The sequence below is a fragment of the Streptomyces sp. NPDC054872 genome (assembly GCF_053610705.1).
The window spans coordinates 1-54,935 of the sequence record NZ_JBSGYY010000012.1 but is presented as its reverse complement, the minus strand read 5'-3'; the positions used below and the strand labels follow the sequence as shown (position 1 = coordinate 54,935).

Annotated in this window: 55 protein-coding genes (1 of these 55 running past the window's edge); 20 read left to right on the top strand and 35 right to left on the bottom strand. The window is 69.6% G+C overall.

The genetic code is table 11. From position 1 onward, the window contains the following. Positions 1–712, top strand: partial view of an ABC transporter permease gene (locus ACWGIH_RS16665; RefSeq protein ID WP_453445842.1) — the 3' portion only. Its footprint begins 80 nt before the window's first position; the window shows 712 of its 792 coding nt (coding positions 81–792); its start codon lies beyond the left edge, outside the window; the stop codon is at positions 710–712. A 93-nt stretch (positions 713–805) separates the two neighbouring features. Here ACWGIH_RS16665 and ACWGIH_RS16660 read toward each other — a convergent pair whose 3' ends face one another. The 5 genes from ACWGIH_RS16660 to ACWGIH_RS16640 form a co-directional block, all read right to left on the bottom strand. Further along, positions 806–2,167 (bottom strand): dicarboxylate/amino acid:cation symporter, encoded by a 1,362-nt coding sequence (locus ACWGIH_RS16660; RefSeq protein ID WP_453445844.1) that lies wholly within the window; start codon positions 2,165–2,167, stop codon positions 806–808. Positions 2,168–2,610: 443 nt separating this feature from the next. After that, the gene (locus ACWGIH_RS16655) at positions 2,611–2,901 is read right to left on the bottom strand and encodes a DUF4229 domain-containing protein (protein WP_453445846.1); all 291 of its coding nucleotides are present in this window, start codon (positions 2,899–2,901) and stop codon (positions 2,611–2,613) included. A 105-nt stretch (positions 2,902–3,006) separates the two neighbouring features. After that, a complete protein-coding gene (locus tag ACWGIH_RS16650) occupies positions 3,007–3,531 on the bottom strand; it encodes an N-acetyltransferase family protein (protein ID WP_453445847.1) in 525 nt (174 codons plus the stop codon). Between the two features lie 113 nt (positions 3,532–3,644). Then, positions 3,645–4,808: an aminofutalosine synthase MqnE gene (gene mqnE / locus ACWGIH_RS16645; RefSeq protein ID WP_451219731.1), complete on the bottom strand. Its 1,164-nt coding sequence runs from the start codon at positions 4,806–4,808 to the stop codon at positions 3,645–3,647. 63 nt (positions 4,809–4,871) lie between these two features. After that, the gene (locus tag ACWGIH_RS16640) at positions 4,872–5,327 is read right to left on the bottom strand and encodes an Lrp/AsnC family transcriptional regulator (protein ID WP_160510435.1); all 456 of its coding nucleotides are present in this window, start codon (positions 5,325–5,327) and stop codon (positions 4,872–4,874) included. Positions 5,328–5,491: 164 nt separating this feature from the next. On the opposite strand from ACWGIH_RS16640, the gene ACWGIH_RS16635 reads away from it, so the two are divergent. Beyond that, positions 5,492–5,632: a hypothetical protein gene (locus tag ACWGIH_RS16635; protein WP_453445850.1), complete on the top strand. Its 141-nt coding sequence runs from the start codon at positions 5,492–5,494 to the stop codon at positions 5,630–5,632. Here ACWGIH_RS16635 and ACWGIH_RS16630 read toward each other — a convergent pair. From ACWGIH_RS16630 to ACWGIH_RS16620, 3 genes are read right to left on the bottom strand one after another with little or no spacing between them, the layout of a single operon-like run. Continuing rightward, a complete protein-coding gene (locus ACWGIH_RS16630) occupies positions 5,629–6,309 on the bottom strand; it encodes a UbiX family flavin prenyltransferase (RefSeq protein ID WP_453445852.1) in 681 nt (226 codons plus the stop codon). The two genes, ACWGIH_RS16635 and ACWGIH_RS16630, sit on opposite strands and share 4 nt — an antisense overlap. Before the next feature lie 9 nt (positions 6,310–6,318). Beyond that, entirely contained in the window at positions 6,319–7,242 is a 924-nt protein-coding gene (gene mqnP, locus ACWGIH_RS16625; protein ID WP_453445854.1) for a menaquinone biosynthesis prenyltransferase MqnP, read from the bottom strand. A 2-nt stretch (positions 7,243–7,244) separates the two neighbouring features. Further along, positions 7,245–8,702 (bottom strand): menaquinone biosynthesis decarboxylase, encoded by a 1,458-nt coding sequence (locus ACWGIH_RS16620; RefSeq protein ID WP_453445856.1) that lies wholly within the window; start codon positions 8,700–8,702, stop codon positions 7,245–7,247. An 89-nt stretch (positions 8,703–8,791) separates the two neighbouring features. Between ACWGIH_RS16620 and ACWGIH_RS16615 the strand changes: the two genes are divergently transcribed. After that, on the top strand, positions 8,792–9,115 hold the full coding sequence (locus tag ACWGIH_RS16615; protein WP_453445857.1) for a PLD nuclease N-terminal domain-containing protein: 324 nt from the start codon (positions 8,792–8,794) through the stop codon (positions 9,113–9,115). Positions 9,116–9,117: 2 nt separating this feature from the next. Next, positions 9,118–10,059 (top strand): LysR family transcriptional regulator, encoded by a 942-nt coding sequence (locus ACWGIH_RS16610; RefSeq protein ID WP_453445936.1) that lies wholly within the window; start codon positions 9,118–9,120, stop codon positions 10,057–10,059. Here the strand turns inward: ACWGIH_RS16610 and ACWGIH_RS16605 are convergent. Then, positions 9,974–10,891, bottom strand: a complete 918-nt coding sequence (locus ACWGIH_RS16605; protein WP_453445859.1) for a DMT family transporter — start codon at positions 10,889–10,891, stop codon at positions 9,974–9,976. The two genes, ACWGIH_RS16610 and ACWGIH_RS16605, sit on opposite strands and share 86 nt — an antisense overlap. A gap of 106 nt (positions 10,892–10,997) precedes the next feature. On the opposite strand from ACWGIH_RS16605, the gene ACWGIH_RS16600 reads away from it, so the two are divergent. Beyond that, on the top strand, positions 10,998–11,456 hold the full coding sequence (locus ACWGIH_RS16600) for a nucleoside deaminase (protein WP_453445861.1): 459 nt from the start codon (positions 10,998–11,000) through the stop codon (positions 11,454–11,456). On the opposite strand, the gene ACWGIH_RS16595 is transcribed toward ACWGIH_RS16600, so the two are convergent. After that, complete coding sequence (locus tag ACWGIH_RS16595) at positions 11,453–11,776, bottom strand: ArsR/SmtB family transcription factor (RefSeq protein WP_453445863.1); 324 nt, start codon at positions 11,774–11,776, stop codon at positions 11,453–11,455. The two genes, ACWGIH_RS16600 and ACWGIH_RS16595, sit on opposite strands and share 4 nt — an antisense overlap. A 128-nt stretch (positions 11,777–11,904) precedes the next feature. Between ACWGIH_RS16595 and ACWGIH_RS16590 the strand changes: the two genes are divergently transcribed. Beyond that, complete coding sequence (locus ACWGIH_RS16590; RefSeq protein WP_453445937.1) at positions 11,905–12,885, top strand: quinone oxidoreductase family protein; 981 nt, start codon at positions 11,905–11,907, stop codon at positions 12,883–12,885. A gap of 28 nt (positions 12,886–12,913) precedes the next feature. On the opposite strand, the gene ACWGIH_RS16585 is transcribed toward ACWGIH_RS16590, so the two are convergent. From ACWGIH_RS16585 to hemL, 9 genes are all read right to left on the bottom strand, one after another. Next, a complete protein-coding gene (locus ACWGIH_RS16585) occupies positions 12,914–13,837 on the bottom strand; it encodes a CU044_5270 family protein (protein WP_453445865.1) in 924 nt (307 codons plus the stop codon). Then, entirely contained in the window at positions 13,834–14,427 is a 594-nt protein-coding gene (locus ACWGIH_RS16580) for an RNA polymerase sigma factor (RefSeq protein WP_453445867.1), read from the bottom strand. The genes ACWGIH_RS16585 and ACWGIH_RS16580 overlap by 4 nt, the downstream gene beginning before the upstream one ends. A gap of 125 nt (positions 14,428–14,552) precedes the next feature. Further along, a complete protein-coding gene (gene ccsB, locus ACWGIH_RS16575) occupies positions 14,553–15,659 on the bottom strand; it encodes a c-type cytochrome biogenesis protein CcsB (RefSeq protein WP_453445869.1) in 1,107 nt (368 codons plus the stop codon). Beyond that, on the bottom strand, positions 15,656–17,476 hold the full coding sequence (gene resB / locus ACWGIH_RS16570; RefSeq protein ID WP_453445871.1) for a cytochrome c biogenesis protein ResB: 1,821 nt from the start codon (positions 17,474–17,476) through the stop codon (positions 15,656–15,658). The genes ccsB and resB overlap by 4 nt, the downstream gene beginning before the upstream one ends. 3 nt (positions 17,477–17,479) lie before the next feature. Continuing rightward, entirely contained in the window at positions 17,480–18,268 is a 789-nt protein-coding gene (locus ACWGIH_RS16565) for a cytochrome c biogenesis CcdA family protein (RefSeq protein ID WP_453445873.1), read from the bottom strand. A 10-nt stretch (positions 18,269–18,278) separates the two neighbouring features. Then, the gene (locus ACWGIH_RS16560) at positions 18,279–18,902 is read right to left on the bottom strand and encodes a TlpA family protein disulfide reductase (protein WP_453445875.1); all 624 of its coding nucleotides are present in this window, start codon (positions 18,900–18,902) and stop codon (positions 18,279–18,281) included. A gap of 66 nt (positions 18,903–18,968) precedes the next feature. Further along, entirely contained in the window at positions 18,969–20,207 is a 1,239-nt protein-coding gene (locus tag ACWGIH_RS16555; protein WP_453445877.1) for a hypothetical protein, read from the bottom strand. Between the two features lie 240 nt (positions 20,208–20,447). After that, positions 20,448–21,131 (bottom strand): histidine phosphatase family protein, encoded by a 684-nt coding sequence (locus ACWGIH_RS16550; RefSeq protein WP_453445879.1) that lies wholly within the window; start codon positions 21,129–21,131, stop codon positions 20,448–20,450. Next, positions 21,128–22,465 (bottom strand): glutamate-1-semialdehyde 2,1-aminomutase, encoded by a 1,338-nt coding sequence (gene hemL, locus ACWGIH_RS16545; RefSeq protein WP_453445938.1) that lies wholly within the window; start codon positions 22,463–22,465, stop codon positions 21,128–21,130. The genes ACWGIH_RS16550 and hemL overlap by 4 nt, the downstream gene beginning before the upstream one ends. Before the next feature lie 324 nt (positions 22,466–22,789). On the opposite strand from hemL, the gene ACWGIH_RS16540 reads away from it, so the two are divergent. Next, positions 22,790–23,230: a hypothetical protein gene (locus ACWGIH_RS16540; protein WP_363212845.1), complete on the top strand. Its 441-nt coding sequence runs from the start codon at positions 22,790–22,792 to the stop codon at positions 23,228–23,230. A gap of 29 nt (positions 23,231–23,259) precedes the next feature. Here ACWGIH_RS16540 and ACWGIH_RS16535 read toward each other — a convergent pair whose 3' ends face one another. From ACWGIH_RS16535 to ACWGIH_RS16525, 3 genes are all read right to left on the bottom strand, one after another. Next, positions 23,260–23,841 carry an FMN reductase gene (locus ACWGIH_RS16535; RefSeq protein WP_453445880.1) on the bottom strand — a complete coding sequence of 194 codons (582 nt, stop codon included), beginning with the start codon at positions 23,839–23,841 and terminating at the stop codon, positions 23,260–23,262. Further along, complete coding sequence (locus tag ACWGIH_RS16530; protein ID WP_453445939.1) at positions 23,838–24,938, bottom strand: LLM class flavin-dependent oxidoreductase; 1,101 nt, start codon at positions 24,936–24,938, stop codon at positions 23,838–23,840. Before ACWGIH_RS16530 ends, ACWGIH_RS16535 begins: the two co-directional genes overlap by 4 nt. Positions 24,939–25,111: 173 nt before the next feature. Further along, positions 25,112–25,699: a TIGR03086 family metal-binding protein gene (locus tag ACWGIH_RS16525; protein WP_453445882.1), complete on the bottom strand. Its 588-nt coding sequence runs from the start codon at positions 25,697–25,699 to the stop codon at positions 25,112–25,114. Between the two features lie 81 nt (positions 25,700–25,780). Between ACWGIH_RS16525 and ACWGIH_RS16520 the strand changes: the two genes are divergently transcribed. After that, positions 25,781–26,611 carry an AraC family transcriptional regulator gene (locus ACWGIH_RS16520; protein WP_453445884.1) on the top strand — a complete coding sequence of 277 codons (831 nt, stop codon included), beginning with the start codon at positions 25,781–25,783 and terminating at the stop codon, positions 26,609–26,611. 25 nt (positions 26,612–26,636) lie between these two features. On the opposite strand, the gene ACWGIH_RS16515 is transcribed toward ACWGIH_RS16520, so the two are convergent. Further along, entirely contained in the window at positions 26,637–27,146 is a 510-nt protein-coding gene (locus tag ACWGIH_RS16515; RefSeq protein ID WP_453445886.1) for a GNAT family N-acetyltransferase, read from the bottom strand. A gap of 88 nt (positions 27,147–27,234) precedes the next feature. On the opposite strand from ACWGIH_RS16515, the gene ACWGIH_RS16510 reads away from it, so the two are divergent. The 3 genes from ACWGIH_RS16510 (at position 27,235) to ACWGIH_RS16500 (ending at position 29,435) form a co-directional block, all read left to right on the top strand. Next, positions 27,235–27,570: a YnfA family protein gene (locus tag ACWGIH_RS16510; RefSeq protein WP_135335738.1), complete on the top strand. Its 336-nt coding sequence runs from the start codon at positions 27,235–27,237 to the stop codon at positions 27,568–27,570. Positions 27,571–27,638: 68 nt separating this feature from the next. Further along, positions 27,639–28,421, top strand: coding sequence for an SDR family NAD(P)-dependent oxidoreductase (locus ACWGIH_RS16505; RefSeq protein WP_453445888.1), 783 nt, complete (start codon positions 27,639–27,641; stop codon positions 28,419–28,421). A 219-nt stretch (positions 28,422–28,640) separates the two neighbouring features. Then, a complete protein-coding gene (locus ACWGIH_RS16500) occupies positions 28,641–29,435 on the top strand; it encodes a hypothetical protein (RefSeq protein ID WP_453445890.1) in 795 nt (264 codons plus the stop codon). A gap of 44 nt (positions 29,436–29,479) precedes the next feature. Here the strand turns inward: ACWGIH_RS16500 and ACWGIH_RS16495 are convergent, their stop codons facing one another. After that, positions 29,480–30,673, bottom strand: coding sequence for an RtcB family protein (locus ACWGIH_RS16495; RefSeq protein WP_453445891.1), 1,194 nt, complete (start codon positions 30,671–30,673; stop codon positions 29,480–29,482). A 181-nt stretch (positions 30,674–30,854) separates the two neighbouring features. Here ACWGIH_RS16495 and ACWGIH_RS16490 point away from each other — a divergent pair, with 181 nt between their 5' ends. The 3 genes from ACWGIH_RS16490 to ACWGIH_RS16480 all read left to right on the top strand — a co-directional run bounded on the left by ACWGIH_RS16490 (position 30,855) and on the right by ACWGIH_RS16480 (position 34,361). Continuing rightward, a complete protein-coding gene (locus ACWGIH_RS16490; protein ID WP_453445893.1) occupies positions 30,855–31,703 on the top strand; it encodes a DUF3558 domain-containing protein in 849 nt (282 codons plus the stop codon). A 116-nt stretch (positions 31,704–31,819) separates the two neighbouring features. Continuing rightward, positions 31,820–32,716 (top strand): DUF3558 domain-containing protein, encoded by an 897-nt coding sequence (locus ACWGIH_RS16485; protein WP_453445895.1) that lies wholly within the window; start codon positions 31,820–31,822, stop codon positions 32,714–32,716. Positions 32,717–32,888: 172 nt separating this feature from the next. Beyond that, positions 32,889–34,361, top strand: coding sequence for a DUF2637 domain-containing protein (locus ACWGIH_RS16480; protein WP_453445896.1), 1,473 nt, complete (start codon positions 32,889–32,891; stop codon positions 34,359–34,361). Between the two features lie 51 nt (positions 34,362–34,412). Here the strand turns inward: ACWGIH_RS16480 and ACWGIH_RS16475 are convergent, their stop codons facing one another. Beyond that, complete coding sequence (locus ACWGIH_RS16475) at positions 34,413–34,622, bottom strand: hypothetical protein (protein ID WP_453445898.1); 210 nt, start codon at positions 34,620–34,622, stop codon at positions 34,413–34,415. A 506-nt stretch (positions 34,623–35,128) separates the two neighbouring features. Then, positions 35,129–36,874 (bottom strand): lysine--tRNA ligase, encoded by a 1,746-nt coding sequence (gene lysS / locus ACWGIH_RS16470; RefSeq protein ID WP_453445900.1) that lies wholly within the window; start codon positions 36,872–36,874, stop codon positions 35,129–35,131. 146 nt (positions 36,875–37,020) lie between these two features. On the opposite strand from lysS, the gene argS reads away from it, so the two are divergent. Beyond that, positions 37,021–38,793, top strand: coding sequence for an arginine--tRNA ligase (gene argS / locus ACWGIH_RS16465; protein ID WP_453445902.1), 1,773 nt, complete (start codon positions 37,021–37,023; stop codon positions 38,791–38,793). Here argS and ACWGIH_RS16460 read toward each other — a convergent pair. Further along, positions 38,790–40,043 carry an aminotransferase-like domain-containing protein gene (locus tag ACWGIH_RS16460; protein ID WP_453445903.1) on the bottom strand — a complete coding sequence of 418 codons (1,254 nt, stop codon included), beginning with the start codon at positions 40,041–40,043 and terminating at the stop codon, positions 38,790–38,792. The genes argS and ACWGIH_RS16460 overlap by 4 nt on opposite strands. Before the next feature lie 127 nt (positions 40,044–40,170). Beyond that, positions 40,171–41,583 carry a helix-turn-helix domain-containing protein gene (locus tag ACWGIH_RS16455; RefSeq protein ID WP_453445905.1) on the bottom strand — a complete coding sequence of 471 codons (1,413 nt, stop codon included), beginning with the start codon at positions 41,581–41,583 and terminating at the stop codon, positions 40,171–40,173. Between the two features lie 205 nt (positions 41,584–41,788). Between ACWGIH_RS16455 and ACWGIH_RS16450 the strand changes: the two genes are divergently transcribed. Together ACWGIH_RS16450 and ACWGIH_RS16445 are read left to right on the top strand one after the other, a co-directional pair. After that, entirely contained in the window at positions 41,789–42,316 is a 528-nt protein-coding gene (locus tag ACWGIH_RS16450) for a DUF4232 domain-containing protein (RefSeq protein ID WP_453445907.1), read from the top strand. Positions 42,317–42,452: 136 nt separating this feature from the next. Further along, a complete protein-coding gene (locus ACWGIH_RS16445; protein WP_453445909.1) occupies positions 42,453–43,337 on the top strand; it encodes an NAD(P)-dependent oxidoreductase in 885 nt (294 codons plus the stop codon). A gap of 17 nt (positions 43,338–43,354) precedes the next feature. Here the strand turns inward: ACWGIH_RS16445 and ACWGIH_RS16440 are convergent, their stop codons facing one another. The 7 genes from ACWGIH_RS16440 to ACWGIH_RS16410 all read right to left on the bottom strand — a co-directional run bounded on the left by ACWGIH_RS16440 (position 43,355) and on the right by ACWGIH_RS16410 (position 51,189). Next, positions 43,355–44,332, bottom strand: coding sequence for a zinc-binding dehydrogenase (locus ACWGIH_RS16440; protein WP_453445911.1), 978 nt, complete (start codon positions 44,330–44,332; stop codon positions 43,355–43,357). A gap of 101 nt (positions 44,333–44,433) precedes the next feature. Then, positions 44,434–45,423: a porphobilinogen synthase gene (gene hemB / locus ACWGIH_RS16435; RefSeq protein ID WP_453445912.1), complete on the bottom strand. Its 990-nt coding sequence runs from the start codon at positions 45,421–45,423 to the stop codon at positions 44,434–44,436. 82 nt (positions 45,424–45,505) lie between these two features. Then, positions 45,506–47,164 (bottom strand): uroporphyrinogen-III synthase, encoded by a 1,659-nt coding sequence (locus ACWGIH_RS16430; protein WP_453445914.1) that lies wholly within the window; start codon positions 47,162–47,164, stop codon positions 45,506–45,508. Then, the gene (hemC, locus tag ACWGIH_RS16425) at positions 47,161–48,120 is read right to left on the bottom strand and encodes a hydroxymethylbilane synthase (protein WP_453445916.1); all 960 of its coding nucleotides are present in this window, start codon (positions 48,118–48,120) and stop codon (positions 47,161–47,163) included. Before hemC ends, ACWGIH_RS16430 begins: the two co-directional genes overlap by 4 nt. Further along, positions 48,117–49,853, bottom strand: coding sequence for a glutamyl-tRNA reductase (locus ACWGIH_RS16420; RefSeq protein ID WP_453445918.1), 1,737 nt, complete (start codon positions 49,851–49,853; stop codon positions 48,117–48,119). Before ACWGIH_RS16420 ends, hemC begins: the two co-directional genes overlap by 4 nt. After that, positions 49,850–50,605 (bottom strand): redox-sensing transcriptional repressor Rex, encoded by a 756-nt coding sequence (locus tag ACWGIH_RS16415; protein ID WP_453445919.1) that lies wholly within the window; start codon positions 50,603–50,605, stop codon positions 49,850–49,852. Before ACWGIH_RS16415 ends, ACWGIH_RS16420 begins: the two co-directional genes overlap by 4 nt. A gap of 305 nt (positions 50,606–50,910) precedes the next feature. Beyond that, on the bottom strand, positions 50,911–51,189 hold the full coding sequence (locus ACWGIH_RS16410; protein ID WP_453445920.1) for a glutaredoxin family protein: 279 nt from the start codon (positions 51,187–51,189) through the stop codon (positions 50,911–50,913). Positions 51,190–51,314: 125 nt separating this feature from the next. Here ACWGIH_RS16410 and ACWGIH_RS16405 point away from each other — a divergent pair, with 125 nt between their 5' ends. The 3 genes from ACWGIH_RS16405 (at position 51,315) to ACWGIH_RS16395 (ending at position 54,888) form a co-directional block, all read left to right on the top strand. Then, the gene (locus tag ACWGIH_RS16405; RefSeq protein WP_453445921.1) at positions 51,315–52,265 is read left to right on the top strand and encodes an HAD family hydrolase; all 951 of its coding nucleotides are present in this window, start codon (positions 51,315–51,317) and stop codon (positions 52,263–52,265) included. 301 nt (positions 52,266–52,566) lie between these two features. Continuing rightward, positions 52,567–53,358 (top strand): ECF subfamily RNA polymerase sigma factor, BldN family, encoded by a 792-nt coding sequence (locus tag ACWGIH_RS16400; RefSeq protein WP_160506459.1) that lies wholly within the window; start codon positions 52,567–52,569, stop codon positions 53,356–53,358. Positions 53,359–53,646: 288 nt separating this feature from the next. Continuing rightward, complete coding sequence (locus ACWGIH_RS16395; protein ID WP_453445923.1) at positions 53,647–54,888, top strand: DUF5667 domain-containing protein; 1,242 nt, start codon at positions 53,647–53,649, stop codon at positions 54,886–54,888. Positions 54,889–54,935 lie beyond the last annotated feature (47 nt).

Here is a 54,935-nt window from a genome sequence, read left to right as displayed (position 1 = left end):
CATGACCCTGCAGCTCCTGCTCACGCCGATCATGCTGCTGCTGCTCTTCGTCTACCTCTTCGGTGACGTGATGAGCGCGGGCATCGGCGGGGGCGGCGCGGACCGCTCCGAGTACATCGCCTACATCGTCCCGGGCATCCTGCTGATGACCATCGGCGGCGCCGTGGTCGGGACCGCGGTGTCCGTCTCCATGGACATGTCCGAGGGCATCATCGCCCGCTTCCGCACCATGGCCATCCACCGCGGGTCCGTGCTCATCGGGCACGTCGTCGGCAGCGTCCTTCAGTCAGTCCTGAGCGTGGTCTTCGTGGGCGCCGTCGGTGTCGCCATCGGCTTCCGCTCCACCGGCGCCGGCCCCCTGGAGTGGCTGGCCGCCTTCGGCCTGCTCGTGCTCTTCTCCCTGGCGCTCACCTGGATCGCGCTCGGCATGGGCCTGGTCAGCCCGAACGCCGAGGCGGCCAGCAACAACGCGATGCCGCTGATCCTGCTGCCGCTGTTCTCCAGCGCCTTCGTCCCCGTCGACTCCATGCCCGGCTGGTTCCAGCCGATCGCCGAGTACCAGCCCTTCACCCCCACCATCGAGACCCTGCGCGGCCTGCTCCTCGGCACCGAGATCGGCCACAACGGCTGGATCACCCTCGCCTGGTGCCTGGCGCTCTCCGCGCTCGGCTACGTCTGGTCGAAGGCGGTCTTCGAACGCGACCCGAAGTGACCGACCGGCCCCGGTACTCCTCGCACCACAGACGTGCCCCCGCACTCAGCCACTGCTGAGTGCGGGGGCACGTTCGCCACGAGCGGGGGGACGTCAGGCGGCGACAGGCACCGGCTGCCGCTCGTCGGCGGGCTCGTCGAACTCGTCGAGCGGCGAAGCCGACGCGTTCTCGTAGGCCTCACGGTCGAGGATCTTCTCGCGGGCGGCGACGATCACCGGGACGGCCGCCTGGCCTGCGACGTTCGTGGCCGTGCGCATCATGTCCAGGACCGGGTCGATGGCGAGGAGCAGGCCCACGCCCTCCATCGGCAGGCCCAGCGTCGACAGGGTCAGGGTCAGCATGACCGTGGCGCCCGTCAGGCCGGCCGTGGCCGCGGAACCGACCACCGAGACGAAGGCGATCAGCAGGTACTCCTTGATGCCCAGCTGCACGTCGAAGATCTGCGCGACGAAGATCGCGGCGATCGCCGGGTAGATCGCGGCGCAGCCGTCCATCTTGGTGGTGGCGCCGAACGGCACCGCGAAGGACGTGTACTCCTTCGGCACGCCGAGCCGCTCGGTGACCTTCTGGGTGACCGGCATCGTGCCGACCGAGGAGCGCGAGACGAAGGCCAGCTGGATCGCGGGCCAGGCGCCCTTGAAGAACTGCACCGGGTTGACCTTGGCGACCGTGGAGAGCAGCAGCGGGTAGACGCCGAACATCACCAGGGCGCAACCGACGTAGATGTCGGCGGTGAACGTCGCGTACTTGCTGATCAGGTCCCAGCCGTAGTCGGCGATGGCGAAGCCGATGAGGCCGATGGTGCCGATCGGCGAGAGCTTGATGACCCACCACAGGGCCTTCTGGAGCAGCGCGAGCACGGACTCGCTCAGGTCCAGGATCGGCTGCGCCTTGTCACCGATCTTCAGTACGGCGATACCGGCGACGGCGGCCATGAAGACGATCTGCAGGACGTTGAGCTCGGTGAACGGGGTGATGACGTCCGTCGGGATGATTCCGGTGAGGAAGTCGATCCAGGAGCCCGAGGTCTCCGGCTTGGCGCCGTCCTTCGGGGTCAGGCCGGTGCCGGCGCCGGGGTTCGTGAGGAGCCCGATCGCCAGGCCGATGACGACCGCGATCAGCGACGTGATCATGAACCAGACCAGCGTCTGCGAGGCGAGCCGCGCCGCGTTGTTGACCTTGCGCAGGTTGGTGATCGACACCAGGATCGCGAAGAAGACGAGCGGGGCGACCGCCAGCTTCAGGAGGCCGATGAAGGTGCTTCCGACCTTGTCCAGGGTGGTGACGAGCCAGGAGATGTCCTGGCTGCGGGCCAGCCAGCCGAGCAGGACACCGAGGACCAGGCCGCCGAGGATCTGGGCCCAGAACGGCAGCTTGAGGAATCTGGGTATCCGGGAGCCGGACTTCGGCTGCTCGGCCTTGTCGACCGGGGATACGGGGGAATTCGCGGACACGGACACACTCCGGGTAAGGGCGGGGGACGTGAGGGAGCGGCGACCGCGAGGGGTCAGACGGAACGGCCTTGAGGGCGCCGCTGCAGTGCAGATGTCACTTGGTGCTTGTCGTCGCGCTGTGCGGTGAGGCTCAGCGAGAACTCAGAGACGGCGACGACAGGCCGCGGACATGCAGCGGCAGAGATCGACATGCAGGCGCGCCACGAGCGGGATGCTCATGGCGATGCGGTGCGCGGCTGCTGTCTTCATGGCGAACACGTTAACACTTGAACTTTGGGAACATCAAAGGTCTTGTTTGAGGTGAGGGAGCCCAATCCCAGGCCGAGTCACCCCCGGGACGCAGGAAACCCCGGCCCGGAGCCATTGGCTCCCGTACCGGGGTCGAGGTCTTTGTGACGAAACTTACGGCTTCGCGCGGGCCGTCGGTGTCGGCCGTCGGCCGTTCAGGACTTCGCGCGGGCGGTGTCGTCGGCGACGTCCTCCATGGTGCGGTTCGCCTCCAGGTTGGCCTTGGTGCGCTCGACGCGCTCGACGACCTGGACCGACGCCCGGTCCCGCTCCTTGCGGAGCACCACGAAGCTGATGGGCGCGGAGACGACGAGGGCGAGCAGCAGGACCCACAGGAGGTTGGAGTCCCCGAGGCCCTTCGGCAGCGCGCCGACGTAGACAAGTCCCCAGACCGCGAAAAAGCAGCCCACGAAGACCCCGAGGCGCATCAGCGTGTAGCGGAGCATGTCAATCCACTCTTCCGTTCCGAAATAGCCCGAGTAGGACGAGCCACTCCAGTGAAGCATGGGAGGGGTCGCGCCCGGCAAGGGGGTGAGCCATCCCCCGCGCTCTCAGCCGAGCGGGAGGAGCATGGTGATGTCGTCGCGGTCGTCACCGGGGGCGACGCGGATCGCGCCGGGCACCCGCCCGACCTCCTTGTATCCGCAGGACGCGTAGAACCGGTCGACTCCGGTGCCGCCCCGGCAGGTCAGCCGGATCGCCTCGATGCCGTCGATTCCGCGGGCGGCGTCGGCAGCGGCCGCCATGAGGTCCCGGCCGTATCCCTTGCCCTGGTGCCCGGGGTGCACCATCACCACGTACAGCCAGATCCAGTGCTTCATCAGCCGGTGTGTGTTGTACGCGAGGAAGGCGGTCGCGGCGACGGTGCCGTCCTCGTCGTACCCGACGAGGAGCCGGGTGTCTCCCTGGCTCAGCTGGGCCAGGCGCTTGAGCCACTCGGGCCGGATGTCGTCGACCGTCACGGGCGGTACGAATCCGACGGCTCCGCCGGCGTTGGACACGTCGGCCCAGAGGGCGAGGACGCCGTCGCGGAGGGCGGGATCGATCTCCGGGTCCAGCCGGAAGGTAAGTGCCATAGGGCGAGATTAACTATTACGCACGCCGCGCCTCAACCGCGTTCCGCATCGCGGACAACGCGACGAGCCCCGGCCGGGGGGCGGCCGGGGCTCGTCGTCCGTACGAAAGGCCGTCAGACCCGCATGGCCTGCGGAGTCTCACGGAGCGACAGGTCGGGCCCGTCGTACTCACGGATCGACTCGTAGCGCGTGTTCCGCTCGACCGGGCGGAAGCCCGCCTCGCGGATCAGGTCGAGCAGATCGTCACGCGTCAGCTTGTTCGGCGTGCCGAAGTTGTCCGCGTCGTGCGTGATCTTGTACTCGACGACCGAGCCGTCCATGTCGTCCGCGCCGTGCTGGAGCGCGAGCTGCGTCGTCTGCAGGCCGTGCATGACCCAGAAGACCTTGACGTGCGGGACGTTGTCGAAGAGGAGACGCGAGACCGCGAAGGTCTTCAGGGCCTCCGCGCCCGACGCCATGGTCGTGCGCGCCTGGAGGCGGTTCCTGACCTTGCCGTCCTTCATGTCCACGAAGTCGTGCTGGTAGCGCAGCGGGATGAAGACCTGGAACCCGCCGGTCTCGTCCTGGAGTTCACGCAGGCGCAGCACGTGGTCGACCCGGTGCCGGGGCTCCTCGATGTGGCCGTACAGCATCGTGCACGGGGTCTTGAGACCCTTCTCGTGCGCGAGCCGGTGGATGCGCGACCAGTCCTCCCAGTGGGTGCGGTGGTCCACGATGTGCTGGCGGACCTCCCAGTCGAAGATCTCCGCACCGCCGCCGGTCAGCGACTCCAGACCCGCCTCGATCAGCTCGTCCAGGATGTCGGAGGCCGACATGCCGGAGATCGTCTCGAAGTGGTGGATCTCCGTGGCCGTGAACGCCTTCAGGGACACGTCCGGGAGCGCCTTCTTGAGCTCGCTCAGCGAACGCGGGTAGTAGCGCCACGGCAGGTTGGGGTGCAGGCCGTTGACGATGTGCAGCTCGGTGAGGTTCTCGCCCTCCATCGCCTTGGCGAGGCGGACGGCCTCCTCGATGCGCATCGTGTACGCGTCCTTCTCGCCCGGCTTGCGCTGGAACGAGCAGTACGCGCACGAGGCGGTGCACACGTTCGTCATGTTGAGGTGACGGTTGACGTTGAAGTGCACGACGTCGCCGTTCTTGCGCGTGCGCACCTCGTGGGCGAGACCGCCGAGCCAGGCCAGGTCGTCCGACTCGTAGAGCGCGATGCCGTCCTCGCGGGACAGCCGCTCGCCGTCCCGGACCTTCTGCTCAAGATCGCGCTTGAGACCTGCGTCCATGCCCTCGCCCTTACCTCTCCCTACGACCCGCCACAAACTCACGCCAACGGTACGCCCCGGGGGTCACTCTTCTTCCGGCAGCTCCCCGACACGGTTCTCCCACTTCGTGGAGAGCACGATCGTCGTACGCGTCCTGGAGACGCCCTTCGTGCCGCTCAGCCTGCGGATCGTCTTCTCCAGGCCGTCCACGTCACTGGCCCGGACCTTGAGCATGTACGAGTCGTCGCCCGCGATGAACCAGCAGTCCTCGATCTCGTGCAGGTCCTTCAGGCGCCGCGCCACGTCCTCGTGGTCGGCGGCGTCCGAGAGGGAGATGCCGATGAGGGCGATGACACCGAGACCGAGCGAGGCGGAGTCGACGGTCGCGCGGTAGCCGGTGATGACGCCTGCCGCCTCCAGGCGGTTGATCCGGTCCGTGACGCTCGGGCCGGAGAGGCCGACGAGCCGGCCGAGTTCGGCGTACGAGGCCCTGCCGTTCTCGCGCAAAGCCTGGATGAGCTGCCTGTCCACGGCGTCCATAGGTGCGATGCCTTTCATTATTCAGCGATACCGCGAGTCTATGTGTAGAATCTAAGGCGCAACAGGGTTGAACCCCTGTGAATCTTTCGGAATCTCCGCCGATCGGCGAGGATTCTTCAAACAACACTTCGCACACGACGCGTCGTGTGCGCCACACAGCGGGAGTGAGACACACCGTGTACTCGATCGAGATGGCCTACGCCCGGATGCGCGAGTTGCAGGACCTGGCCGACCGCTCGCGTCACCACAAGCCCACCGCGCCCCGGGGCGAGCGCCGCACGAAGCGCGCCGCCAAGAAGCGCTAGTCCCCCGAAGGGGCCGAGCCTCCACCGAGCTCTCCCTTCCAACGGCGGTACAGCTGATGCGGCACCCCCGCAGCGTCAAGCGTCCGCCCGGCGACGAAGTCCACCAGATCCTGGATGTGCGTCGCCCCCGCGTAGAACGCGGGAGAGGCGGGCAGCACGATCGCGCCCGCCTCGTCCAGCGTCACCAAGTGCTTCAGCGTCTGTCCGTTCAGCGGCGTCTCGCGCACACAGACGACAAGTCGCCTGCCTTCCTTGAGCGTCACGCTCGCCGACCGCTGCAGCAGATCCTTCGAGAGCCCCAGCGCCACCCCGGCCACGCACGCCGTGGACGCAGGCACGATCAGCATCCCCTTGGTCGCGTACGACCCCGACGAAGGCCCGGCGGCCAGGTCCCCGGCCGCCCAGTAGCGCACGTCGTCCACCGGCACGTCGAAGGTCCCCGGCTTGCCGTCGGCGCCCCGCCCGAGCCACTCCCGCAGGTCCTCCTGCCAGTGCGCGTCCCGGAAGGCGATGCCCGTCTCGTCGAGGATCGTCAGCCGCGAGGCCCGGGAGACCACCAGGTCGACGCTCTCCCCGGCCGCGAGCAGCGCCCGCAGCACTGCGGCGGCGTACGGGGTCCCCGAGGCCCCCGACACCCCCACGATCCAAGGCCTACGCTCTGTATTTCCTGGCTTCACACCGTGAGCCTAGACGGTCAGTCCGCGCACCAGCAGGTCGAGCAGCGCACAGACGAAGAGCGCGATGCCGATGAAGCCGTTGACCTGGAAGAAGGCGCGGTTGAGCCGGGAGAGGTCGTGCGGCTTCACGATCGAGTGCTCGTACACGAAGGCGCCGGCGACCACCGCGAGTCCGAGCCAGAGGAACGCGCCCGCACCGGTGTCCGCGGCGTACCAGACGAACAGCGCCGTGGTCACCAGGTGGCAGCCGCGCGAGCCCCAGATGGCGGCCGGGATGCCGAATCGCGCGGGCACCGACTTCACGCCGACCTCGCGGTCCGTCTCCACGTCCTGGCAGGCGTAGATCAGGTCGAAGCCGCCGATCCAGATGCCGACCGCGAGGCCGAGGATGACCGCCTGCCAGGACCACTCGCCGGTGACCGCGATCCAGGCGCCGACCGGGCCCATGGCCTGGGCGAGGCCGAGGATCGCCTGCGGGAAGTTCGTGAACCGCTTGCCGTACGGATAGACCACCATCGGGATCACCGCGACGGGCGCGAGCGCCAGGCACAGCGGGTTGAGCAGGGCGGCGGCGCCGAGGAACACGACGAGCGCGATCAGCGCCCCGGTCCAGGCGGACTTCACCGACACCGCACCCGTGACGAGCTCGCGGTGGGCGGTCCTCGGGTTACGGGCGTCGATCTCGCGGTCGATGATCCGGTTGGCGGCCATGGCGAACGTCCGCAGGCCCACCATGCAGATCGTGACCAGGAGCAGCCGCCCCCAGTGGATGTTCCCGTCCAGCTGGAACATCGCGGTCAGCGCGGCGATGTAGGCGAAGGGCAGCGCGAACACCGAGTGCTCGATCATGACGAGGCGCAGGAAGGCCTTGACCTTGCCGGGCGGTGCGGGCTCGGGCCCGAAGAGTTCCGGGGTCGCTGAATCAGCACTCATCTTTAGAGCCCGTACTCCTTCCAGCGGCGGTCGACCTTCGACGCCGTCTCCGGGTCGGACTCGACCATGTTCGGCCAGCCCCCGTCCCGGGTGTAGCCCTCTTCGGGCAGCTTCTTCGTCGCGTCGATGCCCGCCTTGCCGCCCCAGAACTGCTGGTAGGAGGCGTGGTCGAGATGGTCGACGGGACCTTCGGCCACCGTCAGGTCGCGCGCGTAGTCGGTGTTGCCGAGCGCGCGCCAGGACACTTCGTGCAGGTCATGCACGTCGCAGTCCTTGTCCACCACCACGATCAGTTTGGTCAGCGACATCATGTGGGCACCCCAGATGGCGTGCATGACCTTCTGCGCGTGCTTCGGGTACTTCTTGTCGATCGAGACGATCGCGCAGTTGTGGAAGCCGCCGGACTCCGGCAGGTGGTAGTCCACGATGTCCGGGACGATCACCTTGAGGAGCGGGAGGAAGAACCTCTCCGTGGCGCGGCCGAGCGGGCCGTCCTCCGTGGGCGGGCGGCCCACCACGATCGACTGGAGCAGCGGACGCTTCCGCATCGTCACGCAGTCGATCTTCAGGGCGGGGAACGGCTCCTGCGGCGTGTAGAAACCGGTGTGGTCGCCGAAGGGACCTTCCGGCAGCATCTCGCCGGGCTCCAGCCAGCCCTCGATGACGACCTCGGCATGCGCGGGGACCTGGAGCGGGACCGTCTTGCAGTCGACCATCTCCACGCGCTTGCCCTGGATGAACCCGGCCAGCATGTACTCGTCCATGTCGCCGGGGAGCGGCGCCGTGGAGGCGTACGTGACGGCGGGGGGACAGCCGAAGGCGATCGCGACGGGGAGCTTCTCGCCCCTGCGGGCGGCCACCTGGTAGTGGTTGCGGCTGTCCTTGTGGATCTGCCAGTGCATGCCGATGGTGCGCTTGTCGTGGCGCTGCAGGCGGTACAGACCGAGGTTGCGGACGCCGGTGTCCGGGTCCTTGGTGTGGGTCAGACCGAGGTTGAAGAAGGAACCGCCGTCCTCGGGCCAGGTGAAGAGCGCGGGCAGCGACTCCAGGTCGACGTCGTCGCCGGTGAGCACGACCTCCTGCACGGGCGCGTTGTCGGACTTCACCTTCTTCGGCGGTACGTGCGTCATCGCGCCGAGCTTCCCGAACGCCTCGCGGACACCGACGAAGCCGTGCGGCAGCTCCGGCTTGAGGAGACCGCCGATCTTCTCGCTGATCTGGCTGTACGACTTCAGGCCGAGCGCCTTCAGGAGGCGGCGGTCCGTCCCGTACACGTTCATCGCGAGGGGCATCGCCGAGCCGCGCACGTTCTCGAAGAGGAGCGCGGGGCCGCCGGCCTTCTGGACGCGGTCGGTGATCTCGCCGACCTCCAGATACGGATCGACCTCGGCCTTGATGCGCTTGAGATCGCCCTCGCGCTCCAGTGCACGGAGCAGGGAGCGAAGATCGTCATAAGCCATGCGTTCCAGTATCGGTCACCGGCTACCCTGGCCCCGACAGCGGGGCCCGCACGCCGCCCGTCCTTCGTCGCTTGGGGAATCGCGCCAACATGCTCAGGTATCTGCCGTTCCTGCTGGTCCTGGCCGTGTGGATCTATGCCTTCATCGATGTCCTGAACACTCCGGAGAAGGAGATCAGGCATCTGCCGAAGGTGGTCTGGGTCATCATCGTGCTGCTCTTCGGCGAGGTTCTCCTCGGCCCGATCGCCTGGTTCGTCACGGGCAAGGTGCGCAAGACGCCTGCCGCCGGGGGTGGTCCTCGCGCCGGGCGCGGCGGACAGTGGGTGGCACCGGACGACAACCCCGAGTTCCTGAAGTCCCTCAGGGACGAGGAGCCGGACGAGAAGAAGAAGGACAAGGGCGACGAGGGCTGATGATGGAACTGCGGCTGCTCGTCACCTTCGAGAAGGTCGCGACCGTGCTCAGCTTCACGCAGGCCGCCGCCGAGCTGAAGTACGCCCAGTCCAGCGTCACCGGCCAGGTCCGCTCCCTGGAGTCCTCGCTCGGCGCCGAGCTCTTCGACCGGCTCGGCAGCCGCATCCGGCTCACGGAGGCGGGTGAGCGCCTGCTCCCCTACGCCCGGCAGATCATCGATCTTGCGGACGAGGCACGGTCCGCCGTCGTGGACGCCGGGGAGCCGAGCGGCGCCATCGCCGTCGGCACGATGGAGTCACTGACGTCCTACCGGCTGCCCCCGCTGCTCGAACTCTTCCACCACCGTTACCCCAAGGTGCAGCTCTCCCTGCGTCCCACGCTGGGCGACGAGACCCGCCACGCGCTGCGGCAGGGGACGTACGACGTCGGGTTCCTGATGGAGCGGGAGACGGAGCACGCGGGCCTGGAGACCGAGGTGCTCGCCGCGGAGCCGCTGGTCCTGGTCTGCGCGCCGACGCATCCGCTGGCCGCGCGCGGTGCGGACTCGCTCGCCACGAGTGATCTGGCGGCGGTGCAGCTGGTCGGCACGGAGCCGGGCTGCCCCTACCGGGATCTGTTCGAGGACGAGCTGCGGATGCGCAACGGCTCCCCGCCGCCCTTCATGGAGTTCGGCACGATCGAGGCCACCAAGCGGGGCGTCGCCGGTGGCCTCGGGGTGGCGCTGCTGCCGCGGATGGCGGTGGGCGACGAGCTGGCCTCGGGGGTGCTCGTCGCGCTGCCCTGGGAGCCGCCCTTCGTCCTGCACACGCAGCTGGCGTGGCGGTCGGGCAAGCGGCTTGCGGCCCATGTGCGGCTGTTCATCGACCAGTCGGTACGGCTGGTGCGGGAGCAGACAGCGGAGCCCGTGAACCAGCCGCCACCTGAACTGTCTTCGCCCGGTTGACCTTCAGGCTCGCGAGGACGATCAGCGGTACGCCGAGCGCCTGGACGAGGCCGATGTGGTGTCCGTAGACGGCCCAGTCGGCGACCATCGCGACCGCCGGATAGGTGAAGGCGAGTACGGCGATCTTGGCGGTGGGCAGCTTCGCGTACGCCGCGTACATCAGGACGTACATCAGGCCGGTGTGGATGACGCCGAGGCCGACGAGCCAGCCCCATCCGGTACCCGTGCCGCTCATCGCGCCGAAGTTCGCGAAGGGCAGCAACAGCGGGATGCCGACGAGGACTTGGACGAGGGCGATCAGGTGGGGCCGCACTCCGGCGATGCGCTTGGTGACGAGGGTGGAGAGGCCGTAGAGCAGCGCGGCCAGGAGGGCGAAGCCGATGCCGGTGAGCGAGCCGAGGTCGCCGGGCCGCACCCCGGACACGAGCACGAGGCCGACGAACGCGGTGCCGAGCCACAGGAGTTGGCGGCCGGTCAGGCGCTCACGGAAGATGACCGCGCTGAGCAGCACCAGCAGGAACGGCTGCGTGTGGTAGACGACGGTGGCCAGCGAGATCGAGGTCTCCTCGTACGCCTTGAAGAGGAACACCCAGTTGAAGACGATGAACGCGCCGCCGAGCGCGGCGAGTCCGAGCTTCTTCGGGGTGAGGCCGTGGCCGCGGAAGTAGCCGCGGGCGAAGGCGTAGGCACCCAGGGCAAGGGCGCCGAACAGCACGCGGAAGAACACGACGTTGAAGGCCGACGCACCCGACTCGACGACGAAGATCCCGAGGGTGCCGGAGAGCACCATCGCGGCGGTGAGCTGGGCCGTGCCCTTGTTCTCTGAGGTCATGTCCAAGAAGCTACGAGCGGACGTATGCCCTGGTCCACGAGCCGGCGAGGCGTCCTGCCGATGGGGCCATCGGCAGGGACGATGACACCTGACGAGAGGTGCGCGGATGGACCGGACACAGGCAGGCGCGTGGCTCGCGACCGCCGTCGAGGAAGCCCGCCGGGGGCTCGCGGAGGGCGGCGTCCCGATCGGCGCCGCGCTCTACGCAGCGGACGGCTCGCTCCTGGGGCGTGGGCGCAACCGCCGCGTCCAGGACGGTGATCCGTCGCTGCACGCGGAGACGGCGGCGTTCCGCGACGCGGGGCGGCAGCGCTCGTACCGCGGGACGACGATGGTGACGACGCTCTCCCCCTGCTGGTACTGCAGCGGTCTGGTGCGGCAGTTCGGGATCTCGCGGGTGGTCGTGGGCGAGGCGCGGACGTTCCGGGGCGGGATCGGCTGGCTGGCGGAGCACGGCGTGGAGATCGTGGTCCTCGACGATCAGGGCTGCGCGGCGATGATGGGGGACTTCATCGAGGCCCGGCCCGAGCTGTGGCACGAGGACATCGGCGTGGACGGCGGCTAGTCCGCCCGCAGGGCCAGCGCGAGCAGGCCGGGGAAGCGCGCCTCGAACTCCTCGCGGCGGAGCCGGTTGACCCGGCGCGGCCCCTCGTCCCGCTGCTCGACGAGCCCCGCTCCCCGCAGCACCCCGAAGTGGTGGCTCAGCGCCGCCTTGCCGACGGGGACGTCGAAGCTGCCGCAGCTGCGGGTCCAGTCGGCGGATGACGCCAACTCCCTCACCAGAGCCAGGCGTACGGGGTCGGCGAGGGCGGTGAGCGCGGCCAGCACGGGCACCTCGTCCGGGTGGACGTGCACCGGCGCCGCGCGGTGACGTGCGTTCGCCACGACCGGGCTCCCTTCCCTCGTTCCCCTCGCCCCTCGCCCCTTGCCGAGTGTTCGATGAAAACCATACACTCCGGAGTGTTCGCTTCTCGTTGAACACTCCACACTCGAAGGGCACACCCATGTCCACCATGCGCGCGATCCAGCTCCAGGAGTACGGCGGCCCCGAGGTCCTCACGGCGGTGACCACGAACGCCCCCGAGCCCGGACCCGGCCAGATCACCGTCGACGTCGCCTACACCGGCGTGAACTTCGCCGACCTGAAGGCCCGCGCCGATGGCTACCGCGTGCCCGCGCTCCCCTACGTGCCGGGCCTGGAGGTCTCCGGCCACGTACGGGCGATCGGAGCGGGCGTCGAGGGGTTCGAGGTCGGCCAGGAGGTCGCCGCGCTCACCGAGGGCGGCGCGTACGCCGAGGTCGCGCTCGCCGACGCCACCACGGTGTTCGTCCTGCCGGACGGCGTGGACCTGCGCACGGCCGCCACCCTGCCCACGGTCCTGCCCACCGCGCACGCCCTGCTCCACGAGGTGGGCAGGCTGCGCGCGGGCGAGAGCGTCCTCGTGCAGGGCGCGGCCGGCGGAATCGGCACGGTGGTGGGCCAGTTGGCGAAGGCGGCCGGCGCGGGCGCGGTCTACGGCGTCGTGTCGAGCCGGACCAAGGCGGAGTACGCGCTGAAGCACGGATACGACGAGGTGTTCGTCGGGGACGGCTTCGCCGCCGAGGTCCGCGCCGCCACCGGCGGACGCGGGGTGGACCTCGCCCTGGACCCGGTCGGCGGCGACGCCTTCCGCGACGGCCTCGCCGCGCTCGCCGTCTTCGGCCGCCTCGTCTCCTTCGGCAACGCGAGCTCGGCGGAGCCATGGCAGGTGGGACAACCCGACCTGTACGGCACGGCACTCGGCGTCTCCGGCTTCTCGATCCTCTCCCTCGCCAAGACGGCACCCCAGGCCCTGCGCGAGGTCGCAACCCGAGCCTTCACGAAGGTGGCCGACGGCACGGTGGAACTACCGGTGACGGCGGAATTCGACCTCGCGAACGCTTCCGACGCACATCACCTGATGGGGACCCGCACAAGCACGGGGAAGCTGCTGCTGCGGGTGGCCGGGGGGTGACTGCCGCCCCTACGTCGGGTGCGGGTGCCTACGGACGCTGGCCCGCCTTGTCGACGACGGCGCGGTCGAGGACGGCACTGCGGCCGACGACATCACCCTCCTTGGCGCCGAACGGCGTGCCCTCGACCGCGACCTCCCGCTCGCCGAGGAACTGCTTGGTCTCCTTGTCGAAGATCAGCTCCTCCCTGACACCGTCGTCCTCGCGGGCGATCGCGACGCCGTGCCGCCCGTCCGCGTCGACCGCGTCCTCGATCAGCTCGACGCCGGGGATCCTCGATGCGGCGAGGTAGAGGGCGGCTGCCTGCTTCGGCGGCATGAGCGACTCGTACGAGAGATCACCGACGAGCACGAAGGCGTTCTGGTCGTCGCTCTTCCCGCCGTCGCTCTCCTTGTGGAGCCAGTCCAGCATGTTGACCGGATCGGTCGGCAGCTTCTGCAGGTTGCGGTAGTTGCTGTCCGACTCCGGTAGCGGTAGCTCCGGCTCCAGACGCTCCATGTCCTGGTCGTTCGCGGGCTCGTGCAGGATCTCGGTGTGCAGGCCGTCCACGGAGAGCCAGATCTCCCGCTGATGCACGGGGTCGACCTTGCCGGGCTCGCCCGCCTGCGCCGACATGTAGCCGACCTTGCTCTTGACGTACACGAACTGGTCGTCCCGCAGATCCTTCGGGGCGGGCTGCCGCCGCGCCGCCTCCGCGATCTCCTCCAGCATCCGCACGGTCTCCGCCGAGGGCGCCGCCTGCGCCGGACGGTCGCCGAACGGTGAGGCGACCAGCAGCCCCGCCGCGACGGAAGCGGCCACCGCTCCCGCGATGAGCGCGGAACGGAACCAGCGCTTCTGGGACTTCGGGGCCTCTGGGGACTTCTTCTCGTTCTGCCGGATCTCGTTCAACAGGCGCTCCCTGAGCAGGTGATGACGGCCCGGCGGAAGGTCGCGCTCTGGCAGTTCGTTCATCGGTTTCCCTCCCTCATGGACCCGACCGCAGTGGCGCGGTCACCTCTCATCTGTCCGCGCCCGCCGACCGGTTCCACACGTTTCGCGAGTTTTGTACGGGCCCGGGACAGCCGGGAGCGTACGGTCCCGACCGGCACCCCGAGCGCATCGGCCGCCGCCGCGTAACTGAGCCCCGACCACACACACAGGGCGAGGACCTCGCGCTCGCCGCGCCGCAGCGTCGCCAGAGCGGCGCGGACGAGGACGAGCTGCTCCTCGTCGTCGATGCGCCCGGCGACCTCGTCGGCGAAGTCGGCCACGGCCTCGTCGCGCGGCAGCCTGGCGACCGCTGCCGCGTGCCGTCGGGCGGCGCGGCGGGAGTTGCGGGTGACGTTCGTGGCAACGCCGAGCAGCCACGGCCGCAACGAGCCGCCGTCCGCGTCGAGCTTGCCCCTCAGCCGCCACGCCTCGAGGAAGGTGAGCGACACCATGTCCTCGGCCGCCGACCAGTCCCCCGTCAGGCGGTAGGCGTGGTTGTAGACGGAGCGCGCGTACGCGTCGAAGAGCTCACCGAAGGCGTCGGCGTCCCCGTCCCTGATGCGGACGCGCAACGCTCTGCGGTGTGCCTGAGGTTCCCCGTGATTCGTCTCCACACCCTCTGTCTGTCCGCACGGCGAAGGCCGGTTCCCGGGAGGTGGGAACCGGCCTTTGGGGGCTGTGGTGGTACGGGCGGGGGTCAGACCCCGGCGTACGAGTGCTTGCCGGTGACGAAGATGTTCACGCCGTAGTAGTTGAACAGCCAGCAGCCGAAAGCGATCAGGGCCAGGTAGGCGGCCTTGCGGCCCTTCCAGCCCGCGGTGGCGCGCGCGTGCAGGTAGCAGGCGTAGGCGACCCAGGTGATGAAGGACCAGACCTCCTTGGGGTCCCAGCCCCAGTAGCGGCCCCACGCGTCGCCCGCCCAGATCGCGCCCGCGATGATCGTGAACGTCCACAGGGGGAAGACAGCGGCGTTCACGCGGTACGAGAACTTGTCGAGCGAGGCCGCGGCCGGGAGGCGCTCGAGGACCGAGGTCGCGAAGCGGCCGGGCTGTCCGCCCGACGCCAGCTTGTTCTCGTAGGAGTCGCGGAAGAGGTAGAGGATCGTCGCGACGCCGGCCAGGTAGAACGTCGCGCCGCAGAAGATCGCGGTGGAGACGTGGATCCACAGCCAGTACGAGTGCAGGGCGGGGACCAGCTGGTCGCTCGCGGTGTAGAGGACGGTGACGGCGAGACCGAGGTCAAGGAGGACCGTGGTGACCAGCGGGAGGCCGAGCCAGCTGACGTTCTTCTTGAGCGCCATGAGCACCAGGTACACCCCGACGGCCATGGTGGAGAACGTCAGGTTGAACTCGTACATGTTGCCCCACGGCGCCCGCTGCACCGAGAGCGCGCGGGTGAGCACACCGCCGAACTCGACGAGGAACGCGAGCACGGTCAGGGACACGGCGATACGGCCGTAGAGGTCGCCCTTCTCGTCACCGGCCGAGGCACCGGGGCCGTCCGGCACGTCGCGGGTGCCGGTGACGGAGCGGGTGATGACCTTGGGGGCCGCCTTCGGCCGGTCGAGGACGGCGGTGCCGCCCTTGGCCTTGACGGTGACGCCGGGCGCCATGGCGGCGGCCTCGGTCCGGGAGGTCAGCGCGGCGGCCGTGCGGCCGACCTTGCTGCGGCTGCCGAGGATCCACTCTGCCATGTGCGCGAAGAAGGCAAGGAGATAGACGGCCATCGCGGAGTACACCAGCACATTGCTGATGTTCGCGAGGTTCTCGTTCGGTTCGGCAGCGAGGGTGGTGGCGAGATTCACTTCTCAGCCCCTTCGGCAGGAACAACATCGGGGGTGGAGTCGGCATGCGCGGCGTGTGCAGTTGACGCAGCTGGTGCATCAGCCGCCTCGTCGGCATGGTCTTGGTCGGGCGCGCTCGGCGCCTTCTCGTGCAGGTGTGCGGCGAGGTCGCCCAGCTCCTCGGGCAGCTTCGCGGACTCGCTGCGGCCGAGCCCGGCCATCTCCACGACGGTCACACCGTCGGCGCCCCGCACGGCCCGCACCCACACACGGCGGCGCTGGATGAACAGCGACCCGGCGAGGCCGACGATGGCGGAGATCGCGCCGACGAGCGCCCACATGCTGCCGGGCTGCTGGGAGACCTGGAAGGTCGCCCAGCGCTTGATGTCCTTCTCGAAGGTGATCGAGCCGGCACCGTTCGGCAGCTTCATGGTCTCGCCGGGCACCATCCGCTTCTTCAGGAGCTCGCCCTTGGAGTCCTTGAACTTGGTCATCTTGCTGGTGTCCAGCTGGTACACGTTCTGCGGCAGACCGGAGTCCACACCGAGGCTTCCGTGGTACGCGGACAGCGCGAGCACGGGGTAGTCCAGGGCGGGGAACTGGGAGAACATCTGGCCGTTGCCCTCGCCCGCGAACGTCGGCACGAAGAAGGCGTTGAAGCCGAGCTGTTCCTTCTTGCCGTTCTTGTCGCGGTAGCCGTCGAGGATCTTGATCGCGCCGGTGGCCGTGCCGTTGGAGTCGATCGGAAGCAGCGGCGTGGACTGCCTGCTGACGACCTTGCCCTTGCCGTCGCGCACGGTGACGGTGGGGGCGTAGCCCTGGCCGATGAGGTAGACCTTCGAGCCGTCGACCTCGAGGGGCTTGTTGACCTCGATGGCCTTCTTCTTCTCGGGGCCGTCGATGCCCTCGCTGTAGGTGACGTTCGCCCGGTAGGTGCGGGCCGTGCCCTTCTCGGGGCCCTTCCTCTCGAACGACGACTCGAAGCTGTCCAGCTTGAAGCTGAAGGGCGCGAGGTCGTCGGTGTTGAAGAGGTTGCCGGACTTGAAGTTGTCGTACTGGGTGAGGGTGTTGGAGAACCCGTCCCCCTGGACGATGAGCTTGCCGCCCTCGGACTTGAACAGGGCCCCGACGGCGAAGGCCACCAGGAGCACGATCAGCGAGACGTGGAAGAAGAGATTGCCCGCCTCACGCAGGTAGCCCTTCTCCGCGGCGACGGACGCCCCCGCGGCCCCCTTGCCCGCCGTGAGGTCCGCGCGGAAGCGCCGCCCCTTGAGCAGGCCGAGCGCGGCCTCATGGACCTCGTCGGGCCCGGCCTCGGTGCGCCACGTGGTGTAGGCGGGCAGCCGGTCGAGCCGTTTGGGCGCGCCCGGCGGCCGGCCGCGCAGCTGGCCCACGAACTGCCAGGTGCGGGGCACGATGCAGCCGATGAGGGAGATGAAGAGAAGGATGTAGATCGCCGAGAACCACACCGAGCTGTAGACGTCGAACAGCTGGAACTTCTCGTAGATCGGCCCGAGCGTGGTGTGCGCCTTCTTGAAGTCCGCGACCTTCAGCTCGTCGATGCTGGTCTGCGGGATCAGCGAGCCCGGGATCGCGCCGAGCGAGAGCAGCAGGAGCAGCAGGAGCGCGACCCGCATCGAGGTCAGCTGCCGCCACATCCACCGGACCCAGCCGACGACCTCACGGCCCGTCCAGGTCAGCCAGCCGGTGACCCCCGGGGCGCGCTTGCCGCCGAAGGAGCCGGGCATCGCACGGTCGACGGGGGCGGTGGACAGCTGGGAGCCCGCGGCACCCAGGTCACCCTCGGTCTGCTCTTCGGGGGCTTCGGTCTTGCTCATGGATCAGATCCCCACCGTGTAGCCGTTGGACCAGACCTGCATCTCCTGCACGATGCTGTCCCACACTCCGGTGACGAGGAGCAGCCCGGTCGCGATCATCATGATGCCGCCGATGCGCATCACCCAGACGTAGTGCTTCTTCACCCAGCTGAACGCGCCGAGCGCCTTGCGGAAGGCGATCGCCGCGAGGATGAACGGCAGCCCGAGCCCCACGCAGTACGCGACGCTCAGTATGGCCCCGCGCCCCGCGCTCCCCTGGTCGAGGGCCAGGGAGTTGACGGACGTGAGCGTGGGCCCCACGCAGGGCGCCCAGCCCACGGCGAACAGCGCGCCGAGCACCGGCGCCCCCGCGAGCCCGGCGGCCGGCTTCTTGTGGAAGCGGAACTCCCGCTGGGACAGCCAGGGCATGAGCCCCATGAAGAAGATGCCGAGAGCGATCATCAGGACGCCGAGCACCTTGGTGATGACGTCCTGGTAGTTCTGCAGGTTCTGCCCGACGTACCCGAAGAGCGCGCCGGTGGAGACGAAGACGGCGGTGAACCCGAGCACGAACAGCGCTGCGCCGGCGGCCATCCGTCCGCGCTTGGCCTCCGCGAGGTCGGTGCCGCCGACCCCGGTGACGTACGACAGATAACCCGGCACGAGCGGCAGTACGCACGGGGAGAAGAAGGAGACGAGACCGCCGAGGACCGCGACGGGCAGCGCGAGGAGCAGCGCTCCGTTCATGACGGTCTGGTTCGCTTCGCCTACAGCGGCGAGATGCGCTGCGCCTGCGGCGGCGAGAGTGGACATCACGGGGAGATCACTTCTCCGCGATCAGCGGGTCGATCATCTTGCGCAGCTTCTCTTCGCTGAGCGCCTGCTGCGAGCGGGCCGCGATCTTTCCCTCGCGGTCGAGGACGATCGTGGAGGGGATGAACTTCGGGTTCATCGTGCCCTTGGGGAAGCGCAGCATCAGCTTGCCCATCGGATCGTGCAGGCTCGGGTAGGAGATCTTCCACTCCTTCTCGAACGTCAGCGCGGGACCCTTCTGCGGATCACGGGTGTTGATCCCGATGAACTGCACGTCCTTGCCCTCGGTGTCCTTCGAGACCTTCGCGAAGTTCGGGGCCTCGGCCCGGCAGGGCGAACACCAGGAGCCCCACACGTTCAGGACGACGACCTTGCCCTTGTAGTCGTCGACGTCGAGGTGCTTGCCCGTGAGGGTCTCCCCCTCGAGCTTCGGCCCGTCCTGCCGCTCACCCTTGTCGGCGGTGGCGATGCCGTCGGAGCCGGTGACGAAGTTGGTGTTCCCCGAGCCGCCGGACGTGCCGCCGGAGCCGCACGCCGACAGCGTCAGCGCGGCGACCGCGGCCCCGGCGCCAAGCAGGGCGGCGCGGCTACGGCTGCGGTTCGTGCTGTGTGGGGCGCGGCAGGCGGCACTCATGTGAAAAGTTTCGCATGTCTGTTTCGGGGATCTTCCGCACCCCCCGGGGTTGCGGAAAGTCCCATTTCAGACGGCCTTCCCGAGTCCCTTCCAGCCACCGGCGGGCTCCTGGCCGACATCAAGGCCCTGCAGGTCGGCCAGGACCTTCGGGTCCTGCACGTCGAGCCAGTCGACGAACTGCCGGAACGAGACCAATCGCACGTCCTTCTTCCCGGCCATGTGCTTCAGGGCCGCCTCGACGGCGTCCATGTAGATGCCGCCGTTCCACTCCTCGAAGTGGTTGCCGATGAAAAGCGGCGCGCGGTTGGTCTCGTAGGCGCGCTTGAACCCGGCTATGTAGGCCTCGGTGGCCTGCTTGCGCCAGCCCGGGTAGTTGGCCGGCGGGGCCTTCGTGGAGTTCTGCGACTGGTTGGCCAGGATGTTGTAGTCCATGGACAGAACCTCGAAGGAGTGCCCGGGGAACGGCATCGCCTGCAGCGGCAGATCCCACACGCCCATCTTCTTCTGGGGCCAGCGCTGCCGGCCGCCGGGCGACGAGGCGTCGTAACGCCAGCCGAGCTTCTTCGCCGTCGGCAGCAGATTGTCCTGGCCCAGGAGACACGGCGTGCGGCCGCCGATGAGTTCCTTGTCGTAGTCGAAAGGCAGCGACGGCAGGTCGGTCCAGCCGGTATTCGTGCGCCATTCCTTGACGAAGGAGGTGGCCTGGTCGATTTCGCTCTGCCATTGCGCGGGCGTCCAGTTGGCGACCGTGCCGCTGCCCGCGCAGAAGTGCCCGTTGAAGTGCGTGCCTATCTCATGGCCTTCGAGCCATGCCTGGCGGACGTACTTCAGCGTCTCCTTGATGTGACCGTCGGTGAGATATCCGATGTCGGAGGCGCCGACCCTGTTGTTCGGCGGCTTGTACATCCGCTTCTTCGACTCGGGCAGGAGATAAAGACCGGAGAGGAAGAACGTCATCCCCGCGTCGTGTTCCTCGGCCAGCTTCAGAAAACGCGGGAAGAGACCGTTGCCGACCTCGCCCGCACCGTCCCAGGAGAAGATCACGAACTGCGGGGGCGTCTCACCCGGCTGCAGGGGAACGGGCTTGCCCGGCTGGTTCGGCTGCTTGCCGGTGTACGAGGTCGAACCGTCACCGATGGGCTTCGCCGGCCGCTTGTCGCCGTTCTTGCCGCCGTTGCCGTCCTTCGCCCCGTCCGCGGAACCCGCCGAATGACTGCCGCCGCCCGTGCCGCAGCCGGCAAGTCCCACGGCGGCCGCGGTCCCGACTCCGAGGCCGAGCATTCCCCTGCGACTGATGTCGCGCATTCCATCCCCATTCGTCGCGCCCTGCAGCCCTGCACGCATCCATGCATGAGGGACGCCCCGTTAGAGGGCGCGACGAACAATGGGGTTCCGACAAGTAGACACATATTGAGTGTCTTTTACCGAGAACGGACATACAGTCGCGAGCCGATTACCTGGCGTGGGCACCCCGAAGGGCGTGGGGAACTGCGCGCCCAGCCACGACGACGCCGCAGACAATCGACGGCAATACCAGCGGAGCGCTTATGCGCCGAACGCCTTGGCCTTACCCTTCACCGGCTTGGCACCCGCCAGGAGATGCGTGGGAACGAGATCCCGCGCGGGCTCCGTGTAACCGACGGACACGATCTTGTCGCCGCGGTACGTGAACGTCGTGAGCGAGGCGAGCGTGCACTGCCGCTTGCGCGGGTCGTGCCACAGGCGCCGCTTCTCCACGAAGCTCCGCACGATCCAGATCGGCAACTGATGGCTGACGCACACCGCTTCGTGCCCGCGGGCCGCGTCCCGCGCCGCGTCCAGGGCGCCCATCATCCGCACGACCTGCTCGACGTACGGCTCGCCCCAGGACGGCTTGAACGGGTTGACCAGGTGCTTCCAGTTCTCCGGGTTCTTCAGCGCGCCGTCGCCGACACCGAAGGTCTTGCCCTCGAAGACGTTGCCCGCCTCGATGAGCCGCCCGTCCGTCGCCACGTCCAGGCCCTGCGCCTTGGCGATCGGCGTCGCCGTCTCCTGCGCGCGGTCCAGCGGCGAGGCAACGACATGCGTGACGTCACGCGGGGCCAGGTACTCGGCGACCCGGTCGGCCATCTGCCGGCCAAGATCGGAGAGGTGGTAGTCCGGCAGGCGCCCGTAGAGGATCCCGTCCGGGTTCTCCACCTCCCCGTGGCGCATCACGTGGACGACTGTGAGCTCGCTGCCCGCACTCATGCGGTGGCCTCCGTGGTGGGTTCAGTGGCTTCGGCGGCCGCGCGCGCCGCCGCGGGCAGGGCCGCGGCGATCCGTTCGACGGCCCGCTCGTCGTGGGCGGTGGAAACAAACCAGGACTCGAAGGCCGACGGCGGGAGATACACGCCCTGCGACAGCATCGAGTGGAAGAACGCGGTGAAGCGGAAGGACTCCTGGGTCTTCGCGTCGTCGTAGTTCCGCACCTCGCGCTCGGTGAAGAAGACGGAGAACATGTTCGACGCGTTCTGCAGCCGGTGCGCGACACCCTCCTTGGAGAGCGCGTCGGTGACGAGACCGCGCAGCTGCCCGGAGACCACATCGACCTTGTCGTACGCCTCGTCGTCCAGGAGCCGCAGCTGCGCGAGGCCCGCGGCCGTCGCGATCGGGTTCCCCGACAGGGTGCCCGCCTGGTAGACGGGGCCGACCGGGGCGAGGTGCTCCATGACGTCGGCCCGGCCACCGAAAGCGGCGGCCGGGAAGCCGCCGCCCATGACCTTGCCGAAGGTCATCAGATCGGGCCGCACCCCGTCGATGCCGAACCAGCCCGCCTTCGACGTACGGAAGCCGGTCATGACCTCGTCCGAGATGAACAGCGCGCCGTTCGCCCTGCACAGGTCGGCCAGGCCCTGGTTGAAGCCCTCGCGCGGCGGCACGACACCCATGTTGCCCGGCGACGCCTCGGTGATGACGCAGGCGATCTCACCGGCGTTCGCGGCGAACGCGGCACGCACGGCGTCCAGGTCGTTGTACGGGACGACGATCGTGTCGCCCGCCTGGGCGCCGGTGACACCCGGGGTGTCCGGCAGGCCGAAGGTGGCGAGGCCGGAGCCCGCCGATGCCAGCAGCGCGTCCACGTGACCGTGGTAACACCCGGCAAACTTGATGATCTTGGCTCGGCCGGTGAACCCGCGTGCGAGGCGGATCGCGGACATCGTCGCCTCGGTGCCGCTGGAGACGAGCCGCACCTGCTCGACGGGCTCGATGCGGGCGACGATCTCCTCGGCGAGCGCGACCTCGCCCTCGCCCGGCGTACCGAAGGACGTGCCGCGGGCTACGGCCTCCTGAACTGCGGCGATCACGTCGGGGTGGGAGTGGCCGAGGATCATCGGCCCCCACGAGCAGACGAGGTCGACGTACTCACGGCCGTCGGCGTCCGTGAGGTACGGACCGGTACCGGACACCATGAAGCGGGGCGTACCGCCCACAGCGCGGAAAGCGCGCACGGGAGAGTTCACACCACCGGGCGTCACGGCCGCCGCACGGTCGAAGAGAGTCTGCGAAACTGGGGCGCTATACGGGAAGCTCACATGAACCATGGTGTCAGAGGCTTCGGACATCCTGCGGACAGGTGTTTCACTCGACGTTTTAGCCGGTGACCGTGGGGGAGGTCACTGACACGATGATCGGGTTGCGCGGCGGGGGCCGCGAGGCCTAGAAAAGCAGGGGCGGGCGCCCTGGAAAAGCAGTCGGGTGGAGATATGCATCGCGGTGGCGGACTGGGCGAGGGGACCGACGGCCTGGGTCCGCGGCGTGCCCGGCGGATCGGCAGGCACCGGCGCGAGGCGGAAGCGGCCGAGGCTGAGGCCTTGGCACGGGGCGGCGAGACGGAGCAGGACCGGGCGGGAACCAGGAGTGGCCGGGTGGGTGGGGTGACCTACAAGTACTTCGGAGCTCCGGACGGCGCGACCGCCGCCCGCGTGCCCATCTCGATGCGTCCCGAGGAGCTCGGCGGCGACGAGCTCGGCATGGGCGGGATGTTCACGAAGATCAAGCCGGAGACGGTCGCGGCGATGGTCCTGACCGGCATCGAGGGCATACCCCTGTCCAAGGTGCCCCCTCTCGAACTGGTAGTCCTGCACCCGGACTACGCCGTGGTGAAGCTCCCCATGACGGTCGTCGACCCGCTGCGCGGCGTCGGCGAGGAGTCGGTGGGCGCCGCGGCCTTCATCTGGTCCACGGTCCCCGACCGCGGCGGCCCGCGCGACGCGTTCAACGTCTACCAACTGCTGCACGAATGGCAGGACTTCAGCCACCGGCTGCATGACGCGGGGCATCAGGCGTACTGCCTGGTCTGGCCCTGACGCCCCCGCGCCCTCACGCACAGGCCGATCTACTCCGGCCGCAGCGCCGCGAGCTGACGCTCGAAGGGGACGAGTTCGTCCTCCTCGACCGTCGCGGGCCGCATGATGCCTGCCAGTTCGGCCGCGGCCCGCTCGATGCGGCCCTCCAGGCCGTCCGCGCCCCAGTCCTCGGACGCCGCGTACACGGCGGTCGGCACGACCACCGCCCGCAGGTACGCGAACAGCGGACGCATCGCGTGCTCCAGGACCAGCGAATGGCGTGCGGTGCCGCCGGTCGCCGCGATCAGGACCGGCGTACCGGCGATCGCGTCCTTGTCGAGGACCGTCAGGACGTCGAAGAACGACTTGAAAAGGCCGCTGTACGAGGCGGAGAAGACCGGCGTGACGGCGATCAGGCCGTCCGCGGACTTCACCGCCTCCGCCGCCGCGCTCAGCTCAGGGCCGGGGAACCCGGTGGCGTAGTTGTGCGCGATCTCCACGGCCAGGTCACGGAGTTCGACGACCTGGATCTCCACGTCGGCGTTGCGTCCGGTGGCCGCCGCGAGGCGGTCGGCCAGGAGACGGGTGGAGGACGGGACGCTCAGCCCCGCCGAGACGACGACGAGCTTCATGCGGTGACCTCCTTCTCGGCACTGCTCCGGGCGTCCGCCACACGCGAGGCGTGCGTCGGCGCGTCCGGGACCGTCGCCGGGCGGTTCTTGGCGAACTCCGCGCGCAGGACAGGGACGACCTCCTCGCCGAGGATGTCCAGCTGCTCCAGGACGGTCTTGAGGGGCAGGCCCGCGTGGTCCATCAGGAACAGCTGCCGCTGATAGTCACCGACGGCGTCACGGAAGGCCAGCGTCCGCTCGATCACCTGCTGCGGGGAGCCGACGGTCAGCGGCGTCTGCGACGTGAACTCCTCCAGGGACGGACCGTGCCCGTAGACGGGGGCGTTGTCGAAGTACGGCCTGAACTCCTTGACCGCGTCCTGGGAGTTCTTGCGCATGAAGACCTGACCGCCGAGCCCGACGATCGCCTGCTCGGGCGTGCCGTGTCCGTAGTGCGCGTACCGGTTGCGGTAGAGCTCGACCATCTTCTTGGTGTGCTCCTGCGGCCAGAAGATGTTGTTGTGGAAGAACCCGTCCCCGTAGTACGCGGCCTGCTCGGCGATCTCCGGGGAGCGGATGGAACCGTGCCAGACGAACGGCGCGACCCCGTCGAGCGGGCGGGGCGTCGAGGTGAACGACTGCAGGGGCGTACGGAACTTGCCCTCCCACGTCACGACGTCCTCGCGCCACAGGCGGTGCAGGAGCGCGTAGTTCTCGACGGCGAGGTTGATGCCCTGGCGGATGTCCTTGCCGAACCACGGATACACCGGGCCGGTGTTGCCGCGGCCCATCATCACGTCGACCCGGCCGCCCGCGAGGTGCTGGAGCATCGCGAAGTCCTCGGCGATCTTCACCGGGTCGTTCGTGGTGATGAGGGTGGTGGAGGTGGAGAGGATCAGGTTCTCGGTGCGGGCGGCGATGTAGCCGAGCATGGTGGTGGGCGAGGAGGGGACGAACGGCGGGTTGTGGTGCTCGCCGGTCGCGAAGACGTCGAGCCCGACCTCCTCGGCCTTCAGCGCGATGGCCACCATCGCCTTGATGCGCTCGTGCTCGGTGGGGGTGCGGCCCGTCGTGGGATCCGGCGTCACGTCGCCGACGCTGAAGATCCCGAACTGCATGCCGGATCCGGACTGCATGGCTGACTCACTCTCCGCAGGTTGTTGACTGTTCAACTATACCTACGGAACGGTGGGGTGCCGGAGGGTATTCCCGGGGTCTTCGGCGAGCGGGGCGTTGGGCCGGGCCGGGCGTTGGGCCAGGCCGGGCAGGAGGGGTACGCCCGCGGGCGGCGCTACGGCGTCCAGCGCGGATCGCGGCCCGTCTCCGCCAGCAGCCGCTCCAGCTCGGAGGCGCCGTCGGGCACGGGGAGCTGTTCCCCGAACACGCCCATCTTCCGGGCCGTCGGAGCCAGGCCCGCGACCGCTTCCCGCAGCGCGGCGACGACACCGCTGCTCTCCGGGGCGGGCTCGTACTCCTGCCCCGTCGCGCGGGCCAGGTCCCAGGCGTGCACCGTCAGGTCGAGCAGCGCCATGCAGCCGACGGTTCTCGCGGGCATGTCCATCGCCCCCGTGGTGCCCTTGTCGGCGCCGGGCGCGGCCCACGCGGCGACCAGCTTCCCCGCCTCTTCGGCGAAACGCTCGCGCCAGTCAGGGCTCTCCGCGACGACATCGGGGGCCTCGGTGCCGAAGTCGGAATTCTGCTTGGCGGCGAGCGCCTGGAACTGGACGATCACCTGGAAAAGGTGATTGACCAGGGCCTTCACGTCGTACTCGGCACAGGGAGTGGGCGCGGCAAGGCGGTCGTCCGGGATCGCGCGGACCACCGGGACGGCTCGGTCGGTGGCCGCCTTCAACAGGTCGGCAATGCTGTTCTCGCTCATGCCGTGACCGTAGGCCGGTGACCACCGCCATGGCTTGAAGAAACGCGACACGGGCGGCGACCCCCGGCATACGATCCAGCCATGGCCGACGCCGACGCCACGCCCTCCGCCCCTCGCAGCGACACCAAGGGAATCGTCGACGCCGCCGGGCTCCTCGCCCGCGCACGGTTCCGCCGGCACCTGGCGACGCCCGTACTGCGCCCCTACGTGGAGCAGTACTGGCTGATCGACTGGGACCTCTCCCAGCCCTACGCCTCCCACGTCGTGCCCCACCCGTCCGTGAACGTCGTCTTCCAGCGGCTCCCCGGGCAGGAGCCCTTCGCCGAGGTGGCGGGAATCGGACTCGACCTCTTCACCCAGAAACTGGAGGGGCAGGGGCGGGTCTGCGGCGTGAAATTCCGCCCCGGCGGCTTCCGTCCGTTCGCCCCGACCGCCCCCGTGTCCGCGTGGACGGGACGGCGGATGCTGCCGCTGGAGGAGGTCTTCGGAGAGGTACCCGGGAACGCCCTCGACGCGGTCCTGACCCCGGAGGACGAGCACGCGCGCGTGGCGGCACTCGACGCCTTCCTGCTGGCCCTCGGCCCCTCCCCCGACCCGCAGGCGGACCTCGCCATGGCCCTGGCCGAACGCATCCGCACGGACCGCGGGATCCGCCGGGTCAGCGAGTTCGCCCGGTCGCAGGACATGTCCGTACGGACGCTGCAGCGACTGTTCTCCTCGTACGTGGGGGTCGGCCCCAAGTGGATGATCCTGCGCCACCGCATCCACGAAGCGCTGGAGCACGCGGAAACGGGCGACGACGTGGACTGGGCGGACGTGGCCGACGCGCTCGGTTACGCCGACCAGGCCCACCTGATCAGGGACTTCACGGCAACGGTGGGCGTACCACCGACGGCGTACGCGCCGCAGTGACGGCCGCACTGAGCGCCGCACTCACTCACGACTCGCCCAGGTCGACGCTCCAGTCGTTGCACCGCATCCAACGCCCCTTCGGATACTCGAAGTCGTGCTCGCCCCCCAGCGTGAACCCGGCCCTCCGGCACACCCCGTTCGAAGCCGCGTGGTCCGCGGAAGGAAAGGCGTGCAGCCGCCGGTGCCGCCCGGCGCCCCGCGCCTCCCCGACGACAAGCCGCGCGGCCGACGCCGCGATGCCCCGCCCCTGGAACCCGGGCAGCACGCTCCACCCGGTCTCCCAGGCGGACTCGCCCTGCCAGGAGGTCTCCCAGTACCCGATGGACCCGACGGCGTCCCCGCCCAGCACGATCCGGAACATCTGCCCCCGCTCATCCAGCGCCAGATAGCGCCGATGCCGGGACACCAACTGCTCCTGCGTCTCAGGACCGCCCAGATGCGCGGTCATCTCCGCGGAGTTACAGGCCGCCAACAACCCGAAGTCGCCCTCCGACCAGGGAACCAGAACCGGACCCGCCAACGACGATCTCTCCATACGGACCACGCTACGACGAGGGTCTGACAACGGCTCCGAAGGCACAACGTCCCCCGTCCCCCCACTCCCCCCATGCCACGATTCCCCCATGCTCATCGCACGCTCCGCCGCCCTCTTCGTCCTCGCCGCACTCTTCGAGATCGGCGGCGCCTGGCTCGTCTGGCAAGGCGTGCGCGAGCACAAAGGATGGGCGTGGATCGGCGCGGGCGTCATCGCGCTCGGCGTCTACGGCTTCGTGGCCACGCTCCAGCCCGACGCCGAGTTCGGCCGCATCCTCGCCGCGTACGGCGGCGTCTTCGTCGCCGGATCGATCGCCTGGGGCATGGTCGCCGACGGCTACCGCCCCGACCGCTGGGACGTGACCGGGGCGCTGATCTGCCTGGCAGGCATGGCAGTGATCATGTACGCGCCGCGGGGTCGCTAGCCCGGCGACCTATCCTGGCGGAACAGGCCAGGAACGTACGTACGCATCAGGACGCACAAGGAGCAGCCATGACCGCCGCCGCGAACGCCGCGCCCGCCGCCACCCGTATCGCGATCGTCACCGGCGCGAGCAGCGGCATCGGCGCCGCCACCGCGCGCGGACTCGCGGCCGCCGGCTACCGCGTCGTCCTCACCGCCCGCCGCAAGGACCGCATCGAGGCCCTCGCCGCGGAGATCACGGCCGCCGGGCACGACGCGATGGCGTACGCGCTCGACATCACCGACCGCACGGCCGTCGACGAGTTCGCCACCGCCTTCCGCAAGGTCGCGGTCCTGGTCAACAACGCCGGCGGCGCGCTCGGCGCCGACACCATCGCCACCGGCGACCCGGACGACTGGCGCCAGATGTACGAGACGAACGTCATCGGCACCCTGAACGTCACCCAGGCCCTGCTCCCCGCACTCACCGCGAGCGGCGACGGCACGGTGGTCGTCCTCTCCTCCACGGCCGGCCACGGCACATACGAGGGCGGCGGCGGCTACGTGGCAGCGAAGCACGCCGAGCACGTACTCGCCGAGACCCTGCGCCTGGAGATCGTCGGCACCCCGGTCCGCGTCATCGAGGTCGCCCCCGGCATGGTCAAGACGGAAGAGTTCGCGACGACCCGCTTCGGCGGCGACACGGAGAAGGCCGCGAAGGTCTACGCGGGCGTCTCCGCCCCCCTCACGGCCGACGACGTGGCGGACACGATCACCTGGGCGGTGACCCGCCCGCCCCACGTCAACATCGACCTCCTGGTCGTCCGCCCCCGCGCCCAGGCCTCGAACACAAAGATCCACCGAGAGCTGTAACCCCTCCGGACCCCACCCCAAGACGCGAGTCACCCACATCGGTGAACGCGCCGTATCGCCATGCCCGTTGACGTTCCACCTGCCTAGGCTCAGGTCGACAACAGCAAACAGAACGGCCCCCGCCCGGGATTGCAGTCCCGGCCGAGGGCCTGACCACACAGGAAGGCGTACAGCTTCCTCATGGCTAAACGCGAGCCTAACGCGCTCCCACCGCGGTTCATGGACCTCGAAGTCCCTGAGTACGCCTACATGTTCGGCTTCTTGCAGGCCGACGGGCATCTCTCACGACAATCGAGGGACCGGGGCCGCCTCACCGTCGAGATCAACGTGCGAGACATCGAGATCCTGCGCGAGTTCCAACGGCTGACCCCGTACAACAGCACCATCAGCGAGCGCATCCGGGCCACCAAGTTCTCCGAGGAACACCACTCGGCAACGTGGACCCTGTGCTCTCTCGAAGCGCGGACGACAGTGAATCAACTCGGCCTGCCCTACGGGCGCAAGTCCAAGAGGATCACACCGCCTCGTGTCGAATTCTCACGGCGCGACTACCTGCGGGGAGTCGTCGATGCGGACGGCTCGGTCGGCTATACGAGCCAGGGTCTCCCTTTCCTCTCGCTGACCACTGCAAGCACGGCTGTCGGTGTCTACCTGTGCCGCTATGCGCGGATGCTCACAGGGGCCGAACGCCTCATCAAGCGCAACGCCCGCGATGGGATCTACAACATCGTCTACACGAAGGAAGCGGCCATGGGGCTGGCTGCGGACCTTTACTACCCGGGCTGCCTGGCGTTGGAGCGCAAGAGGACCAGTGCCACATCGATCGCTGCATGGGTGCGCCCTGCTGAGATGAAGAGCAAGCCCCCACGAATTCGATGGACCCACGAAGAGGACAGGCTCCTGCTCTCAGCTCCGAACCTGGCCGACGCCGCCAAGATGTTGAAATACTCCCAGAGCGCCTGCCAAGTCCGCCGCTGGAAGTTGACGCACGGCGTGATTCCACTGCCGTACTGACAGGGCCGACGGGGGCGCGGTGGCACACCGCGCCCCTTTACGACTCAGCCCTTCACACAAATGAACTGCTTCAGCTTCGCCACGACCTCGACGAGGTCACGCTGATGCTCCATGACCTGCTCGATCGGCTTGTACGCCGCCGGGATCTCATCCACGACGCCGGAATCCTTGCGGCACTCGACTCCGCGCGTCTGCTCCTCCAGATCCTTCGCCGAGAAACGCCTCTTCGCCGCGTTCCGGCTCATCCGCCGACCCGCTCCGTGTGAAGCGGAGTTGAAGGCCTTCTCGTTGCCGAGGCCCTTCACGATGTACGTGGCCGTGCCCATCGACCCCGGAATGATGCCGAGGTCACCGGAGCCCGCACGGATCGCGCCCTTACGCGTGACCAGCAGGTCCATGCCCTCGTACCGCTCCTCGGCAACGTAGTTGTGATGACAACTGATCTCCGCCTCAAAGGTCGGCTTCGCCTTCTTGAACTCCCGGCGGATGACGTCCTTCAAGAGCCCCATCATGATCGCGCGGTTGTACTTCGCGTACTCCTGAGCCCAGTAGAGGTCGTTCCGGTAAGCCGCCATCTGCGGGGTGTCCGAGACGAAGACTGCCAAGTCCCGGTCCACCAAGCCCTGATTGTGCGAGAGCTTCTGCGCAACGCCTATGTGGTACTCAGCGAGCTCCTTGCCGATGTTGCGGGAGCCGGAGTGAAGCGTGAGCCACACCGAGCCCATCGAATCGAACGACAGTTCCAGGTGGTGATTTCCTCCGCCGAGGGTCCCCATCTGCTTGGTGGCCCGCTCCTCACGGAACTTGACCGCCTCAGCAACCCCGTCGAACCGTCCCCAGAAACCGTCCCACCCTGCAGTCCCGAACCCATGCAACCTCCCCGGATCCACCGGATCCGCATGCATCCCCCGCCCCACCGGAATAGCCTGCTCGATCTTCGACCGAAGCCGTGACAGGTCCCCCGGCAGGTCATTCGCCGTCAGGGACGTCTTGACCGCCGACATCCCGCAGCCGATATCCACACCCACCGCCGCGGGACACACCGCCCCCTGCATGGCGATCACCGAACCGACCGTCGCACCCTTGCCGTAGTGGACGTCCGGCATGACGGCCAGGCCCTTGATCCAGGGCAGGGTCGCCACGTTCTGGAGCTGCTGGAGTGCGACGTCCTCCACCGAGGCCGGGTCCGTCCACATGCGGATCGGTACCTTCGCCCCGGGAACCTCCACGTACGACATATCGTCCTCATTCCCCCGTAGTTACATCAACGTGTTGAAAGTATCGAAGAGCAAATACCGGAGCCAAGGTCAACGAAAGGGATCACGGACCGGCGTCCACGGCATTGCGTGCGATACACATTGTGTCCACCGGTCGCCCATCAGCGGCAACCCAATATCCCCGGCGAGAAGGAGCCCATCGGTGCAGCGGAAGGCCTACCTACCAGGCGTCGCAGCTCTCCTCACGGCGCTGCTCGCCGGCTGCACGGGCGGCGGCGCACTCGGCGGAGAGCCGGACGACTCGAAGCCCGGCGAGACGGGCGGGACGACCGCGGCGGCCGAGCCCGGCAAGTACCGCACGCTCCCCGAGCCCTGCGGCCAGGTCGACCGCGGCACGCTCGACGCGATGCTGCCCGGCATCGAGGAGATCCCGGGCGAGGAGCAGCGGGAGAAGGCGTACGAGGGTGCGCCCACCGTCACGTACGACACCGACCGGCGTGTGGGCTGCCGCTGGAAGGTGGAGTCGTCGGACGCCACGCACCATCTGTTCGTCGATTTCGAGCGCGTCGTCTCGTACGACAACGCCGTGAGCGACGACACCCGGGCCGCGGAGGTCTACGCATCCAGGGCGCAGAAGGCGGATCTCGCCGAGCCCTCCGGCACCCCGTCCGCCGACGCGGACACGGAGCCGCCCGCCGATGGTGACGGTGACAAGGGGGGCGAGCCTTCCGATGGTGCCGGCTCCGGGTCGGACAAGGGCGAGTCCGGCGCCTCCGGTGGCTCCCCGGAAGAGGCCGTGACCCCTCCCGGCCTCGAGCCCCGCATCCTGGACGAGCTGGGCGACGAGGCCTTCCTCGACGACGCGCTCACGACGTCCGGTTCGGCGACCCGGCACCGCACGGTGACTGTGGTGTTCCGCACGTCGAATGTCGTCGTGACCGTCGAGTACGACGAGCAGCCGGGGCGTCGCACGGAGATCCCCGACAGCAAGGAAATGCAGGACAAGGCGCAGGAACTGGCCGGAACGCTGGCCGAGGGTTTCGACGATTAGAGACGGCTCGGACGGGTCACCCGCTGTCCGGAAGCGGAGTCGTCCGCGTCGGGCACGGCGTACCGTGGCCCATCGAACCGACGACAGCCGTCCTGAGTGACTTGAGTGAAGGAACCATGCACCGACCAGCACAGCGACTCACCCGCATACTCACCTGCGCAGCCGCCGTACCGGTGATCTTCATTGCCTCCGGCTGCTCCTCCGACTCCGGCTCGGGCTCGGACGGGGCGAAGAAGGACTCGGGTTCAAAGGCTTCTGCCTCGGCCTCGGGCAAGGACAAGGCCGCGACGGTGGAGAAGGCGGCGTTCGACAAGCTGCCCGAGCCCTGCGATGTCCTGTCGAAGAAGACGCTCGACGACCTCGTCCCCGAGGCGAAGGACAAGTCGGGCAAGGCGGGCACGTCCGATGACACGTCGGCGCGCGGCACCTGCTCCTGGGACAGCCTGGACAACAACGGCGTCGACGGCTCGCAGTTCCGCTGGCTGCGCGTCTCGCTGATGCGCTTCGACTCGGACGCGTCGCTCGGCAGCGGCGCCAAGCGCGCGCAGAACAGCTTCGCCAAGCAGGTCGCGGACGCGCAGGCGACGGAGGGCGCGAAGAGCGTCAAGACGGAGCCGGTGCCCGGGATGGGCGACCAGACGACGGTCGTGCACTACGACCTGAAGAAGGACAAGGAAAACTTCAAGCAGCAGACGGTCGTGACGCGTGTGGAGAACGCGGTCGTCACGATCGACTACAACGGCGCGGGCCTGGCGGGCGACAAGGCTCCGAGCTCGAAGGATCTGTCCAAGGACGCCGAGAAGGCCGCGAAGGAGGCCGCCGAGGCGGTCGCCGCCGCGAACAAGGCGGGCGGGACGGACAGCGGCTCCAAGGAATCGGGCTCGAAGGAGTCGGGTTCCGAGGACTCGAAGGATTCCAGCTCGAAGGATTCGGGTTCGAAGGACTCGGGCTCCAAGGACGACGATTCGACGTCGAGCGCCAAGTCCAAGTCCAGCAGCAAGCCCAAGAGCTGACGCAGGGCCCGAAAAGCGCGGCACGCGCATCGCGTGCAACTCGCGGCGCAGTCAAGGCAGTTGTGGAGCCCGGCCCCCTGGTGGCCGGGCTCCTGCCGTACCGGCACACCGGCTTCCGCATGCGTGTGCCAGGCTGTCGCTCGCAACAAACCGAACAGGGAGGGGTTCGCGGGTGGCCGCGATGCAGCTGACACGCACGCACCGAATACTCATCGGCGTGGTCGTCGCCGGTGCGGTCGTCATCGCCGGCATCGGTTTCGCGGGGTCGTACGCGGCCGTGCGTGAACTGGCCGAGAAGAAGGGCTTTGGCAGCTTCTCGGTGGTCTTCCCGATCGGCATCGACGCGGGCATCTGCGTCCTGCTGGCGCTCGACCTCCTGTTGACGTGGATCCGCATTCCCTTCCCGCTCCTTCGCCAGACGGCCTGGCTCCTCACGGCGGCCACGATCGCCTTCAACGGCGCCGCGGCCTGGCCGGACCCGCTGGGCGTGGGCATGCACGCCGTCATCCCGGTGCTGTTCGTGGTCGCCGTGGAGGCGGCGCGGCACGCGGTGGGCCGGATCGCCGACATCACGGCCGACAAGCACATGGAGGGCGTACGCCTCACCCGCTGGCTCCTGTCCCCCGTGCCCACCTTCAAGCTGTGGCGCCGGATGAAGCTGTGGGAGCTGCGCTCCTACGAGCAGGTCATCAAGCTGGAGCAGGACCGCCTCATCTACCAGGCCCGCCTCCAGGCCCGCTTCGGCCGCAACTGGCGCCGCAAGGCCCCGGTGGAGTCGCTGATGCCGCTGCGCCTCGCACGCTTCGGCGTGCCCCTGGCGGAGACCGCCCCCGCGGGCCTCGCGGCGGCGGGCATCGAGCCCGCGCTGCTTCCGCCCGCGCCGGTGCCGGTGGCGGCGGAGTCGCAGCAGCCGGAGCTCGTGGCGCCGTCCGTTCCTCAGCTGGAGTCGGAGCGGCAGGCGCGGGTCCAGCGGGAGGGCGAGCGGGAGCAGGCCCCGCAGGCGCAGCCCGAGCAGGAGCAGGGGCAGGAGCAGCAGCCGGAGGCTCCGGGGGCGCATGTGAGCCCGTGGTTCGCGGCTCAGCAGCCGTCGTACGTTCCTGAGGAGCCGCACGACCAGTGGTACGCGGACCAGCAGGCGTACGCGGAGCAGCAGGCGTATGTCGAGCAGCAGGAGTATCTGGAGCAGCAGCAGGCGTACTTCGACGAGCAGGGCGGGGCCGCGGTCGCTTCCGCCGAGCCGGAGTTCCAGGTGCCCGCGGGGCCCGGCCGTACCCGTCCGCTCGGTGGTCAGCATCTGATCCCCGGTCCGCGCGAGGAGCAGGCTGCCGAGGGTGGCGTGCCGGCGGGCGGTGCTCCGGCCGACGGCGCTCAGGAGGAGGGGCCGGAGGAGCTGGGGCCGTTGCCCGAGGCTTCCGGTCTGCCGGATGACGTCTCGCGCGACGACGCGTACTTCGCGGCGTTCCGCAAGTACGTGAGCGAGCTGGGGGACTATCCCAACGCCCGGCAGTTCGGCCTGTACCTGATGGACCTGTACGGCGTCACCGGGCAGGCGGGCGGTCCTCCGGCGGAGAGCACGCTGCGTCCGTACCTGCGTGATTTCCGGAGCCGCTACCAGGAGGAGCTGGACTCCGAGTACAGCGCGTAGCGGTTACGGGGCTGCGGCTCCGCTGCCTCAGGCGCCGCCCCAGGCCCTGCCTCACGCGTTGCTGCGGGCGCGCTTCTTGGCGGTCTCGCCCCAGATGGCGAGGGCGGCGCCGACGACGGCCAGGGCGAGGTAGGCGGGGGTGGGCACGTCCCACCACTTCTGGAAGAGTCCCCATGGCTCGTCGCCGAAGAGGCGTCCGGCGGCTCCGAGTGCGCCTTGAATCCCTACGATCCATCCGACGATGGCGATGATTTCCTTCATACGTCCACGGTGTCTGGCCCCTGGGCCTCGGACGTCCTGCCCCGGAGTGATCTCCCGGTAGTCCGAAGGATGCAGCCCCTCACGGCCCCATCAGCCCGCCCCGGGCCCGCTGCGCGCCTCCCTCGCCGCATCGCCCCGCGCCGACGATCCGCCGCGCACATCTCTCTGTCAGCGGGTGCGCGCGCCTCCACAGACCCGCCGCTTCGCGGCAAATGTCTCCCACCCACCCACCCGACACCCAGCAGCCATCCCCGGCCGAACAAGCTCCTCCACCCACCGATTCCCGGCAGCCACCCTCGGCCGAACAAGCTCGCCCACCCACCGACTCCCAGCAGCCATCCCCGGCCGAACAAGCTCACTCCCCCACCCGATCACCCCGGGGCAATCGGGTGGGTGGGTGGGAAAGCTTCGCCGCGAAGCGGCGGCTCGTTCCGCGGTACGCGAAGGGGCGGCGCCCAGTAGAAATGGGCGCCGCCCCCGAACCCGTACAGCCGAAGCGGCAAGCGTTACGCGCCGAGCAGCTTCCGCACCCGCTCCGCGCCCACGGCGAGCAACAGCGTGGGCAGTCGCGGTCCCGTCTCCCGGGTCACCAGGAGGCGGTACAGGAGGGCGAAGAAGGACCGCTGCGCGACCTTGATCTCCGGCGGGAGCTCCTTGGCCGTCGCGTCCGCGGAGAACCCGGCCTGCACCTTCGGAACCCCGTACACCAGGTGCGTGAGCCCGTCGAGGGACCAGTGCGTGTCCAGGCCCTCCAGGAGCAGCCGCAGCGACTCACGGCCCTCGTCGTCCAGGGAGGAGAGGAGCTCCGCGTCGGGCTCCGCGCGCACGATGGTGCGGGCGTCGGCCGGGACCTGGGTGGTGATCCAGTTCTCGGCGCGGTCGAGCCGCGGCCGCGCCTCGTCCAGGGACGAGATCGGGTCCGAGGGGTCCAGGTCCCGCAGGATGCGCAGGGTCTGGTCCTCGGCGCCGGCCGTGACGTCCGCGACGGACGCGAGCGTCCGGTACGGAAGGGGACGCGGCGTCGACGGCAGCTCACCGGCAGCCGTGCGCACCGCGCGCGAGTGCGCGGCGACGTCGGCGGGCAGCGCGGAGCCGTCGGCGACCTTCGCGTCCAGCTTGTCCCACTCGTCGTAGAGCCGCTGGATCTCCTGGTCGAAGGCGATCTTGAAGGACTGGTTGGGCTTGCGGCGCGCGTACAGCCAGCGCAGGAGCGGCGCCTCCATGATCTTCAGCGCGTCGGCCGGGGTCGGCACGCCGCCCTTGGAGGACGACATCTTCGCCATGCCCGAGATGCCGACGAACGCGTACATCGGCCCGATCGGCTGCACGCCGTCGAAGATCTCGCGCACGATCTGCCCGCCGACCACGAAGGACGACCCGGGGGACGAGTGGTCCACGCCGCTGGGCTCGAAGATGACGCCCTCGTACGCCCAGCGCATGGGCCAGTCGACCTTCCAGACCAGCTTGCCGCGGTTGAACTCGCTCAGGTGGACGGTCTCGCTGTGCCCGCAGTCGGCGCACACGTACGAAAGCTCGGTGCTTTCGTCGTCGTACGACGTGACGGTGGTCAGGTCCTTCTCGCACGCGCCGCAGTACGGCTTGTACGGGAAGTACCCGCTGGTGCCGCCGCTGCCGTCGTCCTCGCTCGCGGCGCCGGAGCCCTCGGCGGCCTCCAGCTCGGCCTCGTCGACCGGCTTCTGCGACTGCTTCTTGCCGGGCGCCTTCTTGGTCCGGTACTGGTCGAGGATCGCGTCGATGTCACCGCGGTGCTTCATGGCGTGCAGGATCTGCTCGCGGTAGACACCCGAGGTGTACTGCTCGGTCTGGCTGATCCCGTCGTACTCGACACCCAGCTCGTCGAGCGCCTCGGTCATGGCCGCCTTGAAGTGCTCGGCCCAGTTCGCGTGCGCGGAACCGGCCGGTGCGGGCACGGAGGTGAGGGGCTTGCCGATGTGCTGGGCCCAGGACTCGTCGACGCCGGGGACGCCGGCCGGGACCTTGCGGTACCGGTCGTAGTCGTCCCAGGAGATCAGGTGCCTGACCTCGTGCCCGCGCCGCCGGATCTCGTCCGCGACCAGGTGCGGGGTCATGACCTCACGGAGGTTGCCCAGGTGAATGGGGCCGGAGGGGGAGAGCCCGGAGGCGACGACGACCGGTTTGCCCGGGGCACGACGCTCCGACTCGGCGATGACCTCGTCCGCGTAGCGGGAGACCCAGTCGGTGGTATCGGTGCTCTGAGCCACGATCGGCACGCCTTTCTGCTTCAACTCTTCTTCTACGTGAGTACCGCTTGTCGGAGTCATTCTCCCAGCTCCACCCGCAACCGCGAAAACCGCTTTTCTCTGCATGGGATACTTGCCGGGTCTATCTGCACCTCGAGGAGAACGGCATCCACTCCATGGCCTCGGTCACGTCCCTCACCGCCTCCGTCCACCAGCGCCTCGCGGACGCCCTCTCGGCTGCCCTGCCGGAGGCCAGCGCCGCCGACCCGCTGCTGCGACGAAGCGACCGGGCCGACTACCAGGCCAACGGGATCCTGGCCCTCGCCAAGAAGGCGAAGGCGAACCCGCGCGAGCTCGCGACGAAGGTCGTGGACGCCCTCCCCGCGGACGACGGCACGATCAAGGATGTCGAGGTCTCGGGCCCCGGCTTCCTGAACGTGACGGTCACCGACAAGGCGATCACCGAGAACCTCGCCGCGCGCGCCGCCGACGGCGAGCGGCTCGGCGTGCCGTACGCCGAGCAGGCGGGCACGACGGTGGTCGACTGGGCCCAGCCGAACGTGGCCAAGGAGATGCACGTCGGCCACCTGCGGAACTCGGTCATCGGCAACTCCGTCGTCAAGATCCTGGAGTTCACCGGCGAGAAGGTGGTCAGCCGCCACCACATCGGCGACTGGGGAACCCAGTTCGGCATGCTCGTGCAGTATCTGATCGAGCACCCGGACGCGCTGGGCCACCAGGCCGCCGACGGGACCGAGCAGGCGGGCGAGGAGGCCATGTCGGGCCTCAACCGCGTCTACAAGGAGTCGAAGGTGCTCTTCGACTCCGACGAGGACTTCAAGACGCGGGCCCGGCGCCGTGTCGTGGACCTCCAGGCGGGCGACCCGGAGACCCTCGCCATCTGGCAGCGGTTCGTGGACGAGTCGAAGGTGTACTTCTACTCGGTCTTCAACAAGCTGGACGTGGAGATCGCCGACGAGGACATCGTCGGTGAGTCGGGCTACAACGACATGCTGGCGGAGACCTGCCGCATCCTTGAGGAGTCCGGCGTCGCGGTCCGGTCGAACGGCGCGCTGTGCGTCTTCTTCGACGACGTGAAGGGCCCGGACGGCAACCCGTCCCCGCTGATCGTCCAGAAGTCCGACGGCGGCTTCGGGTACGCGGCGACGGACCTCTCCGCGATCCGCGACCGCGTCTTCAACCTCAAGGCCGACACCCTCCTGTACGTGGTGGACGCGCGGCAGTCCCTGCACTTCAAGATGGTCTTCGAGACGGCCCGCAGGGCGGGCTGGCTGACGGACGACGTCAAGGCGGTGCAGCTCGGCTTCGGCACCGTGCTCGGCAAGGACGGCAAGCCGTTCAAGACCCGTGAGGGCGAGACCGTACGCCTCATCGACCTGCTCGACGAGGCGATCGACCGTGCGTCGGCCATCGTCCGCGAGAAGGCCCAGGACCTCTCCGAGGAGGAGATCGCCGAGCGCGGCGCCCAGGTGGGCATCGGCGCGGTGAAGTACGCGGACCTGTCGACGTCGGCGGTGCGCGACTACAAGTTCGACCTGGACCAGATGGTGTCGCTGAACGGCGACACGTCCGTGTACCTCCAGTACGCGTACGCCCGTATCCAGTCGATCCTGCGCAAGGCGGGCGACGTACGGCCGCAGGCGCACCCGGAGCTCGAACTGGCCGCCGCCGAGCGGGCGCTTGGCCTGCACGTCGACCAGTTCGCGGAGACGGTCGCCGAGGTCGCCGGTGAGTACGCACCGCACAAGCTGGCCGCGTACCTCTACCAACTGGCGTCGTTCTACACGACGTTCTACGACAAGTGCCCGGTCCTGAAGGCGGACACCCCGGCGCAGGTCGAGAACCGTCTGTTCCTGTGTGACATCACGGCCCGCACCCTGCACCAGGGCATGGCGCTGCTCGGCATCAGGACGCCTGAGCGCCTCTAACCGCGCGGCGTCTCACCGCGCAGCGCGCCGCCCAGTCGGCGCAGTCCCTCGGCGATCTCGTCGGGGGACTGCGTGACGAAGCACATCCGCAGGGTGGTCCGGTCAGGTTCACCCGCGAAGAACGGCGCCCCCGGCACGTACGCCACGTCGTGCCTGACGACCTCGGGGAGCAGCGCGGCGGTGTCGTGGCCGTCGGGGAGCTTGGCCCAGACGAACATGCCGCCTTCCGGCCGGAGCCAGCTGGATCCCTCGGGCAGCGCGTCCCCGATCCCCGCGAGCATCGCGTCCCGGTGCAGGCGGTACTGCCCCGCGACGTGGGCCACGTGTGCGTCGAGGTCGTTGTCCGCCAAGTACCGTGCCGCCGCGAGCTGGTTGACGGTCGGGGTGTGCAGGTCGGCGGCCTGCTTGGCGATGGCGCAGGCCCGCAGCAGCGCGGCGGGGCCACGCAGCCAGCCGAGGCGCAGTCCGGGCGCCATGACCTTGGAGAAGCTGCCGAGCAGGACGGTGCGGTCCTCGGCGCCGGGGTACGAGGCGATCCACGGCACGCGTTCGCCCTCGAAGCGCAGCTCTCCGTACGGGTCGTCCTCGACGATCCACAGTCCGCGCCGCGCGGCGACGGCGGCGACCGCGGCTCGGCGCCCGGCGGGCATGGTGCGGCCGGTGGGGTTCTGGAAGGTGGGGACGGTGTAGAGCAGCTTGGGCCGGTGGAGGGCGACGAGTTCGTCGAGGGCGTCCGGGTCGATCCCGGCCTCGTCGCACGGCACGGGCACGACCCGCGCGCCGGCGAAGCCGAAGGCCTGAAGTGCGGCCAGGTAGCAGGGGCTTTCGACGAGGATGGCCTCACCGGGCTCGATGAGGGCCGTGGCGAGCAGCGAGAGCGCCTGCTGCGATCCGGTGGTGATGACGATGTCGTCGGCGTCGGTCGCGAGCCCGCGCACGGAGAAGCGTGCGGCGATGGCGGACCGCAGGGCGGGCTCGCCCTCGGTCGTGGCGTACTGGAGCGCACGTTCGGGCTGCTCGGTGAGCACTGCCTGGAACGCGGCGGCGATGCCGCCCTTGTCGAAGAGGCCGGGGGCGGGGAGGCCGCCCGCGAAGTTGATGACCTCGGGCCGCGCGGTCACGGCCAGGATGTCCCGTACGGGGGAGCCGCCGACGGAGGCGACGCGGCCCGCGAACTCCGGTACGGGGGCCGGGCCTTGGGCTCTGTCTTCGTCCTGGCCGGTGGGGACGTGCGCGTCGGTGACGGTCATCTGCGGCTCCTTTGTTTTCCGGCAGCGTAAGGATCTGCGTGGCGTTTACAAGCACCATTCCGGGATGCGGACGCCCCGAACGCCCCGGCGGACGGGTCCAGGTAGCCCGGCGGGTCAGGCAGGCGGGTCAGGCAGGCGGGTCCGGCACGTTGTCGTCGTCGCGGTTCGTCTTGGTCCACTTCTTGCTGTTGAGCGAGAACCCGTAGACGGGGCGGCCCTTGTCGCCGCTCGTGGCGAAGGGTTTGCCCGTGTCGTCGATGCGCACCGTGCCGTGCCGGGAGCCGCTCGACCACTCCAGCTCCAAGTACCAGCGTACGTAACGGGTGTTGGCGGTCGCGTTGACGAAGAACGCCTCGGGGTCGCTGGCGCTCACCTTGTAGGGGAAGCCGCTCTCCCCTTCCAGCGGGGTCGGGCGCGGCACCGAGGCGTCCAGGTTGACGGCGAAGGAGCGCTTGGGCACGTTGCCTCCGCAGCCGACGCCGAGATAGCCCATCTTGTAGTTGGTCCAGGCGAGCGGTGCGCTGGTTGTGGCGACGCGGACGTTCAGGGACTCCAGGACGACGGTTCCCTCGCCCTTGCCCTGCACGGTCAGCTTCACGGTCTGGTCCCGTGCGGAGACCGCGCCGTTCGCGGCCACCCAGCCGGCGGCGTCCTGTTCGTTGGGGGGCGGGGAGAGGGTGGCGGGATCCTTGTCGACGAGGTAGGGGTGGCCGCAGGGGTCCTCCCAGTGCTGGGGCTGGGTGGAGACGGTCACCGGAACACCGCTCCGGTCGGCGCCGGTGCCGCCACCGGTCTTGGCGTCGTCTCCGGTGCCGGGGGCCCCGGTCCCGCTCCCGTCGCCCTTGCTTCCCCCGTCCTTCGGTCTGCCGGAGCCCTTCGGCTCCTTGTCCGGCTTGCCCTTCCCGGACTCTTTCCCGGTGGGCGAAGCGGACCCGGTGCCGTCCGGGCCCGGCTGCCGCTCGCCGTGCGGGGCCGGTGAGTCGACGGCGGCAGGGTCGCGGTCACCGCCGCCGGAGGCGGCCTGGACGGCGACGGCGGTGGCGCCGAGGGCGAGAACGACACCCGCGGCGACGAGAACCCGCGCCCGGGGCAGCCGCCTCCCCTCGGTCCTGCCATCGGTGGGGGCGGGGCCGATGACGATGCCGGGGGGCTCGTCGCCTGGGTCGCCGGGGCGGGCGGGGTCAGTGGCGTCGGCGGGGGCCGGGACGGTTCTCGCCGGGTCGGCGGGGGCTGGGACGGCCGCCACCGGCTCGTCGGGCGCCGCGACCGGAGCCGCCCCCGGAAGAGCCTCCTTGCGGTCGCCCCTCGACGCGTCGGCCAGGATCCACCGTCGGTGGAGCTCGACCATCTCTTCCCGCGAGGCCTTGCAGACCCGGGCGAACCGCTCCAACGGAGCGAACTCCGTCGGCACGGCCGCCCCGCTCACATACCGGTGCAGCGTCGACGTCGACACATGCAGCCGCTTGGCCAGCGACCCGTAACTGAGCCCCGACCTCTCCTTCAACTCCCGCAGCAACTCCGCGAGATCGCCCGCCCCCACGCTCTCTCCATCCCATCCATCCGTTCCAGGGAACGGAGTTTCCGCAGATCACAGCCGTACGAACGTCCCGGCGTCCCCCAACTGCCGTCCCACCCTGTCCAACGGGACAGAACCACGCACAAGCTCTGGGTCATACAAGCACGCCGCGACCGGGAGTCCCTCGGCGCGGCTCGCGTCTCCCGCATCACACCGAAAGAGACCAGCCATGCGACTCAGCACCAAGGCCGCCGCCGTTTCCGCGGCCCTCACCGCCGCCCTCTCGTTCACCGCGCTCGGCGCCGCCTCGGCCGCCGCCCCCGCCGCCAAGTCGGCGCCGGTCACCTGCACCGCGGCCACCACGAAGGTCACCGTGCAGCAGGTCGACCGCCCCATCAACCACCTGCTCCTGAAGGCCAAGAACACCGGCACGAAGACGTGTTACGCGTACGGCGCCCCGTTCCTCCGCTTCGACGAGGGCCAGGCCGCCACCCCGTGGCTCGACGCGAGCAAGCCCCAGGCGGTCGTCACCCTGGAGCCGGGTCAGTCGGCGTACGCGGCCATCGGCACGTCCTCCCCCGAGGGCTCGGAAGGTTCCGTGGCCCACAAGCTGGACGTCCACTTCTCCAACCGCGCGATGAACGGCAGTGTGGGCGGCCCGGCGGCGGCGAAGCTCCCGCAGGACGGGGTGTACGTGGACAGCTCGGCGTTCGTCACGTACTGGCAGACGTCGGCGGCTGACGCACTGACCTGGTGACCGGCGGGCAGGCCTGAGGGCAGGGCACACACCTCCCGGTAAGTACGCACAATAAAGTCGGTACTTGTCCGCTTCCCCGGCCATGGGAAGGATCGGAGGTGTTCCCACCCACACCTCCGATCGGAGTACCCCTGCCATGCCCGCACAGCCCGCACAGTCCCCCGTAACCGTCCTGGGCCTCGGCCTCATGGGCACCGCCCTCGCCTCCGCGCTCCTCAAGGCCGGCCACCCCACCACCGTGTGGAACCGCACGGCAGCCAAGACGGGCCCCCTCGCGGCGCAGGGGGCGGCCCCGGCCGAGACGGCGAAGGACGCCATCGAGGCCGCCCCTCTGGTCATCGTCTGCCTCACGACCAACGACAGTGTCCGCAGCCTCCTGGAGCCCGAGGCAGCCGCCCTCAAGGGCCGCACCCTCGTGAACCTCACGAACGGAACGCCTTCCCAGGCAAGGGAGTTGGCGGCATGGGCCGAGGCGCACGGCATCGCGTACATCGACGGCGGCATCATGGCCGTCCCCCAGATGATCGCGACGCCCGCCGCGTACATCCTCTACAGCGGCACCGACGAGGCCGCCTTCGCGGCACACCGCGAAACCCTGACCGCGCTGGCCGAGGCCAAGTGGGTCGGCAAGGACCCCGGCCTCGCCGCCCTCCACGACCTCGCCCTGCTCACCGGCATGTACGGCATGGCGGCGGGCGTCGCGCAGGCCTTCGCGCTGATCGGCAGCGAGGGCATCCCGGCCCGGGAGTTCGCGCCACTGCTGAGGGACTGGGTCGCGGCGATGACGGACGCGATCGTGCCGGAGACAGCCGACGCGGTCGACACCGGTCAGCACCTCACCGACGTGTCCAACCTCGCCATGAACCGCGAGGCGTTCCCCAACTTCCTGCAGGCGTACGCCGAGCAGGGCCTGCGGACCGACCTCTTCGAGCCCTTCCAGGGCCTCCTGGACCGCGCCGTCGACGAGGGGTACGGCGCCGACGGCCTGTCCCGTCTGGTGACCCTGGTCAAGCAGGGCTAGGCGCCCGGCCGGCGGCCCTACGGGACCAGTACGACCTTCCCGGTCGTCTGCCGGCGCTCCATGGCCGCGTGGGCCTGTGCGGCCTGCGCCAGCGGGAACGTCTGCACCGCGGGCACCAACTCGCCCTTGGCGGCGGCCTCAAGAGCCCGCCGCTGCTGGTCGGGGCCGTCCTCGGGACGCTCGAGCAGCCGCATCAGCGCGTTGGTGACGGTGATGCCCCGCTGCTCCACCACACCCGCGTCCGGCTCGAACCCTTCCTGCGAGGACCAGCCGATGACCACGTACCGCCCGCCCCGGCCGATGAGCCCGAACGCGGCGGCGGACTTCTCACCGCCCACCCCGTCGAGCACGACGCTCACCTCACGCCCGTCGAGGCGCTCCCGCACGAGGTCCGCCCAGCCGGCCTCGTTGTAGTCGACGGCGAGGTCGGCACCGAGTTCCCAGACCGCCTCGACCTTGTCGGCCCCGCCCGCGGCGCCGATCACCACCGCCCCCACGGACAGGGCGTACTGCACCACGAGCCGTCCGACGCCACCGGCGGCGGACGTCACAAGGACCACGTCGTCGGAGGTGAGCCGAGCGGCGTCCAGCAGTCCCATGGTCGTCGCCCCGGTCATCACCATGGTCACCGCGGCCTCGAACCCGAGACCGTCCGGCACCTCGTGCAGCTGGGCGAGCTCGGCCACCGTGAGCTCGGCGTACCCGCCGGGCGCACTGCGCGGGGTCACGACGGACCGGCCGAGCCATGCGGGGTCCACGCCGGGGCCGACCGCGTCGACGACTCCGGCGGCCTCCCCGCCGAAGACGGCGGGGAGTTCGGGCAGCGGCGGCGCCATGTCACTGGCGTCGCCACGCCGCATGACGGTCTCGACGAAGTGGACTCCCGCCGCGCGTACGGCGATCCGTACCTGGCCCGGCCCCGCGACGGGGTCGGGCAACGTCTCGTACGTCAGGTTCTCGGCAGGACCGAACTCATGCAGTACAACGGCGCGCATACGTCCTCCTCAGAACGTCGACGGCCCGTCGTTCGGAACGTCGATGCACACCACCCTGCTACCTCAATCAAGCTTGAGGTCAAGCCGGTCTCAGAGCTGCCTCAGAGCTGCCGCGCCACCTCGGTGGCCCAGTACGTGAGGATCATGTTGGCGCCGGCTCGCTTGATCCCCGTCAGGGACTCCATGATCGCCCGGTCCCGGTCGATCCAGCCGCGCTCGGCGGCGGCCTCGATCATCGAGTACTCACCGGAGATCTGGTACGCGGCGACCGGCACGTCCACGGTGCCCGCGACCTTCGCCAGGATGTCGAGGTAGGGCCCGGCGGGCTTCACCATCACCATGTCGGCGCCCTCTTCGAGGTCGAGCGCCAGCTCGCGCAGGGACTCACGGGTGTTGGCCGGGTCCTGCTGGTAGGTCTTGCGGTCGCCGCTGAGCGACGAACCGACGGCCTCGCGGAAGGGGCCGTAGAACGCCGACGAGTACTTGACCGCGTAGGCCAGGATGGAGACGTCCTCGTGGCCGACCTGGTCCAACGCGTCGCGGATGACGCCGACCTGACCGTCCATCATGCCGCTCGGCCCCACGACGTGGGCGCCCGCGTCGGCCTGGACCTGCGCCATCTCCGCGTACCGCTCGAGGGTGGCGTCGTTGTCGACACGGCCCTCGGCGTCCAGGACACCGCAGTGACCGTGGTCGGTGAACTCGTCGAGGCACAGGTCGGACATGACGATGAGGTCGTCGCCGACCTCGGCCCGCACGTCGCGCAGGGCGACCTGGAGGATCCCGTCCGGGTCGGTGCCGACGGTCCCGGCGCCGTCCTTCTTCTCCTCCTCGGGCACCCCGAAGAGCATGATCCCGGAGACCCCGGCCTCCACCGCCTCGACCGCGGCCTTCCGCAGGCTGTCGCGGGTGTGCTGCACGACGCCGGGCATCGCGCCGATCTCCACGGGGGCGCTGATCCCCTCGCGCACGAACGCGGGGAGGATCAGGTCGGCCGGGTGCAGCCGCGTCTCCGCGACCATGCGCCGCATGGCGGGGGTGGTCCGCAGCCGACGGGGCCGGGCCCCGGGGAACGATCCGTACTTGGTCACTGTCTCTCTCACCTCACGAAAAGATTCCGGCCCCGGCTGAAGGATCTCAGCCGGGGCCAGGGGTATGCACGGCCCGGAAGCCTCAGGGCGCCGTACGCCGCCTACGGGAACCAGGCCGCCGCTCGCTGGGCCTGGTGACGGGGTCCCCCGCGTCGAGCGCGGCCATCCGGCGCCGGGTCCCGAACTCGGCGAGCGCCGCCGCCAGCTTGTGCACGGACGGCTCCGGAGCCATCACGTCGACCCGGAGCCCGTGCTCCTCCGCGGTCTTGGCGGTGGCGGGGCCGATGCACGCGATGACGGTCACGTTGTGCGGCTTGCCGGCGATGCCGACGAGGTTGCGCACGGTCGAGGAGGACGTGAAGAGCACGGCGTCGAAGCCGCCGCCCTTGATCGCCTCACGCGTGTCCGCCGGGGGCGGCGACGCGCGCACCGTCCGGTAGGCGGTGACGTCGTCGACCTCCCACCCGAGATCGATGAGACCGGCGACCAGCGTCTCCGTGGCGATGTCGGCGCGCGGCAGGAAGACGCGGTCGATCGGGTCGAAGACCGGGTCGTACGGCGGCCAGTCCTCCAGGAGACCGGCGGCCGACTGCTCGCCGCTGGGCACGAGGTCGGGCTTCACGCCGAAGGCGATCAGCGCCGCGGCCGTCTGCTCGCCGACCGCCGCGACCTTGATCCCGGCGAAGGCGCGCGCGTCGAGCCCGTACTCCTCGAACTTCTCGCGCACGGCCTTGACCGCGTTGACCGAGGTGAAGGCGATCCACTCGTAGCGACCGGTGACCAGGCCCTTGACCGCGCGCTCCATCTGCTGGGGCGTGCGGGGCGGCTCGACGGCGATGGTCGGCACCTCGTGCGGCACCGCTCCGTAGGACCGCAACTGGTCGGAGAGCGACGCCGACTGCTCCTTGGTGCGCGGGACGAGCACGCGCCACCCGAAGAGCGGCTTCGACTCGAACCACGACAGCTGATCGCGCTGGGCGGCGGCGGACCGCTCGCCGACGACGGCTATGACGGGCTGGCCTCCGTCGGGCGAGGGCAGCACCTTCGCCTGCTTGAGGACCTGGGCGATGGTGCCCAGGGTCGCCTGCCAGGTGCGCTGGCGCGTCGTCGTGCCGGCGACGGTCACCGTCAGCGGGGTGTCCGGCTTGCGCCCGGACGACACCAGCTCACCGGCGGTCGCGGCCACGGAGTCCAGGGAGGTCGACACGACGAGGGTCCCGTCGGACGCGCCCACCTCGCTCCAGCAGCGGTCGGACGCGGTGCGCGCGTCGACGAAACGTACGTCCGTGCCCTGCGCGTCGCGCAGCGGAACACCCGCGTAGGCGGGTACACCGACCGCCGCCGCGATGCCGGGCACGACCTCGAAGGCGATGCCCTCGGCGGCGCAGGCGAGCATCTCCTCGGCCGCGTAGGTGTCGAGGCCGACGTCGCCGCTGACGGCACGTACGACCCGCTTGCCGCCCCTCGCTGCCTCCATGACAAGATTGGTGGCGGCTCGCGAAGACGACGCTTCGGTGATCGCTGACGCGTCGTCAACTACCCCTGGCTGAGGTGTGTCCACACCTCCCCTGGCATGCGCGGAGACGACGTCGAGCACATCGGGCTCGGCGACCAGTACGTCCGCTCGGGCCAGCGCCTCTACGGCGCGTAGCGTAAGTAGTCCCGGATCTCCGGGTCCGGCACCCAGGAAGGTGACGTGCCCGTGTGCGGGAAGGCCGGGAAGGTTCGAGGTGGGGCTCAAAGTGCTCGCTCCCCCATCAGACCGGCCGCGCCCTTGGCAAGCATCTCGGCAGCGAGTTCGCGACCGAGCGCCAAGGCTTGGTCATGCGTCTCGGGCACGGGACCGGTGGTGGACAGCTGCACCAGCGTCGAGCCGTCGGTTGCCCCGACGACGCCGCGCAGGCGCATTTCCTTGACAATCTGCCCGTCGGCCAGCAGGTCGGCCAACGCACCCACAGGTGCGCTGCAGCCGGCCTCCAGGGCGGCGAGCAGGGATCGCTCGGCGGTCACGGCGGCCCGGGTGTACGGGTCGTCGAGCTCGGCGAGCGCGGCGGTCAGTGACGCGTCGGACGCGGCACATTCGATCGCCAGTGCCCCCTGGCCGGGGGCGGGCAGAACTGTGTCGACCGACAGGAAGTCGGTCACCTCGTCGATCCTGCCGACGCGGTGGAGCCCGGCGGCGGCGAGTACGACGGCGTCGAGCTCGCCCTTGTGCACGAACCCGATGCGGGTGTCGATGTTGCCGCGGATCGGCACGGTCTCTATCGCGAGCCCGTGGTTGCGGGCGTAGGCGTTGAGCTGCGCCATGCGGCGGGGCGAGCCGGTGCCGATGCGCGCGCCGCTCGGCAGCTCCTCGAAGGTCATCCCGTCCCGCGCGATGAGCACGTCGCGGGGGTCCTCGCGCAGCGGGACGGCGGCCAGGGCCAGGTCGTCCGGCTGCGTAGTCGGCAGGTCCTTCAGCGAGTGGACGGCGAAGTCGACCTCGCCGGCGAGCAGCGCGTCACGCAGGGCGGTCACGAAGACGCCGGTGCCGCCGATCTGTGCCAGGTGCTCACGGGACGTGTCGCCGTACGTCGTGATCTCCACGAGCTCCACGGGTCGGCCCGTCAACTGACTCACTGTGTCGGCCACTTGCCCGGACTGGGCCATGGCCAGCTTGCTGCGCCGTGTCCCGAGCCTCAATGCCCTCTCGGTCATGCCCGGCCTCGATTCGGATCTGTTTGCGTTGCGTTCTGATCGGTGGATTCGTTGACCTTGTCGGCCCTGCTGACGGCGGCGACCGTCTGCGGGTCGAGGTCGAAGAGGGTGCGCAGCGCGTCCGCGTACCCGGCGCCGCCGGGCTCGCTCGCCAGTTGCTTGACGCGCACGGTGGGCGCGTGGAGCAGCTTGTCGACGACGCGGCGGACGGTCTGGGTGATCTCCGCGCGCTCCTTCTCGGGAAGCCCGGGGAGCCGTCCGTCGAGCCGTGCGATCTCGTTCGCGACGACGTCGGCGGCCATGGTGCGCAGGGCGACCACGGTCGGCGTGATGTGCGCGGCCCGCTGCGCGGCGCCGAAGGCGGCGACCTCGTCGGAGACGATCGCCCGGACCTGCTCCACATCGTCGGCCATGGGGGCGTCGGCGGAGGCGTCGGCGAGCGACTCGATGTCGACGAGGCGTACGCCGTCGATGCGGTGCACGGCGCCGTCGATGTCGCGGGGCATGGCCAGGTCGAGCAGGGCGAGCAGGACGTTGCCGGTCTCGACGAGCGAGGGGCGGCGGCGGTGCTCGGGAATGCGTCCGCCCGCGGCCACGGCCGCGGCGAGCGCGCTGATGGTGTCGGCCTCGCTCTGCGGGTCGTCGCGGCGCTCGGCGGGCGCGTTGTCCACCCAGGCGGCGTGCTGTTCGAGCGTGGCGGCGTCCATCCCGGCGACGGCTTCCTCGCCCATGACGGAGAACCCGACCCCGCGGGGCACGGTCGCCCCGTCGCCGGAGAGTCCGAGCGGGCAGGCCTCGTCGGTGCCGCCGGCGGCGTCGTGCGGGGCGGAGGGGGCCGAGGACGCGGGCAGGTGCGGGGCGCCCACGGTGACGGGCGCCGCGACGGGCGCTCCGGTGCGGTCGGCCACGCCTGCCGCGACGGCTTCCGCGGTCAGGACGAGCCCCGTGGCGCCGGTGCAGGAGACCGCGACATCTGCACGTGTCAGTTCGGCCGCCACCTGGTCCATCGGCACGGCGCGCGCGATGGTGCCCGTGCCGCCCTCGGCGAGGATCTCCGCGAGGCGGTGCGCCCGGTCAAGGGTGCGGTTGGCGACGACGACCTCGTGGACACCGGCGCGCGCGAGCGTCGCGGCGGCGAGCGAGGACATGGAGCCGGCGCCGATGACCAGGGCGCGCTTGCCCTTGGCCCAGGTCTCGACCGGCTCGCGCCCGGCGAGCTGTTCGAGGCCGAAGGTCACGAGCGACTGCCCGGCCCGGTCGATGCCGGTCTCCGAGTGCGCGCGCTTGCCGACCCGCAGGGCCTGCTGGAAGAGGTCGTTGAGGAGGCGGCCCGCGGTGTGCAGCTCCTGGGAGCGGGCGAGGGCGTCCTTGATCTGACCGAGGATCTGCCCCTCGCCGACGACCATCGAGTCCAGGCCGCAGGCCACCGAGAACAGGTGGTGGACGGCTCGGTCCTCGTAGTGGACGTAGAGATAAGGGGTGAGCTCTTCCAGACCCACGCCGCTGTGCTGCGCGAGCAGGGTCGACAGCTCGGCGACGCCCGCGTGGAACTTGTCCACGTCGGCGTACAGCTCGATGCGGTTGCAGGTGGCGAGTACGGCCGCTTCGGCGGCGGGCTCGGCGGCGAGCGTGTCCTGCAGGAGCTTGGACTGCGCGTCCACGTTGAGCGCGGCCCGCTCCAGGACGCTCACCGGAGCGCTGCGGTGGCTCAGCCCCACGACGAGGAGACTCATGCCGGCATCACGGCGGGGACGTCCCCGTCGGGTCCTTTGCGCTGCTGCTTGGTGGCGGCGGGCGCCGCGGTCCCGTCGGCCGCGGCTTCCTCGCCGGCCTTGCGCTGCTCGTGGAAGGCGAGGATCTGCAGCTCGATGGAGAGGTCCACCTTGCGTACGTCGACGCCGTCGGGCACGGAGAGAACGGTGGGCGCGAAGTTCAGGATCGAGGTCACACCGGCGGCGACGAGCCGCTCGCAGACCTGCTGGGCGGCGCCCGCCGGGGTGGAGATGACGCCGATGGAGACGCCATTGTCGCTGATGATCTTTTCGAGGTCGTCCGTGTGCTGGACCGGCATGCCCGCCACGGGCGTGCCCGCCATGGCCGGGTCGGCGTCGATCAGCGCGGCGACACGGAAGCCGCGCGAGGCGAACCCGCCGTAATTGGCAAGGGCCGCACCGAGGTTACCGATGCCGACGATCACGACGGGCCAGTCCTGGGTCAGGCCGAGCTCGCGTGAGATCTGGTAGACGAGGTACTCGACGTCGTAGCCGACGCCGCGCGTCCCGTAGGAGCCGAGGTAGGAGAAGTCCTTGCGCAGCTTCGCGGAGTTGACCCCCGCGGCGGCCGCGAGCTCCTCGGAGGAGACCGTGGGCACCGAGCGCTCCGACAGAGCGGTGAGGGCTCGGAGGTACAGCGGAAGCCTGGCGACGGTGGCCTCGGGAATCCCTCGGCTGCGGGTCGCCGGTCGGTGAGTTCGGCCAGTTGCCACGGTGCTCCTGCGGGTAGAGCGGGGCTGCAGGCGGTCACACGTCCCCAGACCGCCCCGTCGAAAGCAGGCTATGTCTTTGTGAACGCGTGCACAAAGATGGTGTCCGATTTGCCCGGCTAACGTGACCGGGGTCACGCGCCCCTGGCGCCCTGCGCGGGAACCGGCGCACATGAGGCCGCGGTGCTCATTTGATGGGGGCAAAACCGCACACTCTCCTCACGATCATCGCCCCCGAGACCAAAACCGCCCACGATCCTAAGGGACCATTCGGGCCGTTTGGACTCGTCGGTCAGTGACGATTCGGACTACGGAGCGAGCTCGCGCCGCAGTCGGTCCTCGTTCACGCGCCAGAAGGTGTGCTGCTCACCATCGACCAGAACCACCGGGATCTGTTCCCAGTAGGCCTTGTTGAGCTCTTCGTCCTGCGTGATGTCCTTCTTCTCCCATACGACTCCCAGCTCGCCGCAGACCTTCTCGATCACCAGCTGTGCTTCATCGCACAGATGGCAGCCGGGCTTTCCGATCAGGGTGACCGTCCGGTCCTGGGGCTTCTTCTTCTCCGTACGGCGAAAAATCGGGCTCATGACACCATTCTCGCCCCGCCGACGCGCCGCGCGGGCCACCTCTTTAACGGTGCGGTCGCGCAGAGTTCACGGCACCGAATCCTGCCGACTCCGGAAGGGCCGAACGAACTAGCTATGCTCACGACATGGCCGCTCTCGGATGGCTCACCCCCCGTAGGCGCTCCGCCACCGCGCGGAGCGTGTTGGCAGGCGAGGCCTCGGCTGAGGCAGCGCGCAAGACCTCCCAGGAGCTGGAGGCCCTCGACGATCTCGTCGCGGCCACCTCGCCGGAGGAACCCGAGGAGCCGGAGTTCCCGGTCTTCGGCGACGACAAGGCCGCCGCCTTCTTCGACCTCGACAACACCGTCATGCAGGGCGCCGCGATCTTCCACTTCGGCCGCGGCCTCTACAAGCGGAAGTTCTTCGAGCGCCAGGAGCTGGCCCGATTCGCCTGGCAGCAGGCATGGTTCAGGCTCGCGGGCGTCGAGGACCCCGAGCACATGCAGGACGCCCGCGACAGCGCGCTCTCCATCGTCAAGGGCCACCGTGTCGCCGAGCTGATGTCCATCGGCGAGGAGATCTACGACGAGTACATGGCCGAGCGCATCTGGCCCGGCACCCGCGCCCTGGCCCAGGCCCACCTGGACGCGGGCCAGAAGGTCTGGCTGGTCACGGCCGCCCCGGTGGAGACGGCCACGATCATCGCCCGCCGCCTCGGCCTGACCGGCGCGCTCGGCACGGTCGCCGAGTCCGTGGACGGTGTCTATACGGGAAAGCTCGTCGGCGAGCCCCTGCACGGCCCCGCGAAGGCGGAGGCGGTGCGCGCGCTCGCGTCGGCCGAGGGCCTGGACCTGGCCCGCTGCGCCGCGTACAGCGATTCGCACAACGACATCCCGATGCTCTCGCTCGTCGGGCATCCGTACGCGATCAATCCCGACGCCAAGCTGCGCAAGCACGCGCGTGAGCGGGACTGGCGTCTGCGGGACTACCGCACCGGCCGCAAGGCCGCCAAGGTCGGCATCCCGGCCGCCGCCGGAGTCGGCGCCATCGCAGGTGGGACGGCCGCGGCCATCGCCCTGCACCGCCGCCGCCACTGAGCATTCTCTCGGTCATACCCCGCCCGGGCTCCCGCCAGTCACGTTGGTAGCACTCGGCCACAACACGCCCCGCGCTTAGACGGAATGTGACCTATTTCGATCAACAACCGGTCACTGTGCGCTACTTGAACGGGCGAAGACCGATAACAGAAGCGACGTAATCGGTGATTTGAGCAACTGGGTGTAGTGCCGCCTGTACGAAGCGTTATTCTCCTCAGACGCATTACGGACCCCACACGTCGCTACGACGGGTGAACGGTTCCGCACTGCACGTGATGGAAGCTCTGCCTCTGGGAGTCCCGTGTACCCACACGTCGGGGTTGACGCCTCGGGCCTGGCTACGCTGCGCGCAACGGTCGCCGACCGCTTGCGCGGCTTCGTCCCCACCGCGTACGCCGGCCCCGCCGTCCCCGCATTTGCCGTCCCCACACCCGCCGGGCCCGTCTATGCCCTGGCGGACAGCGGCGCGGCGGTCAGCAGACGGGCTCGTTCCGCCTCTGCCGCCACCTCAACCCCCACCCCCCGCCGTCCCGCCGCGGACAGCGACAGCGCCCGCATGATGGACCTCGTCGAACGCGCCCAGGCGGGCGAGTCCGACGCCTTCGGCCGTCTCTACGACCAGTACAGCGACACGGTCTACCGCTACATCTACTACCGAGTCGGCGGCAAGGCGACCGCCGAGGACCTCACCAGCGAGACCTTTCTGCGCGCCCTGCGCCGCATCAGCACCTTCACCTGGCAGGGCCGTGACTTCGGCGCCTGGCTCGTCACCATCGCTCGCAACCTGGTCGCCGACCACTTCAAATCGAGCCGTTTCCGCCTCGAAGTGACCACAGGCGAAATGCTCGACGCCAATGAGGTCGAGCGCAGCCCCGAGGACTCCGTCCTGGAGTCCCTCTCCAACGCCGCACTGCTGGACGCCGTGCGCCGCCTCAACCCCCAGCAGCAGGAGTGCGTGACCCTGCGCTTCCTGCAGGGCCTCTCGGTCGCCGAGACCGCTCGGGTGATGGGCAAGAACGAGGGTGCGATCAAGACCCTCCAGTACCGCGCCGTCCGCACCCTGGCCCGGCTGCTGCCCGACGACGTGCGCTAGCGCCGCGCGCCGTCCGTAGCCGTCCATAGCCGCCCACTGGCCCTCTGTGACCGTGCGGAGTGCTCAACTCACGCTCCGTGGCGGCCAGATGGCCGTCACGGAATTGGGGCGGTCCGATCATCCTCCGTCCGTAACCCAAGTGCCGCGACGCTCGTTGTGCGGGATGCAGGCTCCCTGTGGTCGCCCCCTGACTACCTCCGCTCACTCTTTCGTGTGGAAGTGTTCAGGTCGGGCAACCCTCAGGACCCCCTGGGGAGTCGACCGTCATGACGAGAGGAGGTGCCGCCAGTGATCGCGAACGTATCGGCACACCGGCGGGCGAACGCCTTCGCCCAGGCCCTGGAGGAGCAATCCGACCAGGGCCCGGCGGCCGAGCAGTCCGAAGGTTCCGTCACACCCGATTCCGGGCCGTCCGAAGCGACGGCCCCGGACAGGATGCTGACCCTGGCGACCGGCCTCGGCGAGCTGCCGAAGCCGGAGCTGGATCCCGAGGTCAAAGTGGTCCAGCGGGCCCAGCTCGTAGCTGCCATGGAGGCCATGCTCCTTGAGGGCACGGCCGCGGGCGGTGGGACCATCGGCACCTCGGTGCCCGAACAGCGGTCCCGCAAGGGTGCCCACCGGGCCACGGGACTGCGCAAACTGAAGCCACGCTCCCGGCTGTCGCAAGGCATCGCCGCGGGCGGGCTCACCGTCGGCGTGGCCGCCGGCGCGTTCAGCGGGGTGGCCGCGGCCAGCTCCGACGCACTGCCGGGCGATTCGCTGTACGGCTTGAAGCGCGGCATGGAGGACCTCAAGCTCGGCATGGCCGACGGCGACAGCGACAAGGGCGGGGTCTATCTCGACCACGCCTCGACGCGGTTGAACGAAGCCCGCCGGCTGATGGAGCGCGGCCGCAGCGGCGACCTCGACCACGAGTCCCTCGGCGAGATCAGGCGGGCCCTCTCCGGCATGCGGCACGACGCCACGGAAGGCCACCGCCTGCTGCACCAGGCGTACGAGAGGGATGGCTCGCTCGGCCACATCCAGACCCTGTCCGCCTTCACCGAATCGCACCGCAGGAGTTGGAGCGACCTGCAGAGCAGGCTGCCCGTCCAGCTCGGTGACGTGGGCGACCAGGTCAGCTCGGTGTTCGACGCGATGGACCAGGAAGTGGACCCCCTCCGCTCCCTCCTCCCCCGCACCCCGGACAAGAGCGACGCCCCCGGGCAGCCGAGCCAGGGGGGCTCCTCCGGCTCCTCGGCTCCGGACAGCCCCTCGGCCCCGGACTCCGCCCCGCGGGACGGAGCGAGCACCGACAAGCGCGAGCCCCGCCCGTCGGCACCGGACAAGGGCGAGGACGACGGTCTGCTGGGCGGCAACACGGGAGGCCTCCTGGATCCCCCGGAGTCCGACACCACCCCGAGCAGCCCGTCGAACGGCGACTCGCCCACCAAGGAGAAGCCCCCGTCGGCCAAGCCGGACGTCACGGTCCCGCCGATCCTTCCCGGCCTGCTGCCGGGCCTGGGGATCGACGAGGAGGACGCGAAGTAGTACACGTGAACGCCGGACGGGCTGGACCCCACGAAGGGGTCCAGCCC

Excerpts from the sequence above, each read along its gene's own strand:
- ACWGIH_RS16530 (WP_453445939.1), bottom strand. The coding sequence starts at position 24,938 with ATGCAGTTCGGGATCTTCAGCGTCGGCGACGTGACGCCGGATCCCACG.
- ACWGIH_RS16420 (WP_453445918.1), bottom strand. The coding sequence starts at position 49,853 with ATGAGTCTCCTCGTCGTGGGGCTGAGCCACCGCAGCGCTCCGGTGAGC.
- ACWGIH_RS16590 (WP_453445937.1), top strand. The coding sequence starts at position 11,905 with ATGCGCGCGATCCAGCTCCAGGAGTACGGCGGCCCCGAGGTCCTCACG.
- ACWGIH_RS16655 (WP_453445846.1), bottom strand. The coding sequence starts at position 2,901 with ATGCTCCGCTACACGCTGATGCGCCTCGGGGTCTTCGTGGGCTGCTTT.
- ACWGIH_RS16505 (WP_453445888.1), top strand. The coding sequence starts at position 27,639 with ATGACCGCCGCCGCGAACGCCGCGCCCGCCGCCACCCGTATCGCGATC.
- ACWGIH_RS16560 (WP_453445875.1), bottom strand. The coding sequence starts at position 18,902 with ATGAGTGCCGCCTGCCGCGCCCCACACAGCACGAACCGCAGCCGTAGC.
- ACWGIH_RS16615 (WP_453445857.1), top strand. The coding sequence starts at position 8,792 with ATGCTCAGGTATCTGCCGTTCCTGCTGGTCCTGGCCGTGTGGATCTAT.
- ACWGIH_RS16600 (WP_453445861.1), top strand. The coding sequence starts at position 10,998 with ATGGACCGGACACAGGCAGGCGCGTGGCTCGCGACCGCCGTCGAGGAA.
- ACWGIH_RS16550 (WP_453445879.1), bottom strand. The coding sequence starts at position 21,131 with ATGAGTGCGGGCAGCGAGCTCACAGTCGTCCACGTGATGCGCCACGGG.
- ACWGIH_RS16640 (WP_160510435.1), bottom strand. The coding sequence starts at position 5,327 with ATGGACGCCGTGGACAGGCAGCTCATCCAGGCTTTGCGCGAGAACGGC.
- mqnP (WP_453445854.1), bottom strand. The coding sequence starts at position 7,242 with ATGAGTGCTGATTCAGCGACCCCGGAACTCTTCGGGCCCGAGCCCGCA.
- hemC (WP_453445916.1), bottom strand. The coding sequence starts at position 48,120 with ATGACCGAGAGGGCATTGAGGCTCGGGACACGGCGCAGCAAGCTGGCC.
- ACWGIH_RS16410 (WP_453445920.1), bottom strand. The coding sequence starts at position 51,189 with ATGAGCCCGATTTTTCGCCGTACGGAGAAGAAGAAGCCCCAGGACCGG.
- ACWGIH_RS16610 (WP_453445936.1), top strand. The coding sequence starts at position 9,118 with ATGGAACTGCGGCTGCTCGTCACCTTCGAGAAGGTCGCGACCGTGCTC.
- ACWGIH_RS16445 (WP_453445909.1), top strand. The coding sequence starts at position 42,453 with ATGCCCGCACAGCCCGCACAGTCCCCCGTAACCGTCCTGGGCCTCGGC.
- argS (WP_453445902.1), top strand. The coding sequence starts at position 37,021 with ATGGCCTCGGTCACGTCCCTCACCGCCTCCGTCCACCAGCGCCTCGCG.
- ACWGIH_RS16620 (WP_453445856.1), bottom strand. The coding sequence starts at position 8,702 with ATGGCTTATGACGATCTTCGCTCCCTGCTCCGTGCACTGGAGCGCGAG.
- ACWGIH_RS16440 (WP_453445911.1), bottom strand. The coding sequence starts at position 44,332 with ATGCGCGCCGTTGTACTGCATGAGTTCGGTCCTGCCGAGAACCTGACG.
- ACWGIH_RS16605 (WP_453445859.1), bottom strand. The coding sequence starts at position 10,891 with ATGACCTCAGAGAACAAGGGCACGGCCCAGCTCACCGCCGCGATGGTG.
- ACWGIH_RS16650 (WP_453445847.1), bottom strand. The coding sequence starts at position 3,531 with ATGGCACTTACCTTCCGGCTGGACCCGGAGATCGATCCCGCCCTCCGC.
- resB (WP_453445871.1), bottom strand. The coding sequence starts at position 17,476 with ATGAGCAAGACCGAAGCCCCCGAAGAGCAGACCGAGGGTGACCTGGGT.
- ACWGIH_RS16450 (WP_453445907.1), top strand. The coding sequence starts at position 41,789 with ATGCGACTCAGCACCAAGGCCGCCGCCGTTTCCGCGGCCCTCACCGCC.
- ACWGIH_RS16585 (WP_453445865.1), bottom strand. The coding sequence starts at position 13,837 with ATGAACGAACTGCCAGAGCGCGACCTTCCGCCGGGCCGTCATCACCTG.
- mqnE (WP_451219731.1), bottom strand. The coding sequence starts at position 4,808 with ATGGACGCAGGTCTCAAGCGCGATCTTGAGCAGAAGGTCCGGGACGGC.
- ACWGIH_RS16525 (WP_453445882.1), bottom strand. The coding sequence starts at position 25,699 with ATGAGCGAGAACAGCATTGCCGACCTGTTGAAGGCGGCCACCGACCGA.
- ACWGIH_RS16460 (WP_453445903.1), bottom strand. The coding sequence starts at position 40,043 with ATGACCGTCACCGACGCGCACGTCCCCACCGGCCAGGACGAAGACAGA.
- ACWGIH_RS16485 (WP_453445895.1), top strand. The coding sequence starts at position 31,820 with ATGCACCGACCAGCACAGCGACTCACCCGCATACTCACCTGCGCAGCC.
- ACWGIH_RS16565 (WP_453445873.1), bottom strand. The coding sequence starts at position 18,268 with ATGTCCACTCTCGCCGCCGCAGGCGCAGCGCATCTCGCCGCTGTAGGC.
- hemL (WP_453445938.1), bottom strand. The coding sequence starts at position 22,465 with ATGGTTCATGTGAGCTTCCCGTATAGCGCCCCAGTTTCGCAGACTCTC.
- ACWGIH_RS16515 (WP_453445886.1), bottom strand. The coding sequence starts at position 27,146 with ATGGAGAGATCGTCGTTGGCGGGTCCGGTTCTGGTTCCCTGGTCGGAG.
- ACWGIH_RS16405 (WP_453445921.1), top strand. The coding sequence starts at position 51,315 with ATGGCCGCTCTCGGATGGCTCACCCCCCGTAGGCGCTCCGCCACCGCG.
- ACWGIH_RS16535 (WP_453445880.1), bottom strand. The coding sequence starts at position 23,841 with ATGAAGCTCGTCGTCGTCTCGGCGGGGCTGAGCGTCCCGTCCTCCACC.
- ACWGIH_RS16520 (WP_453445884.1), top strand. The coding sequence starts at position 25,781 with ATGGCCGACGCCGACGCCACGCCCTCCGCCCCTCGCAGCGACACCAAG.
- ACWGIH_RS16510 (WP_135335738.1), top strand. The coding sequence starts at position 27,235 with ATGCTCATCGCACGCTCCGCCGCCCTCTTCGTCCTCGCCGCACTCTTC.
- ACWGIH_RS16500 (WP_453445890.1), top strand. The coding sequence starts at position 28,641 with ATGGACCTCGAAGTCCCTGAGTACGCCTACATGTTCGGCTTCTTGCAG.
- ACWGIH_RS16495 (WP_453445891.1), bottom strand. The coding sequence starts at position 30,673 with ATGTCGTACGTGGAGGTTCCCGGGGCGAAGGTACCGATCCGCATGTGG.
- ACWGIH_RS16555 (WP_453445877.1), bottom strand. The coding sequence starts at position 20,207 with ATGCGCGACATCAGTCGCAGGGGAATGCTCGGCCTCGGAGTCGGGACC.
- ACWGIH_RS16475 (WP_453445898.1), bottom strand. The coding sequence starts at position 34,622 with ATGAAGGAAATCATCGCCATCGTCGGATGGATCGTAGGGATTCAAGGC.